The organism is Bacillus sp. AM 13(2015) (assembly GCF_001518755.1).
Lineage (GTDB): Bacteria > Bacillota > Bacilli > Bacillales > Bacillaceae > Bacillus > Bacillus safensis.
The window spans coordinates 1-49,867 of the sequence record NZ_LKCP01000054.1 but is presented as its reverse complement, the minus strand read 5'-3'; the positions used below and the strand labels follow the sequence as shown (position 1 = coordinate 49,867).

The window sequence follows — 49,867 nt, the reverse complement described above, 5'->3', positions numbered from 1 at the left end:
AAACTAAACGGAACGACATCAGGCCAAAATAACAAATCTTGAACAGAGTTTATTTTCGTTGCAACATGTACAAAATGAGAAGAATTCAATCATCGAAATGAAAGCAGTCATTCAAGAACTTGAAGATAGAGAAAAAGATTTAAAACATGTGTTTGAAAAGCTGATCGATCGTATCGTAATTGATCCAAATGGGAAAATAAACATCTATTACAGATTCAAATGACAGCACGGATAAAGATTTGCAAAAGGTACGCTTAGCAAATGCCATGCAAAAGCTAGGAGTCAAAGGCCGTTCACAGGCCGTAGTCGAGCTTCTGCGTATGGGTGAGCTAGAGCTCTAAAGTCAGCCGGTTTTCCTTCCATATCGGGAAGGAACCGGTTATTTCTATATGGTTTCCATGAGTCTCTTCTTGCATTTTCTTTGAAAAACGAGGAAAATAGACATGTACGTTTTAATCAAAGTGAGATGCTATAGTGAGGTATCAATAAAATGGAAACGAATGAGTCTGGCCATGTTGCAGAGATTGAAAAATCATTGCGCCACATTGCTGCAATTATTAAGCAAAAAGGCAGAGAAATCCTGAATCAATATACAATTACACCTCCACAATTCATCGGGCTTCAGTGGCTCTATGAATTCGGAGATATGACAATAGGTGAGCTGTCACAAAAGATGTATTTGGCTTGCAGCACAACCACTGATTTAATTGATAGAATGGAAAAAAGTGAACTTGTCGAACGGGTGAAAGATCCATCTGACCGCCGCGTGGTTCGCATTCATTTATTGCCTGAAGGCGAGAGGATCATTCAAGAAGTGATTGCTAAACGCCAAGAATACGTCAGTGAACTTCTAGGGGCTTTCTCAGAAGAAGAAGCCATCGTTTTCAACCAATCCTTAACGAAACTACAGCAGCAAATGAAAAGAAAATGAGGCGATTTTGTTGGATCAACCAATCGGCGTCATTGATTCCGGCGTCGGCGGTTTAACCGTTGCAAAGGAAATCATGAGACAACTGCCAAAAGAAAACATCATTTATGTAGGCGATACAAAACGATGTCCATATGGCCCTCGTAAAGAAGAAGAAGTTCTTCAATATACTTGGGAAATGGCGCACTACTTATTAAAACACCACCATATTAAAATGCTCGTCATTGCGTGCAACACAGCAACAGCGATCGCACTGGACGAAATCAAAGCAACGCTTGATATTCCGGTCATTGGTGTCATTCAGCCCGGCGCCCGCACAGCGATCAAGGTGACAAACAACCAGCATATTGGCGTTATTGGCACAGTCAATACGATCAAAAGCGAGGCATACAAAGAAGCACTGCTGTCACTAAAAGCAGGTCTAACAGTTCAAAGTCTGGCGTGTCCGCTCCTTGTCCCATTTGTGGAAAGCGGTACGTTTTTAGATCAGACAGCAGAGGCAGTCGTGAAAGATTCCCTTGAACCGATGAAAGAAACAGGAATTGATACACTTATTCTTGGCTGCACACACTATCCAATTTTAAAAGAACCGATTCAGCGCTTTATGGGCAGTGATGTCAGCATCATTTCATCAGGGGATGAGACAGCGAGAGAAGCAAGTACGATTCTTTCATATAAAGGGCTGTTAAATACCTCTAAAGAAGCACCTGTCCATACATTTTACACAACAGGGCAGCAGCAAAATTTTCAAAACATCGCTCGTGACTGGTTTGGCTACCTGCCAGGGAAGGTCGAAACCGTGTCACTTGAACATATCTACCAGCAATAACCCGCTTCTATTTGAAGTGGGTTATTTTTTTATGAAAAGGGTCTAATCCTCGGGGGGAGCTCGTATACATAGTAGTACAAACTACTAGAGGAGGGTGAAGTATGCTGAAAAAAGGATCTACAGCAGCTGTTACGTGTATCGCGTCAGCCATGCTTTTGTCAGGATGCGGATTGTTTCAAACAGACCAAGCGAAAACAGAGATTGATCCACCACAAAACGTCACATATGTGAAAGAAAATAAAGAAGATAAACAAACAGCCAAAGAAGGAAAAGAAGAGAAGCAGGCAGATACGGTGATGAGAGAATTATATTTAATTGATAAAAACGGGTATGTCGTATCTCAATCCATTCCGCTGCCGAAAAATGAAGGAAGTGCCAAACAAACCCTTGAATATCTCGTGGACGGGGGACCTATTTCTAACTTAATGCCGAATGGATTCAGAGCAGTGTTGCCTGCGGACACGAGCGTATCTGTCGATATTAAAGATGGAACGGCGATTGTGGATTTTTCAAATGAATTTAAAAACTATAAAAAAGAAGACGAACAGCGAATCCTGCAATCTGTTACTTGGACGTTAACACAGTTTGATTCCATAGCCAAAGTCAAATTGAAGATGAATGGACATGAACTAAAAGAAATGCCTGTGAACGGTACACCCATCTCAGATGATTTAAGCAGAGAAGACGGGATTAATATCCAGCACGAGGCTGCCGCTGATATGACTTCAACAAAGCCTGTTACTGTCTACTATTTAGCTGAATCTGATGAACAGACCTACTACGTTCCGGTCACCACAAGAGCACCAAAAGACGAGGATGATCCGATTACAGCAGCAATTGATGAGCTCGTCTCTGGACCAAGCAAAAAAAGCCATTTGCTTACAGACTTTGATCAAGATGTGAAGCTGAATGATGTACCAAAAGTAAAAGATGGACATGTGACACTTGATTTCAACGAATCTATTTTTGGCAGTGCAGATGAAAAGAAAAAGGTGATTTCACAAAAAGTTCTTAATAGCATTGTGCTCACATTAACCGAGCTGCCGGACGTCAAAAGCGTATCTGTTAAGGTCAACGGCAAGGCTGAGCTTGTGAACGAAAAAGGAGCAGAGCTCACAAAGCCGGTTTCACGACCAGAACAAGTGAATACAGGTAGTTTTTAACGTCACACATTGATATAATGGAGAAAAAGAGGCATGCATATTCGCTGCCTCTTTTTTATTCCGAGCGGTTAGAACAAGCCGAGGTTGTCAAAGTTAGTAGGAGAACCCCGCTGGCATACGCGCGGAATGTATATCGTAACGGAGGTAAAACATGAGATTAGATGAAAGACAATATGACGAATTGAGAAAAATTGAAATAGAGGCAGGCTACATCACGCACCCAGAAGGCTCTGTCTTAATCTCAGCGGGAAATACGAAGGTGATTTGTAACGCATCGATCGAAGACCGCGTACCTCCTTTTTTAAGAGGAGAAGGAAAAGGCTGGATTACAGCAGAATATAGCATGCTACCAAGAGCAACTGCACAAAGAACGATAAGAGAATCATCTAAAGGAAAAGTCACAGGACGTACGATGGAGATCCAGCGTTTAATTGGACGAGCACTCCGCGCAGTCGTTGACTTAGAAAAGCTTGGCGAACGCACGATTTGGATTGATTGTGATGTCATTCAAGCAGACGGCGGCACACGCACAGCGTCCATCACAGGTGCTTTTGTTGCCATGACACTCGCGATTCAAAAGCTGCGAGCTGAAGGAGTCATCAAAGAAAACCCGATTACTGATTATTTAGCGGCGATATCCGTCGGAATTGATTCTCAGCAAGGTCTTCTGTTAGATTTAAACTATGAAGAAGATTCTTCTGCTGAAGTAGATATGAATGTCATCATGACAGGCGCTGGACGCTTTGTTGAACTTCAAGGAACAGGTGAAGAAGCGACATTCTCAAGAGAACAGCTAAACGGACTGCTTGATTTAGCCGAAAAGGGCATCAAAGAATTAATCGAAATGCAAAAAGCAGTAACAGGAGAAGTCATCGAATAAAGAGAAGGGTTTGATCAGGATGAAAACAGCCATCATTGCAACGCACAATGCGGGCAAAGCGAAAGAATTCAAAGCCATTCTTGAGCCAAAAGGATTCACGGTCAAAACACTAGCAGACATCGGCTTTACTGAAGAGATTGAAGAAACAGGACAAACCTTCGAAGAAAATGCCATCATCAAAGCGGAGGCTATTCAAGCCAAAGCAGGTGAAATGGTCATTGCAGACGATTCCGGTCTGTCGATTGATTATCTAGGCGGGAAACCTGGCGTGTATTCAGCGAGATACGCAGGTGAGCATAAAGATGATGCGGAGAATGTGGAAAAAGTGCTGAGCGAACTTCAAGGCATTGAAAAAGAAGACCGCACAGCCAGATTCAGATGTGCCCTTGCTGTCAGTATACCGGGAAAAGAAACAAAAACGGTAGAAGGATCAGTAGAAGGCTTCATCGCAGAAAAACCAATCGGCGAAAATGGCTTCGGATACGACCCAATTTTCATAGTCAAAGACAAAGACCAGACGATGGCCGAGTTATCACCAGAGGAGAAAAACAAGATCAGCCATCGAGCGGTCGCGCTTCAAAAGCTTTCATCACTGCTAGACGCAAATGAATAAGGGGGAATGAAGCCATGAAGATACTCATTATTAGTGACAGTCATGGACTCACAGACGAACTTCAAACCATTGCCAAACGGCATGAGGCTGAAGTCGACATGATGATCCACTGCGGAGATTCAGAACTCGAAACGAACCACCCAGCACTCGAAGGATACAAAGTCGTCAAAGGAAATTGTGACTTTATGGGCGATTTTGAAGAAGAGCTCCTGCTCCCACTTGATGGAGGCGGAAAACTATTTCTCACTCACGGACATCTGCATGGCATCAAACAATCCTTACTTCAAGTCTACTACCGTGCAGAAGAGCTAGGCGCAGACATTATCTGCTTTGGTCACTCGCACATTCCAGGCAGTGAACTGCTAAGAGGAAAACTCCTCATTAACCCTGGCAGCGTACACTTGCCAAGAGTGCGAAAAGAGCGCAGCTATGCTATACTGACACTAGATGGAAGCGAAGCAAACGTACAGTTTTTCACGGACGAAGGTCAGGTCATACAAGATCTCGAAAACACTGTCACATTGGAAGGTATTTCATAAGGGTGCAGCATTTGCCCCTTATGAAAAAACTTTCGAAAAACCGTTGACTTTAAAGAACAATAGTAATATAATAAATCTTGTCGCTGAGGTAATACACCACAGCATATTACATAACAACATGTCCCAGTAGCTCAGCAGGATAGAGCAACGGCCTTCTAAGCCGTCGGTCGGGAGTTCGAATCTCTCCTGGGACGTAATTAATTAATGAATGATTACAAAAAAAACGTCTAACCTAATATTTGGACGTTTTTTTGATTGCTTATTTCCCGGCTTTGAAATAGTCTTTTAAAATCAAGTGATGTGTTCAAGTAAATTTAATAAAACAAAGCAGTAAAAAGATGTATTTAATTAATTTTTATTTATAGAACTAATAATTTCAATTCGATCTTGAATGCTTCCTGTATCGAGTTCGCTCAATAATGTTTCTATCTCTCCACTAATTTTAAACTTATAAATCCCATCTTCTTGTATGAGGTGCACTCCTATATCACAAGTTCTACTTACTTGTTTTGAGCTAAGTGAAATATCTTTAAAAATATTAAGCATTATCCTTAAACTACCCCAAAAATCTTTCTCACCAATATTTAAATCATATTTTTTTTCTGTGAATTTAATCCTATTGGGAGATTCAAGGAAATCTCCTGGATATACAATATTTATTGATCCATTTTCTAAAATTGTGAGATTTGTTCCAAAATGTTTGTTTGAGAGAAATCCAACTCTAAGGAAAATACTCGTTTCATTAGCACCTATCCAAGAAGCGACTACTACGCTGGCATCTATATCTTCTTCAAATATTGGATTTTCAGATTTACATGCATCTAGTACACTTTTAAATAAAATTTCAATATTATTTGTATCTTTAATTTCATGTGATGCTAATGTTTCTTTTAGTTTAAATAGATAATCGGACAGACCTGCTCCACTCGCCCATCCCATATTTCTCAAGTTAACAAGTTTAACATGACCATCTTCAAAACCATGTTCTTGGTAGCGCCCGAAGTTTATTCTGTTATCAGATAGAATAATTGAAAATTCTTTATTTACATATGATAAAACTGCAGTCAACTTTACCCCTCCTTATGGCTATATTTCGCTAGATAGTTACATTTATCCTCTAAAAATAAAAATTCACACTTAATGAAAACTTAAAGAATCTATGAAAAATCATAAAATTAGTAAGCTTTCATAACATAAATAACTAAAAAGCTCCATGATTTGATTCTAACTTAAACATTACTATTGTTCCCAAAGAATAATTTTATTTATATAATAGTAAAAAATGAAGTTGATCTTAATAGACCTGTTTTTAAAATTATCAATTTCACAATTGGGATCTATGTTCCAAACATGCCTTTGAAAAGTGCTGAAAGGAATGATCACTTGTAAAATATCAATCCAACAAACCTACTATATGAAAATGGAGAGACAACAAACCACTCAGAAGGTAATCAATTATTCGCCAAACAGATCGGTCATATAGAGATCACGAGCGGTCATATCGCTGCCTGTGATCCTTTTGTTTCAGAAGGGACCAATCGTTTACAAGGAAAGTTACTCTAGGAAAATATCCTATTCTACTTTTAGTAAAGCGATTAGAAAGTGGTGACGAACGCGTCGTCTATGCAATGATCAAGTTTACAAACGAGCAACCAATAGAATGGGAGCTTGCCACAAGATCAGGACAGGATATCAAACAATTGAAAGAAGACGAGTTCTTCGGCTACGGTGTAAATGCGGGAATGGGCTGTTTCATTGATGCGGAGGCAGCACTATATCTTCAAGCTTATGAGGATAAACGATATAAAGAGGACAATGATTTTTATCTTTATGAGGAATTTGCAGAAGCGCTTGAACAAAACTACAAGCACACATGGGGCTGGCTCGTCACCCGTTTCATGACAAGGTGGACATTGCCATGTTTACGACAGGTTTCGGTGACGGGATGTACCCAAGCTTTTGGGGGCAAGATAAAAACGGGGAACCAGCTTGCCTTGTGACGGATTTTCTAATAATGGACTGAGAAGAAACCCATGAATCATCATGGATTTTTTAATGGGGAAATAGAAAAATATGAGTAATGCCAGCAATTAATTAATATAAATATGAAATAATTCAAATGTGAAAGTTTGATTTTAAAAATTTATAGGTGCATTGGGGAAACAGTAAGTAAATAAGTAATAAATATATATATAAGTAACAAAAACATGAAAAAAATAAATAACTATCCGATATTTGTTATGTAAACAAATAGAAGGAGTGTGGTTATCTTGAAAAAATGGCTTTTTATTTTCATTTTATTATTTTCTGCATTAAGTTATCCATTACAATCTATTAAAGCAGAAAAAGCAGAAACGCTTGAATGGGAAAAACGAGCAGAATTGCCGGATGCAAGAGTAGGTGCTGTAAGTGAAGTGTATGAGGGGAAAATTTACGTAATTGGTGGAACAGGTCCGAGCAAGCAATTTACTAATACTACTTATGTATACGATACTAAGCAAGATAAGTGGTCAGAAAAAGCTAGTATGAAAACAGGCCGTATGGGTGCTGCCAGTGTTATTGTAGGTGATCATATATATGTAATGGGTGGTAGAACAGAACAAGGACTTACAAATAGTGTAGAAGTTTATAATATCAAAACAGATACATGGGAGGGTGTAGAAGATCTCCCATTTGAATTTAAGATAGCTCCATATGATTTATATGCAGGTGTTATAGATAATAAAATCTATATTTTGGGTTATAGAAGTACCTTAAAGCATTTGGTGGACAGTAACACGTATAGTTACGATATAAAAACAAAAGAATGGACAAAGAAGAAAAAATTCGAAAATGACGCTCCAGCTGGAGATTCTGTAGTTATAAAAAATAAACTCTATGTTTTATCTGGACAAGCAACGTTTGAATACGATCCATCAATAGATCAGTGGACAAGTTTAGGACTGGGGGGAATTGGGAGTTATTATGATGCATTGAACTTTGAAGATTTAATTATAAGAACAGGTGGAGTTCCCAAAGTCACTCTCTATGATAAAAAAACTAAGACATCAAGAACTATCCCTAATTCTTCAGCTCCTTATCGAATGGGGCACGTATCTGCCATTGTTGATGATACACTTTACGTAATTGGAGGTATTCCGCAAAGTAATGATACCCCTACCCACGCTAGGGACAATTTCAAATCTAATTTATCTATTTCACTAAAAAGTCTTAAGAACAGTGATACTACAGCTCCTTCAGGTGAGAAAGACCCGGATCCAGCAACACCACCAAAAACTAATCCAGGAGACAAAGACCCAGAACCAACAACACCGCCTAAAGACGATGCAACAAATGAAGACGGCGATGCACTACTCATCATCACAATGGTCAATGGCTTGCAAAAAGAGTATGACCTCTCCATGAAAGAAGTCAACGCTTTCCTATCATGGTACAAAAAGCGTGATGCAGGAGAAGGTCCAGGTTTTTATGAAATTGACGAGCATGACAATAACAAAGGTCCATTTGAAAGTAAAAAGGATTATGTAGTGTTTAAAAACATTCTCATGTTCGAAGTCAATAAATATAAGAAGTAATTGAAATCAAAGCCATCTAGTCGCCTAGGTGGCTTTTGCGTTAGTTCGACAGCTTTCAGCAATTTTAAGGCAAATTTAAGCTCGGATTTTATTTCAAATGTATTAAATCTTTGTTACAATAAGACAGCTTTGCTCAAAAGAGACATTCCAAGGTTCGACATTTTTTTAGCAATTCTTAAAAATTTTATGGTTTGATATGAAACTCTTTTGATGATCCATGCGTCTCTATAAGTGTCAAAAGAAAAGAGGTTATCAATATGCTATTCAAAAAGCTATCAGAAAATAAGTCTGTAAAATGGATAGGATATACAAGCTTTTACTTACTTATTTTGCTATTATTGTTCTTTATTTACGGATTCCACACAGCAAATACGGGATCATTCATTTACAACGATTTTTAATTGGAGATTAAACTATGAAACTATTACACACGATTCATGAATACCAGCAAACGAAACCAACACAGCCAGCATTTGTTTCTCAACAGGCGTCGATCACATATGGTGAGCTTTGGCATTTATCAGACCAAATGGCTGGTGCGATCGATGCAGTCGCAGCTGGCAGTGAACCTGTCATTGTATACGGTCATATGGAGCCAGAGATGCTGATTTCTTTCTTAGGCAGTGTAAAATCAGGCAGACCTTATATTCCGGTAGACATCTCGATACCTGTCGAGCGCATCGTCTCAATCATTGAAAGCTCAAAAGCCAGTCTATTGATATGTGCAAATGAGCAGAATGTATTAGATGTAGAAGAGCACATTGAAGTGAAGAGTGCGGCATCGCTTTTAGCACTTGAAAAAGAAGCACCGCCATCCACGCAGTGGGTTCAACAAGATGATGTTTTCTACATTATTTATACGTCTGGCAGTACCGGAAAACCGAAAGGCGTTCAGGTAACCGCCAATAATTTAGAAAGCTTTACAGAGTGGATGTGCCAGGATTTCCCAATTGGTGAGGGACGCACATTCTTAAATCAAGCACCATTTTCTTTTGACTTATCAGTGATGGATCTCTATCCAGCGCTTCAATCAGGCGGCACGCTTTACTGTTTAGTAAAAGATCTTGTCAACAAGCCAAAGGATATGTTTGCAGCACTTGGTCAATCTGACGTTGAAGTGTGGACATCAACACCATCCTTTGTACAAATGTGCTTAATGGACCCTTCCTTTACAGGAGAGCTTTTACCAGAGCTGAAAGTTTTCTTGTTCTGCGGTGAGGCGCTTCCTGTAGCTGTAGCAAGTGCACTTCTGGAGCGTTTTCCAAAGGCGCAGGTCTTTAATACGTATGGTCCAACTGAAGCAACTGTTGCGATCACATCGATTGAAGTCACGCAGGAGATTCTTGATCAGCACGATTCTTTACCAGTCGGCTATGCCAAACCTGATACAGATATCGTCATTTTAAATGAAGAAGGCAAGACACTTGCTGATGGTGAAAAAGGCGAAATTGTCATCGTGGGGCCAAGCGTTACGAGAGGCTACTTAGGTGAACAAGCCTTAACGGATAAAGTGTTCTTTGAATACGAAGGACGCCCTGCTTACCGCACAGGTGACGCAGGTGTGGCGCAGGATGGATTAATTACGTGCCATGGTCGTCTTGACTATCAAATTAAGCTTCATGGATATCGGATGGAGCTTGAAGAAATTGAATATCATGTAAGCGAGACAACCTATGTCAATGCTTGTGTGATTGTGCCATTCCAGCCAAACGGTCATGTCGAGTACTTGATTGCAGCGATTGTTCCAGCAGCTCATTCATTTGAAAAAGAGTATCAGCTGACAAGTGCGATTAAGAAAGAAATGGCGGATTCACTGCCAGCGTACATGATTCCAAGAAAGTTTGTCTATCTGGAGCAGCTGTACATGACACCAAACGGGAAGGTTGACCGTAAGAGAATTGCGAAAGAGGTTCTTCTATGATTCCGTTTAGTTCATTCTTTTTCTTCATTCTAATTGGTATTCTTCTTTTGCCGACAATCATTCTTGGTCTTCGCGGCAAAAGAATGCAGGGCTACAACATGTTTGCAACGGTTGTGGCACTCGCGCTTATTTTCTCAAAGGATGCACATGGCGCACTGCTGCTCTTCTTGTTCACGGTGTGGCAAGTCTTAATCATTCGCCTGTACCTTGCATACCGGTTAAAGGCGAATCAGGCATCCGTTTTCTATGCAGCAGTGGTGGCATCAATTTTGCCGCTTGTGCTGTCAAAGGTATTACCGTTCTTTTTAACTCATCACCCGCACCAGCCGCCGCCAATTAACTGGCTGAGCTTTTTGGGGATCTCGTACTTAACATTTAAAGGTGTTCAGTTAATTATCGAGACAAGAGACGGCTTGATTAAGAAGAAAATTCCGATTCATCGTTTGGTCTATTTCATTGTCTTTTTCCCGACGATTTCATCAGGTCCGATTGACCGTTACCGCCGATTTGAAAAAGATATGGATACACCGCCTGAAAAGGAAGCATACAGTGATCTTCTGTATTCCGGTATTCATAAAATTTTCATTGGCTTCTTATATAAGTTCATTATTGGTTATCTGATTCACACGTATATTCTGATGAATATTCATCACATTAGCAGCAGTCACTTTGTTCAGCAGTTAACGTATATGTATGCTTACAGCATGTATTTGTTCTTTGACTTTGCTGGATATACAGCATTTGCTGTAGGTGTGAGTTATATTATGGGCATTAAATCGCCAGAGAACTTTAATAAACCGTTTATCAGCCGCAATATTAAAGACTTCTGGAATCGCTGGCACATGTCCCTGTCCTTCTGGTTCAGAGACTACGTGTTTATGAGATTTGTGTTCTTTATGACCAAAAAGAAGTGGATCAAGAACCGTATGGCTGTATCAAATATCGGGTACTTTGTCCTCTTTCTATTGATGGGTGCTTGGCATGGTCTTGCCCTTCAATATATTATTTACGGACTATATCATGCAGTTGTCATGTCCGGTTACAATTTATTTGAGAAATGGAATAAAAAGCACAAGTGGTGGCCGGATAATAAGGTCACAATGGTTGTGTCAATCATTATTACATTCCATGTGATTTGTTTCGGATTTTATATTTTTTCAGGAAAACCATTTCATCATTAATCATTAAGGGAGTAGAAAATTATGGAATTTAAAAATCAAGTATACGGTATTATTGCAGAGGTTTGTCAGGATGACGTTGTGAAAGAAAATCCAGAGATTGCGATTTTTGAAGAAGGTCTTCTTGATTCATTTGGTACAGTAGAACTGCTTATGGCAATTGAAAGTCAACTCGGAATCACTGTTCCGATTACAGAATTCGATCGTGATGTGTGGGATACGCCGAATCATATTGCTGAGCAGCTGGCAGAGATGAAGTAATGAAAAAGCGTTTTTTTGGGCCGCTTATTTTAGCGGCTGTTCTATTCATTGGTGTTCTTCTTGTACCAAATGCATGGCTCTCACACCTGATCCCAAAAGACAAATTACAAAAGTCAGCCACAGAATTAGATCCAGGGATGTTTCAAGGGCTTTATTTACAAGATGAAATGCTAAAAGATCCAACTTATTTGCCGATCTATGGATCTTCTGAACTATCACGTTTTGATCCATATCACCCTTCGAATTTCTTTCATGAGAATCCTCAAGGGTTTACACCTTATCTTATTGGAAAAGGTGGATCGCAATCATTAATTCATGCGATGAACTTTGCAGCGCATATGGATGAATTAAAAGGGAAGAAGCTTGTATTTATCGTGTCCCCGCAGTGGTTTGTGAAATGGGGATCTGACGAGAATCACTTTGCACCTAACTATTCAGCACTTCAAGCGCTGAATCTCGCCTATAATAAAGAAATTGATCCAACTGTGAAAAAAGAGCTGATTAAAAGAATCATGAAGTTTAAAGCAGTCAAAAACGACATGGTGATTACAGAGCTTTTTAAAGCAGAGCTATCTGGAAACAAGTTCGCTTATGGCGCGATTTCTCCTATTGCGAAAATGTATTATGGCATGCTTCAAAAGAAAGACATGTACTATACGATTGGATCGGGGCATGAGCGCAAGCTTCAACCATCTCCTTCAGTTAAAGGAAAAACATGGGCTGAGCTTGAAAAAGAAGCGAGCATTTTTGGTGCGGAAAGAGCAGGGGACAACCCGTTTTATATTAATCAAAAACTGTTTGACCGCAAACTGAAACCGATCATGAAGAAGATGAAGGATTCCCGTGAAGGTCATTCTTATGCCGAATCACCAGAATATAAAGATTTTCAAATCATGCTGGATATTTTAAAACAGGCAGGGGCAAAGCCTTTGTTTGTAACGATTCCTGTCAACGGAAAGTGGTATGATTACACTGGTTTTCCGAAAGAAGGCCGTACAGGTTATTATGAAAAAATCAATCGTCAAATTCGAGATAATGGGTATGAAGTCGCAGATTTGACTAAGCATGAGTATGATCCATATTTCTTTAAAGATACGATTCATGTGTCTTATAAAGGATGGGTGTACATCGATAAAGCAATTGAAAAGTTTTACAAAGAGCAGTAGAATGCAGCAGCTTTCTGCTGCTTTTTGTTTGTCGAATCAGCGGATATCGTGTATAACTGAGGGAAAAGGGCTATGCTGTAGATGGAGGCGATATGATGAATCGTTCTGAGAAAAAAGAACTATTAAAGCGTTCGAAGAAGCATTTTAATGATCATGCCTTTTGGGAAAAGCTAAAAAAGACGGCACAAAAAGCTGGTGTCTCTCTTGTCTATGCTGTGCTATTACTTTACTATACATTGCAAAAACCCGAAGTGCCGGTCAAAGCAAAGACCTTGATTATTGGAGCACTCGGCTACTTTATCCTTCCACTTGACCTCATTCCTGATACATTGATTGGTGTCGGCTATACAGATGATTTAGGAGCCATTACATTTGCTCTGCTTCAAGTAGCGATGTACATTGATGATGATGTGAAAGGGAAAGCAAAAGACAGGCTGTCAAAATGGTTCGGCGAAAAAACCGATACGTCTTTGATTGATCAAAAGCTTGAGGATGGCGGTATGCCGTCTGCATAAAGAAAAGCCTCCGTTATTGGAGGCTTTAGCGTGTAGACAAACCCTCGCATTCTTTGTCAGGTCTGCGCTCCAGTGCTCACGAATGTTTCAATTCGCTCCGCTCCGGTGCTCGTCCTTCCGAGACTGCAAAGGTTTTCTATCACGCTTAAAAGAAGAAAAAGGGCTAAAATGATTTTCATTTTAGCCCTTTGTCAACAATCTGAAGCCTCCGTTATTGGAGGCTTTTTTCTTTTATCCTAAAAATTTCACGCAAACTGGGTGAGGGACAGTGATGTCTGATTGTAAAACAGTGAGTCGTCCCGTTTCTTTGTCGCGTTTGTATAACACGAGATTGCTAGATTCTTGGTTTGAACCGACGAGGAATTCTTCTGTTGGATCAAGCACAAAATCTCTAGGCCAGTTTCCTTCAGAAGAAGCAATCTCGACTAGGCTTAATTGGCCGTCATCGTCTGCTTTAAAAATCGCAATGCTGTCATGACCGCGATTTCCTGCATAAACAAATTGGCCGTCTGAAGAGACATGAATGGCACTGCCTTGATTGTTCTCTGTAAAATCGCTTGGAATGGTCGCGATTGTTTGATTCTCTTCAAAATGACCATCTTCAAAGTAACGAAGCACAATGACCTCTGAGCTTAGCTCTGTCATGACATATGCCACAGGTTTCGTTGGGTGGAATGTGATATGACGAGGTCCGCTGCCTGGCTTTGTTTCAAATGTATGAGCAAGCTGAAGTTTTCCGTCTTCTTTCTTATACGTATAAATTCCATCTGTTCCAAGGTCAACAGCCACAGCAAATTGTTCATCTGGCGTGAGACCCATAAAGTGGGTGTGCGGCTTTTCCTGACGATCTTCGTTAGGGCCAGTTCCTTCATGCTGCGCCTGTGAGAGCGTGCGGATCACTGAGCCATTTTCAGCATCGATCTCATACATTTCTGCTGTCCCTTTATGATAGTTTGCTGTATACGCCGTTTTCGTTTGACTGTCCACGCTGACGTGACAAGGAGAAGCTCCATCGGCAAGCTCTTGGTTGATGAAGTGAAGTCTGCCTGTTGTTGAATCAATTTGATACGCAGCAAGGCCGCCCTGTGATCCTTTTTTCACAACAGCATAAACAAACTTTTGATCCTCTGACACGGTTAAATATGTAGGATTTTCAAGCTCAGCAGCGACTTCTACTTGCTCAATCTGCTGCTTGTCCGTATTTAATGTAAACGTATAAACGCCTTTACTTTCTCCCTTTGTATACGTACCGATATAACCTCTGATGTTAGCCATGTATTGCCCTCCTTCTATTAGATGCTCTCATTCTATCATAAATTCATAGGAAAACGCTTTAGAAAGGCATGCCAAAAGTAAAAACAAAGTCATTGAAATCTCACAATATTCATCAAAAATTATGTGAAAAAATATCACAAAAGTTTTCTCAAAAGAAAAGCGTTCATGTAAAGTAAATAAATTGAAGAAAAAATACAAAAAATTTTAAGTTTTTTCATTCCTTGTCTAGCAAAGGTGTAAGCGTATACATTTAATTTTGATTAGTCTAAATTGTCTAATAATTTTAAAAATGCTGTTGACACTGTATGGAAAGCGGCGTAAGATGGGTTCAACAAAAGCTAAACAAACACGCAGTGCAAGCGATTGACACTTCAAAATAAAGTGTCTGAAAATTCAACTACTTTTTGTTTGAAAGAGAGGGTGCTCACTGAAAATGGAAGACCAAAAGGAACAGTGGATCTTTTTAAACGATGAACTCGTGAAAAAAGAGGATGCGAAAATTTCAGTTTACGATCATGGCTTTTTATATGGCGACGGTGTTTTCGAAGGGATTCGCGTGTATAACGGAAATATCTTTCGAATGAAAGAACATTTAGACCGCCTGTATGATTCCGCCAGATCCATTATGCTGAACATTCCATATTCACTTGAGGAACTCACGGAAAAAATGATTCATACAGTTGAAAGGAACGGCCTAAAGGATGCCTATATCCGCCTTGTCGTCTCAAGAGGAGCGGGTGATCTTGGATTAGATCCTAACAACTGCGGGAGAGCCAACACAGTGATCATTGTAGAGCCGCTGGCCATTTTTCCAAAGCACCTATATGAAACGGGTATTGACATTGTGACGGTTCCAACAAGACGAAATCGTCCAGATGTTCTTAGCCCAAAAGTGAAATCATTAAACTATTTGAATAACATTCTTGTCCGAATCGAAGCCCATATGGCCGGTGTGAGTGAAGCGCTGATGCTGAACGATCAAGGGTACGTGGCGGAAGGTTCTGCAGACAACGTGTTTATTTATAAAAAAGGCAAGCTTTATACACCGCCAGGTTATATCGGCGCACTTGAAGGCATCACAAGAAATGCCATCATGGAAATTGCAGAAGACTTAGGCTACGAAGTGAAAGAAGAACCTTTCACAAGACATGATGTGTATACTGCAGAAGAAGTATTTCTAACAGGAACCGCAGCCGAAGTCATCGCCGTTGTAAAAGTTGACGGCCGTACAATCGGTGAAGGGAAACCTGGGTTCCACACAAACAAACTTCTTGAACAATTCCGCAAGCGAGTAGTTGAAGAAGGAGAAAAAGTTGTTTTTACAGATGAAAACATTCATGCAAGTTAAATAGATATCGATAAACGTTGAAGAGGACTAGTAGCTTTAGAGTCAGTATCTACAGAGAGCCGGTGCTAGCTGGAAACCGGTGTTACTTTCTAAAGTGAACTCACCTCTGAGTGTCTGCTTGAAATGATAGTAGGGCAGGCCGAGTGACATTGCTCACTCGTTACCAAAATGGACGAAAGATGTCCATGAGACGGCAGCAGGGTTTGCCGTGAACAAGGGTGGTACCGCGAAAAACAAAGCTTTTTCGCCCCTTTGACCTAGTGAAAAGTAGTGTCATTGTGGGGTGAGAAGGCTTTTTTATATGGTCTCATATCTCTATCTTGAATGGAAAAGGGTGAAAGGACTTGACTGAAGCAAGACAAAGAGGAGGAAATCAAATGGGGACAAATGTACAAATGGAGACGGAAAAATCAAAAGCGCCACAAACGATGAACGGTGCACTCATGTTAATTGAAGCACTCAAAAGAGAAAAAGTAGAAGTCATTTTCGGCTATCCAGGCGGAGCAGTTTTACCAATCTACGATAAAATTTACGATTCTGGTTTATTTCATGTCCTGCCAAGACATGAGCAGGGAGCGATTCACGCAGCAGAAGGATACGCAAGAGTATCTGGTAAACCAGGTGTTGTCATTGCAACATCAGGGCCTGGAGCGACAAACCTTGTGACAGGAATTGCAGATGCGATGATTGATTCGCTTCCCCTAGTTGTATTCACAGGGCAGGTGGCAACGTCAGTCATTGGATCGGATGCTTTCCAAGAAGCAGATGTACTCGGCATCACAATGCCAATTACAAAGCACAGCTACCAGGTAAGAAATCCAGAGGAATTACCGGGTGTCATTAAAGAGGCATTCCATATTGCAACAACAGGCAGACCTGGTCCAGTATTGATCGATATTCCAAAAGATGTCGCAGGCATTGAAGGAACGTTTGAATATGACCAGCCAATTGATTTACCTGGTTATCAGCCAAAAGTAGAGCCGAACTATTTGCAAATTCGCAAATTGGTAGAAGCTGTCAGCAGAGCGAAGAAACCAGTTATTCTAGCAGGAGCTGGCGTTCTTCATGGCAAAGCATCTGAAGAATTAAGACAGTATGTAGAGCAGCAGCAAATCCCAGTCGCTCATACATTGCTTGGACTTGGCGGATTTCCGGCAAAGCATCCTCTTTTCCTAGGGATGGCTGGTATGCATGGCACATATGCAGCAAACATGGCTCTTCATCAATGTGACCTGCTCATTTCAATCGGAGCAAGATTTGATGACAGGGTAACAGGCAACCTCAATCATTTTGCGAAACATGCGAAGGTCGCTCATATTGACATCGACCCAGCGGAAATTGGTAAGAACATTCATACCCATATCCCGGTTGTTGGAGACAGTAAGCTCGTTCTTGAAGAACTGATCAAGCAAGACGGGAAGCAAGGGGAATCAGACGAATGGAAAAATCAATTAGATCAGTGGAAGGAAGAATATCCACTCTGGTACGTTGAAAACGAAGCTGAAGGTTTTAAACCTCAAAAGCTGATTGAATACATTCATCAATTCACAAAAGGTGAAGCCATTGTCGCAACTGATGTCGGACAGCATCAAATGTGGGCGGCACAGTTCTATCCATTTGAAAATGCAGATAAGTGGGTCACATCTGGAGGACTTGGCACAATGGGCTTCGGATTACCAGCAGCCATTGGCGCTCAGCTAGCTGATCAAGAGGCAACCGTTGTAGCAATTTTAGGAGACGGAGGTTTCCAAATGACCCTGCAAGAACTTGCCGTTATCCGTGAGCTGAACCTTCCAGTCAAAGTGATTGTACTCAATAATCACAGCCTTGGAATGGTAAGACAATGGCAAGAAATTTTCTACGAAGAACGCTACTCACATTCTAAATTTTCAGAGCAGCCAGACTTCGTAAAATTATCTGAAGCTTATGGCATTAAAGGAATCAGAATCTCATCAGACGAAGAGGCGAAAGAAAAACTCGAAGAAGCCTTAACCTCTAGAGAGCCTGTTTTCATCGATGTCAATGTAGCGAGAGATGAAAAAGTATTCCCGATGGTAGCACCGGGGAAAGGACTTCATGAGATGGTGGGGGTGAAACCTTGAAAAGAATTATTGTGTTGACTGTATTAAATCGATCAGGCGTACTGAACAGAATCACAGGCCTCTTTACCAAAAGACATTACAACATTGAAAGCATTACGGTCGGCCATTCTGAGATTCAAGATGTATCACGCATCACGTTCGTCGTCCATGTAGACCAAGAGAAAGACATCGAACAGCTGACAAAACAGCTGAACAAACAAATCGATGTTCTGAAAGTAACAGACATTACAAACCAATCAATCGTTCAGCGAGAGCTGGCTTTGATAAAAGTCGTATCTGCACCAGCATCTAGAATGGAGATCACGGGGGTCATTGAACCTTTTAGAGCTTCTATTGTAGATGTGAGCAGAGAGAGTGTCGTCATTCAGGTGACAGGTGAGTCTTCAAAAATTGAAGCACTCATTGAATTACTTAAGCCATACGGCATTAAAGAAGTCGCCAGAACTGGCACCACGGCCTTTGCGAGAGATAATCAGCAAAAGCCGCAAACAAATAAAACAATTTCAATTGTCTAAACAAAAGGAGAGAGTCAAATGGTAAAAGTATATTATAACGGTGATATTCAAGAAAACGTATTAAATGGTCAAAAGGTAGCAATCATTGGTTACGGTTCACAAGGTCATGCACATGCATTGAACTTAAAAGAAAGCGGCGTAGATGTGATCGTCGGCGTGAGAAAAGGCGGATCTTATACAAAAGCACAAGAAGACGGCCATCAAGTATTCACAGTAAAAGAAGCAGCAGCACAAGCAGACGTCGTCATGGTACTACTTCCAGATGAGCAGCAAAAGAAAGTATATGATGAAGAAATCAAAGATCAATTAGAAGCTGGAAACTCACTTGTATTCGCACACGGATTTAACGTTCACTTCCATCAAATTGTTCCTCCAAGTGACGTAGATGTGTATCTTGTAGCTCCAAAAGGTCCAGGACATCTTGTGAGAAGAACATATGAGCAAGGCGCTGGTGTACCTGCCCTATTTGCTATCTATCAAGATGTATCTGGTCAAGCGAAAGACAAAGCACTTGCTTATGCGAAAGCGATCGGCGGAGCAAGAGCGGGCGTTCTTGAAACAACATTTAAAGAAGAAACAGAAACGGATCTTTTCGGTGAGCAGGCAGTTCTTTGTGGAGGTCTTACTTCACTAGTAAAAGCAGGATTCGAAACGTTAACAGAAGCTGGTTATCAGCCAGAGCTTGCATATTTCGAGTGTCTACATGAACTTAAATTAATCGTTGACCTTATGTATGAAGAAGGATTAGAAGGCATGAGATATTCAATCTCTGATACAGCACAATGGGGTGACTTCGTATCAGGACCACGCGTTGTAGATGCAAAAGTAAAAGAATCGATGAAAGCTGTTTTGACTGATATCCAAAACGGAACTTTTGCAAAAGAATGGATCGTTGAAAACCAAGTGAATCGTCCACGTTTCAATGCAATCAATGCAAATGAAAATGAGCACCAAATTGAAATCGTTGGTAGAAAGCTTCGTGAAATGATGCCTTTCGTTAAACAAGGAAAGAAAAAGGAAGCGGTGAGCGTCGGTGCGGAAAATTAATTTTTTTGACACAACACTTCGAGATGGAGAGCAATCACCAGGAGTGAACTTAAATGCACAAGAAAAGCTAATCATTGCAAAGCAGCTTGAGCGCCTTGGGGTTAATATCATTGAAGCGGGTTTTCCCGCTTCATCCCGAGGGGATTTCTTAGGCGTACAGGAAATTGCAAGAACGATTAAAAACTGTTCTGTTGCTGGTCTTGCACGATGTGTGAAAGGTGACATTGATGCTGCATGGGAAGCATTAAAAGATGGAGTGGAGCCAAGGCTTCATGTCTTTATTGCTACTTCTGACATTCACCTGAAGTATAAACTAAAGAAAACACGTGAAGAAGTCGTAGAACAGGCTGTCGCAATGGTGAAATATGCGAAAGAACGTTTTCCAGTTGTCCAATGGTCAGCAGAAGATGCGTGCCGTACAGATCTTGCTTTCTTGGCAGAAATTGTAGAAAAGGTCATTGACGCTGGGGCGAGTGTCATTAACTTGCCAGATACAGTTGGATACCTAGCGCCAAAAGAGTACGGGAATATCTTTAAATATATGAAGGAACACGTTCCGAATATCGACCGCGTTAACTTGTCCGCTCACTGTCACGATGATCTAGGAATGGCTGTGGCAAACTCACTTGCTGCCATTGAAAATGGAGCAGATCAAATCGAAACGGCTGTCAACGGAATTGGTGAGCGCGCTGGAAATGCCGCTTTAGAAGAAATTGCAGTAGCTCTTCATATTCGAAAAGACTTTTACCAGGTCGAATCAACGATTCAATTGAATGAAATTAAGCGTACAAGTGATGTAGTGAGCAAATACTCAGGAATGATTGTGCCGCGTAATAAAGCAGTCGTTGGAAACAACGCTTTTGCACATGAATCAGGTATTCACCAAGATGGTTTCCTCAAAGAAAAAACAACCTATGAAATTATTTCTCCAGAGCTTGTCGGTGTGACAACAGATGTGCTTGTCCTTGGAAAACACTCCGGAAGACACGCGTTTAAAGACCGCATGAAAACACTAGGCTTTAAACTAACGGAAGATGAAATCAATAAATTCTTTGAGACTTTCAAGAACTTGACAGAGAAGAAGAAAGAAATTACAGATGATGATTTGATCTCTATTATATTAGAAGAAAAAGTAGCAGATCGAAAAATTGGCTACGAATTTGAAAGTCTGCAAGTGCATTATGGAACAGAACAAATGCCAACAGCAACAGTTTCTCTGAAAAACCAAGAAACACAGGCAGTCATTCAAGAAGCAGCTACAGGTGCAGGCAGTGTAGAAGCTGTGTACAACACGCTTGAGCGCTGTATGGAAGAAAGAATTCATTTGCTGGACTACCGCATTCAATCAAATGGAAAAGGCAGAGATGCACTAGCAGAAGTATATGTCACTGTTTCAATAGAAGGAAAAGAAACAGCAGGACGTGGTGTAGCGCAAGATGTGCTTGAAGCATCGGCGAAAGCTTACGTCAATGCAGTGAACAGACATTTAATCTTCAAATCAAATCTGATTGAAATTGAGAAACATCACGCGATCTCATAGGAAAGGAGGAAGGTTCTCATGAAAAAGAAAATTGCACTTTTGCCCGGCGATGGAATCGGACCGGAAGTCGTGACATCTGCAGTCGCTGTCCTTCAAGAGACAGCGGCTCAATTTAGGCACGAATTCGAATTTGAAACTGCGCTCATTGGCGGTATCGCAATAGATGAAAAAAACAACCCGCTTCCAAAGGAAACAGTAGATGTATGCAAAAGCGCTGATGCGATTTTATTAGGAGCAGTCGGCGGACCAAAGTGGGATCAAAACCCGCCAGAGCTTCGTCCGGAAAAAGGCTTGCTCGCCATTCGTAAACAGCTGGACTTATTTGCTAACATCCGCCCTGTAAAGGTGTTCGGTAGCTTAAGCGAGGCATCTCCATTAAAACAGGATCACATTAACGGAGTCGATTTCGTCATCGTTCGTGAATTAACAGGCGGCCTCTATTTTGGTGAACCAAGCGAACGCTATACAGATGATGAAGGAAAAGAAGCTGCCGTTGATACGCTCCTTTATACAAAGGAAGAAATTGTCCGCGTATTAAAAGAAGCGTTCGATATGGCCTTAACGAGACGGAAAAAAGTGACGTCTGTGGATAAAGCGAATGTTCTTGCTTCTAGTAAACTATGGCGTGAAGCAGTAGAGGAAATTGCTTCTCAATATCCAGAAGTTGAATTTGAGCATATGCTCGTCGACAATGCAGCCATGCAGCTGATTTACAAGCCCGCTCAATTTGATGTCATTGTGACTGAGAATATGTTCGGTGACATTTTAAGTGACGAAGCTTCGATGATTACTGGATCACTCGGTATGCTGCCATCTGCTAGTTTATCAAGCACAGGCCTTCATTTATATGAGCCAATTCATGGTTCAGCACCCGATATTGCGGGGCAAAACGTTGCAAACCCTCTGGCAACCATTTTATCAGCAGCAAGCTTGCTTAGAACATCCTTTGCATTAGAAGAAGAAGCGGCTGCAATAGAAGAAGCTGTGGAAGCTGTTCTTGCCTCTGGCAAACGAACAAAAGATTTAGCAGCAAAAGAGGGAACATATCAAACGACTGAAGAAATCACTAATGCGGTTGTAGACGCACTCAAGCAGCGCGTGCAAACCATTGTATAAATAGAATCTTGTGGAATTAGATAGAGGGAGGAAAAGGGTTATGCCTCGAACAATCATCGAAAAAATATGGGATCAGCATATAGTCAAAAGCGGCGAGGGGAAACCAGACCTTTTATATATTGATCTGCACTTGGTGCATGAAGTGACATCACCTCAAGCATTTGAAGGATTAAGACAAAAAGGGCGCAAGGTGAGAAGACCTCAAAACACGTTTGCGACGATGGATCACAACATCCCAACTGTGAATCGATTTGTGATTAAAGATGAGATTGCTAAAAAGCAAGTGAGTGCCTTAGAGCGCAACTGTGCGGAATTTGGCGTTCGTCTTGCTGATCTCCACAGTGTTGACCAGGGAATCGTCCATGTCGTTGGACCGGAGCTTGGATTGACACTTCCGGGGAAAACAATCGTTTGTGGAGATAGTCATACATCAACTCACGGCGCGTTTGGCGCACTTGCCTTTGGGATCGGTACAAGTGAGGTTGAACATGTACTTTCTACACAAACACTTTGGCAGCAGCGTCCGAAAACGCTAGAAATTAGAGTAGACGGAAAGCTTCAAAAAGGGGTAACCGCCAAAGATGTCATTTTAGCCGTCATTGGTGCACACGGCGTGAAGTTCGGTTCAGGTTATGTCATTGAATACACTGGGGAAGTATTCAGAAACATGACAATGGATGAGCGGATGACTGTTTGTAATATGTCGATTGAAGCAGGCGCGAGAGCAGGATTGATTGCACCTGATGAAGTCACCTTCGAATATTGCCGCGGCCGCAAATATGCACCGCAGGGCGAAGATTTCGAAGCAGCTATTAAAGAATGGGAAGAACTTAGAACAGATCCAGGTGCAACCTACGATAAAACCATTGTGTTAGATGGAAATAAGATTTCACCAATGGTTACGTGGGGAATTAACCCAGGAATGGTACTGCCTGTGGATGCATCAATTCCAGGACCTGAGGACTTTGCACAAGAAGATGATCAAAAAGAAGCGATTCGTGCTTACGAATACATGGGAGTCCATCCGCATCAGCGTATAGAAGATATTACGATTGAGCATGTCTTTATCGGCTCATGTACGAACTCAAGAATGACTGATTTACGCCAAGCCGCTTCTATGATTGAAGGACAAAAAGTAGCAGATCATGTCAGAGCGATTGTGGTGCCTGGCTCTCAAAGTGTCAAATTGCAAGCAGAAAAAGAAGGTCTTCATGAAATCTTCCTTGAAGCAGGATTTGAATGGAGAGAATCAGGCTGCAGTATGTGCCTTAGTATGAATAACGATGTGGTACCGGAGGGCGAACGCTGCGCGTCCACATCAAACCGTAACTTTGAAGGGCGTCAAGGGAAGGGTGCGAGAACGCATCTTGTCAGCCCGGCAATGGCTGCAATGGCTGCGATACATGGCCGATTTGTCGATGTCAGGAAGTTTAATCAAGAGAAAACAGTCGTGTAAGGAGTTGTCATAGATGGAGCCTTTAGTCACTCATAAAGGGAAAGCCGCTGTGCTTAACCGTATCAATGTAGATACAGATCAAATTATTCCGAAGCAATTTTTAAAAAGAATCGAACGAACAGGATATGGCCGCTTTGCCTTTTTCGACTGGCGTTATTTAGCCGATGGCAGCCCAAATCCCGATTTCGAACTGAATCAACCGATCTATGAAGGAGCATCGATTTTGATCGCAGGAGAAAACTTTGGCTGCGGATCATCTAGGGAACATGCTCCTTGGGCGCTTGATGATTATGGTTTTAAAATTGTCATCGCACCATCATTCGCAGATATATTTCATCAAAACTGCTTTAAAAATGGGATGCTTCCGATTCGCCTTGATTATGATGTGTGGAAAACCTTCGCAGCGTCATATGAGAACAAAGGGTATGAGATGACGGTTGATCTTGAAAAACAGCAAATAGAAGATCACGAAGGGAATATCACCCCTTTTCAAGTCGACCCTCACTGGAGAGAAATGCTCCTAAATGGTTATGATGAGATTTCATTAACATTACTACTAGAAGATGACATTCAAGCATTTGAAGAAAAGCGTAGCAACTGGCTGCGCGCTTAAGCAACGAGAAGCTGTCCGCCCGAGGTGTGACGGCTTCTTTTTGCATGAAAACCTCTCGTTACTTGTGTTTACTAATCTTCGTTGGTAAACTGATAAAAAATATGCGCCCGAAAGGAACGTAAGCATGAAGCATGACAAGAAGAAAGATAATGTCATTTTGTTTCCTGGTCTGAAAGAAAGACTGATTGAAAAAGGAATGGCAGCATTAAAAGATAAACAGTATCAAGAGGCGCTTCACTTGTTTTCAGAAGCAAAATCGTATGATGACGATGAAGAATCCGATATTCACCTCGGAATGGCAATTTGTTTTCTGGAGCTGGGTGAGCTGCAGGATGCAAAGCGTGTTTGTGAAAAAATGCTGCATGAAGGATATGGCCACTATTTCACTGTGCTCCAAGTGTATATGACGATCTTAATTCAGCTGAAAGAATATGAAGAAGTCAAACAGACGATTGAGGCTGTGCTCGAGGAAAACCATCTTCCGGCAGAAAGCGCGGAGCATTTTTACAAGCTGCTCGAATTTAGCAGAAAAATGATTGAATCACCTGAAGAGATTTTAGATGAAGATGAGGAAGCTGGAAGTGAGGTCAATATAGATGACATGCTGAAGCGGCCGGAAGAACAGGTCCAGTTCATCCATTCATTGAAAGACCGGAATATCACACCGCACATGGGTCTATTAAATACAATCTTACAAAATCCCGATGGGAACCCTTTGGTCAAATCAATGATCCTGCAGCTTCTGGCAGATCATGATGTGGCAAAGCCGGTTCATGTGACAAAATTCGGTGATTCTTTAACACTTATTCCTTCTGAGGCTGTAAAGCCAGAGCAGATGCCGCTTCTTCAGCAAGTCCTTCGTATGCTCGATGACACGCTCGGCAATGAGAACCCAACCCTTTACCAAGGCGTGGAAGAGCTATGGCGCCGGCACTTATTTGTGCTGTATCCATTTCTTCCTAAGTACACAGATCCGAGTCTTTGGGCAGCGGCACTTCATAAAGTCGGCTATGAAATGCATGGGATCGAGATTGAACTCGAAGAATTGCATCTATTGTATGAATTTAACGAACGAGAGCTGAGAGAAGCTTGCACAATGCTGAAAGATATTGAAGAAATTTCTTATTTGTAATTTGTCGATTTAGTTGAAAGACGGACTTGTTATGTTATAATATAATGGTTGTATTTGTGCATATATAGTGCAGTTGTCAGATTCCAACGGTTGAAAGACGATATGTATAATCAAGTCAAATGTTGTATACATAATGCAAGCTTCTTAGCGGAGTGCGTGGTTTTTGATTGGACGAAGTCTTTATGATGCTTTAGAATGGAGCAACGCACAATCTGAATAGATTTTTGGAGGGAAACACACATGTCAGTAAAATGGGAAAAACAAGAAGGTAACGAAGGCGTTCTAACTGTAGAAGTTGACGCTGAAACATTTAACAAAGCACTTGATGATGCATTTAAGAAAGTGGTTAAGCAAGTATCAATCCCTGGATTCCGTAAAGGGAAAGTACCACGTGGTCTTTTCGAGCAGCGTTTTGGTGTAGAATCTCTTTATCAAGATGCATTAGATATTCTTCTTCCAGTTGAATATCCAAAAGCAATCGACGAAGCTGGTATCGAACCAGTTGACCGCCCTGAAATCGATGTTGAGAAAATCGAAAAAGGCGAAAGCTTAATCTTCACTGCAAAAGTAACAGTGAAGCCTGAAGTGAAACTTGGTGACTACAAAGGTCTTAACGTAGAAAAAGACGACACAGCTGTTACTGATGAAGATGTACAAGAAGAGCTTAAAGGCATGCAAAACCGTCAAGCTGAGCTTGTTGTCAAAGAAGAAGGCGCAATCGAAAACGGCGATACAGTTGTTCTTGATTTCGAAGGATTCGTTGATGGAGAAGCATTCGAAGGCGGAAAAGCTGAGAACTACTCTCTTGAAGTAGGTTCTGGTTCATTCATCCCTGGGTTCGAAGAGCAATTAGTTGGTCTTGAAGCTGGCGCTGAAAAAGACGTAGAAGTTACATTCCCAGAAGAATACCATGCTGAAGACCTTGCAGGTAAACCAGCTGTATTCAAAGTGAAAATTCATGAAATCAAAGCAAAAGAACTTCCAGCACTTGACGATGAGTTCGCTAAAGATGTTGATGAAGAAGTAGAAACACTTGCTGAGTTAACTGAAAAAACGAAGAAACGTCTTGAAGAAGCAAAAGAAAACGAAGCAGAAGGAAAACTTCGTGAAGAGCTAGTTGCGAAAGCTTCTGAAAATGCGGAAGTTGACATCCCACAAGCGATGGTTGACACAGAGCTAGACCGCATGATGAAAGAATTCGAACAACGTCTTCAAATGCAAGGTATGAACCTTGAGCTTTACTTCCAATTCTCTGGACAAGATGAAGATGCGCTTAAAGAGCAAATGAAAGAAGATGCTGCTAAACGCGTAAAATCTAACCTAACACTTGAAGCAATTGCTGCTGCAGAAAACTTACAAGTGTCTGACGAAGAAGTGGAAGAAGAACTTTCAAAAATGGCTGAAGCATACAACATGCCAATTGAAAATATCAAACAAGCGATCGGATCTACTGAAGCAATGAAAGAAGATCTAAAAGTTCGTAAAGCAATTGATTTTCTTGTAGAAAACCGTTAATATGGTGCATAATAATAAAACAGGGCGCGAGTGACTCGTGCCTTGTTTTGTACAATTTTTGACTTATCATCGCTTCTTTTGGAAACGATAGTGTAAGTCGCATCTTTCTGTCATACATATCTCAATGTGCAGTGTTAGAAACACATCGTTACCGTCTTTTAGGAAAGTATGGTAAAATGCATACATACTGGACCCAGAAAGGTAGCTGACTGTTAGCTACAGGCAAGTGAAGAAGAATAAGGGGTGAAAGAATGTTTAAATTCAACGAGGAAAAAGGTCAATTAAAATGCTCGTTTTGCGGAAAAACGCAAGATCAAGTGCGTAAACTGGTCGCAGGACCTGGCGTATATATATGTGATGAATGTATCGAGCTTTGCACGGAAATAGTTGAAGAAGAGCTCGGCACAGAGGAAGAAGTTGAATTCAAGGATGTTCCGAAGCCTCATGAAATTCGGGAGATTCTTGATGAATATGTCATCGGACAAGACAATGCGAAAAAATCCTTAGCTGTAGCGGTTTATAACCATTACAAACGGATCAATTCCAACAGCAAGATTGATGATGTTGAGCTTTCGAAAAGTAATATTTCTATGATTGGACCAACAGGAAGCGGTAAAACATTACTTGCTCAAACACTTGCTCGTATTTTAAATGTTCCATTTGCGATCGCAGATGCAACATCATTAACAGAAGCAGGTTATGTTGGTGAAGACGTAGAGAATATTTTACTAAAGCTGATCCAGGCAGCGGATTATGATGTAGAAAAAGCGGAAAAAGGCATTATCTACATCGATGAGATCGATAAAGTAGCAAGAAAATCAGAAAACCCTTCTATCACTCGAGATGTATCTGGGGAAGGTGTCCAGCAAGCCCTTTTGAAAATTCTTGAAGGAACAGTTGCTAGTGTACCGCCTCAAGGTGGACGTAAGCATCCTCATCAAGAATTCATTCAAATCGATACAACAAATATCCTCTTTATTTGTGGTGGAGCTTTTGACGGCATTGAGCAAATCATCAAACGCCGCTTAGGTCAAAAAGTAATTGGATTCGGTGCGGAAAATAAAGTCGAAGATCTTGAAAAAGAAGTTCTTCTATCAAAAGTACTGCCAGAAGACTTGCTTCGCTTCGGTTTAATTCCAGAATTCATCGGTCGTCTACCGGTTATTGCAAGCCTAGAGCCGTTAGATGAAAAAGCACTTGTAGAAATCTTGACGAAGCCTAAAAATGCGCTCGTTAAGCAATATACAAAAATGCTTGAGCTTGACGATGTAGAGCTTGAATTTGAAGAAGATGCTCTTAGCGAAATTGCGAAAAAAGCAATTGAGCGTAAAACAGGAGCTCGTGGTCTTCGCTCGATCATTGAAGGCATCATGCTTGATGTGATGTTTGACCTTCCATCTCGTGATGATATTGAAAAATGTGTCATCACTGGTGCAACGGTTGCTGATGGTGAGCCGCCGCGTCTTGTGTTAAAAGATGGCACAGTCGTCAACAAAGATACAAAAACATCTGCATAAAGAGAAGTCTCACTCCTGAATCATTTTGATTCAGGAGTTTTTTATTTATCGTGGAAGACGTGTTTATTCCGTCCAGCTCTAGGAAATACTAGCAGACAGAAACCAATACATACGATAGATGAAGGAGGGAGCACCGATTGAGCTGGACAGGAATCGTATTATTTATACAGCTGTTCTTTGGTATCGTCATCGGGCTGTACTTTTGGAACTTACTGCGAAATCAGCGCACACAAAAGGTGACGATAGACAAAGAATCAAAGAAAGAAATGGAAGCACTCAGAAAGATGCGCTCAATCAAGCTGAGTGAGCCTTTATCAGAGAGAGTCCGGCCAAAGGGATTTCAAGATATTGTAGGGCAGGAAGACGGTATTCGTGCTCTAAAAGCAGCGCTTTGCGGACCAAATCCTCAGCATGTCATTGTCTACGGCCCACCGGGAGTTGGAAAAACAGCAGCTGCCCGTCTTGTCATGGAAGAAGCGAAGCGTCATGCTGATTCACCGTTTAAGAAAGATGCGGTATTTGTGGAGCTCGATGCCACAACCGCAAGATTCGATGAACGGGGCATCGCAGACCCACTCATTGGTTCCGTGCATGACCCGATTTACCAAGGGGCGGGAGCGATGGGACAGGCAGGCATTCCGCAGCCAAAACAAGGAGCCGTTACGCATGCTCATGGCGGGGTTCTGTTTATTGATGAAATTGGTGAACTGCATCCGATCCAAATGAACAAAATGCTGAAAGTCCTTGAAGATCGGAAAGTATTTTTAGACAGTGCCTACTACAGTGAGGAAAACACCCAAATTCCGAAACACATCCACGATATTTTTCAGAATGGGCTTCCGGCTGATTTCCGGTTGATTGGTGCTACGACAAGAACACCTGAAGAAATTCCACCAGCCATTCGCTCAAGGTGTTTGGAAATTTTCTTTAAGGATCTTGACCAGCATGAACTGAAAATTGTTGCTGCTAAGGCTGTCCAAAAAATCCAAAAGGAATTAAGTGATGAAGGGTTGAACCTGTTAACCTCTTATGTGAAAAATGGCCGTGAAGCAGTCAATATGGTGCAGATCGCCGCTGGAATGGCCGTCACGGAAAACCGAAAAGACATCACGATCGAAGATGTCGAGTGGGTCATTCATTCAAGTCAGCTGACACCAAGATATGAACAAAAAGTACCGGAAAAGCCAAAAGTCGGGGTAGTGAATGGTCTGGCTGTCTACGGACCAAACAGCGGTGCCTTGCTTGAGATTGAAGTGAATATATGTAAGGCGCTTGAAAAAGGCAGTATCAACATTACAGGCATTGCTGAAGAAGAAAGCATTGGCAGTCAGTCTAAATCCATTAGACGAAAAAGTATGGCCAAAGGGTCTGTTGAAAACGTATTAACAGTGCTGAGAAACTTAGGCATACGGACAAATGAATATGACATCCATATTAATTTCCCAGGCGGTGCCCCGATTGATGGACCGTCTGCTGGGATTGCCATGGCGGCGGCGATTTTCTCTGCCATTCATCAAATCCCGATTGATCATCTGACAGCAATGACAGGTGAAATCGGATTGCAGGGTCAGGTGAAGCCGATTGGCGGTGTGATACCGAAGATTAAAGCGGCGAAACAAGCTGGTGCCACAACCGTGATTATTCCTTATGACAACCAGCAGTCGATCTTAAAAGAGATTGAAGGCGTCACCATTGTGCCTGTGAAGCACTTCCAAGAGGTGCTGGATCAGTGTTTGGTCAACCCGCCAGACGAGAAGAAAGATGGACTAGAAGAGGAAATGAAAAGAAAATCTGTTTAATCCCCATCACATATGGGGATTTTTTAGTGAAATAGATCTTTTTTTCTTTTTCAAGATAAAAAGAAAGGGTATACTACGGTAAGATCATCATTTCTCAAGTCTTTTACATTGTACAAGACTGAAACAGGTATATTATAATGATTCATACTAGTGACGGAGGTGTCAATCAACATGGCAGATGAAATCAAAAAGAATGTTCCGCTCCTCCCATTGCGAGGCTTGCTTGTTTATCCAACAATGGTCTTGCATTTGGATGTTGGACGCGAGAAGTCTGTTCAAGCATTAGAACAGGCGATGATGAACGATCATATGATTTTTCTAGCAACACAGCGGGAAATTTCAATAGATGAACCAGGTGAAGAGGAAATTTTCAAAGTCGGCACCTACACAAAAATCAAACAAATGCTGAAGCTGCCGAATGGAACGATTCGTGTACTCGTAGAAGGCTTAAATCGAGCGCAGATCGAATCATATGTGGAGCTTGAGGACTATACGTCCGTCGATATTAAAGAATTGGCAGAAGAAGATTTAAAGGACGCAGAAGCAGAAGCGCTCATGCGCACTTTGTTAGATCACTTTGATCAGTACATAAAAATTTCAAAAAAAATCTCAGCTGAAACATATGCAACGGTGACGGATATTGAGGAACCGGGGAGAATGGCAGATATCGTTGCTTCTCACCTGCCGCTTAAATTAAAGGACAAACAAGAAGTACTGGAAACAGTGGATGTTAAAAAAACGTCTGAATCGTGTCATCAGCTTAATCCACAATGAAAAAGAAGTGCTGGAGATTGAAAAGAAAATTGGTCAGCGCGTCAAACGTTCAATGGAACGAACGCAAAAAGAATATTATTTGCGTGAACAAATGAAAGCCATTCAAAAGGAGCTAGGTGACAAAGAAGGAAAAACGGGCGAAGTCAGTTCATTAATGTCTAAAATCGAAGAGTCCAGCATGCCGGATTCTGTTCGTGAAACGGCACTAAAAGAATTGAACCGTTATGAAAAAATTCCTTCCAGCTCTGCTGAGAGCTCTGTCATTCGAAATTATATTGATTGGCTGATCAATCTTCCATGGGGCATCTATACAGAAGATCGTCTAGATTTAAAGCTGGCAAGTGAAATTTTAGATGATGAGCATCATGGGCTGGAAAAAGTCAAAGAACGTGTGCTTGAATACCTTGCTGTACAGAAGCTGACGAATTCATTAAAAGGACCGATTCTTTGCTTAGCAGGACCTCCTGGGGTAGGGAAAACGTCACTTGCCAAATCGATTGCTAAATCACTTGACCGAAAGTTTATCCGTATCTCTCTTGGCGGTGTGCGTGATGAATCTGAGATTCGTGGACATAGAAGAACGTATGTAGGCGCGATGCCAGGCCGTATCATTCGCGGGATGAGCAAGGCAGGCACAATGAATCCGGTGTTTCTTTTAGATGAAATTGATAAGATGTCATCTGATTTTAGAGGTGATCCGTCTTCTGCGATGCTTGAAGTGCTGGATCCAGAGCAAAATCATAATTTTAGCGATCACTATATTGAAGAGACATTTGATTTATCACAAGTGTTATTTATTGCCACTGCCAACAATTTAGCAACCATTCCAGGCCCACTTCGTGATAGAATGGAGATTATCACGATTGCAGGGTATACAGAGGTTGAAAAAGCAGAGATTGTGAAAGATCACCTTCTGCCGAAGCAGCTAAAGGAGCACGGATTAAAGAAAGGGAACTTGCAGCTTCGTGAAGCAGCGATTTATGATATGATTCGCTATTACACAAGAGAAGCAGGAGTCCGCGGGTTAGAGCGTCAGCTTGCGGCCATTTGCCGAAAAGCGGCAAGAGCGATTGTGGCTGAAGACCGAAAACGCATCACAGTGACGGAAAAGAACTTATCTGAATTTCTTGGAAAAAGACTTTACCGTTATGGTCAGGCTGAAACGACAGACCAAGTGGGGGTTGTCACAGGACTTGCGTATACGACAGTTGGCGGAGACACCTTATCAATTGAGGTATCACTCTCGCCTGGTAAAGGCAAGCTCTTGTTAACAGGTAAGCTTGGTGATGTCATGAGAGAATCTGCACAGGCGGCATTCAGTTATATTCGTTCTAAAGCAGATGAACTGAACATTGATCCTAATTTTAATGAAAAGCACGATATTCATATCCATGTTCCAGAGGGTGCGGTTCCAAAGGACGGGCCATCAGCTGGTATCACCATTGCGACGGCTCTTGTATCAGCACTCACAGGACGTCCTGTATCAAAAGAGGTTGGTATGACAGGAGAGATAACGTTAAGAGGAAGAGTGCTTCCAATTGGCGGACTAAAAGAAAAAGCATTAGGCGCACATCGTGCAGGATTGAAAACCATTATTCTTCCAAAGGACAATGAGAAGGATATTGATGATATTCCTGAAAGTGTGAGAGAAGGACTAACCTTTATTCCGGTCTCACATCTAGATGAGGTGCTTGAGAAAGCGTTGGTAGGAGAGGGAAGATGAAAGTAACAAAATCAGATATCGTCATTAGTGCGGTGAAACCAGAGCAGTACCCGAGCGGCGGACTGCCTGAAATCGCGCTTGCTGGACGATCAAATGTTGGAAAGTCCTCGTTCATCAACTCATTGATTAATCGTAAAAATTTAGCGCGTACGTCTTCTAAACCAGGTAAGACACAGACGCTTAATTTCTACATTATTAATGATATGCTCCATTTTGTGGACGTTCCGGGCTACGGCTTTGCCAAAGTATCAAAAACAGAGCGCGAAGCCTGGGGTAGAATGATCGAAACGTATATTACAATGCGTGAAGAATTAAAAGCAGTTGTCCAAATTGTGGACCTGCGTCATAAGCCATCAGTAGATGATGTGAACATGTATGAATTCCTTAAATATTACGGAGTTCCCGTGATCGTCATCGCTACAAAAGCGGATAAAATTCCAAAAGGCAAATGGGAAAAACATGCGAAAGTCGTCAAACAGACGCTCGACATTGACCCATCAGATGAACTCATCTTATTCTCTTCTGAAACAAAAAAGGGGAAAGATGAAGCCTGGAATGCGATCCTTGCGAAAGTAAACGGCTAAAAAAAGCATCTGCGATGAGCAGATGCTTTTTTATTGTATAAGTTATTTCCTTTTTAAAAATAATAAGAGGAGACTGACAGCAATCAGTACATAAGGCCAGTACAATTCAAAGCCAGAAGTAGGAATCGAAAGGGAACTTAGCTGTTTTGTAATTTGCTGAAAGAAATAAAGGAACAGACCGAGTGCGATCAGCACAACACTTTCAATACGATATTCTTTTTTCTGAGATGATTTCACAAAGAGTGCAAGTCCTACGATGAATACAATCATCGTAAATGTGTCTGGCCAGTGGTCCAATTTAGGCTGAAGAATAAAGTGTAGCGAAAGGCCTGTCATAAGCATACCGATAAACACATGAGCGCTTTCTTGCTCCTTCTTTCCTTGATATAAAAAAGCGAGGCCAAAAAGCAGTACAAGTGTATACCATTTCTCTTGATCCTTCCAAATGTCAAATTGACCTCCCGAGAGAATGGCATATAGCGCTACAGCCAGTAAAGTAAGCGGCAGCAAAATGGATTTTTTCTTCAAAGATGTCACCTTCTTTTAAGCAGATCATTTGTCCGCACGCGCCAAATCTGGTAAATTGCTTGAAGTGATGATATGGCATAAACGGTGTCGAACATTTTTCTACTATATCACAACATTTTTGAAATCTGTTCACAATTTTTATCCAGTTAAAAATGAATATATGTTATAATCATTATAAATAATAAATTCTATATTGTAATTATTATAAATTAGACAGGGCGTTGGGGGTGCAAGCTGAAGTTATGCATATTCTTGTTGTGGGTTTAGATTATAAAACAGCCCCTGTTGAGATACGGGAACAGCTGAGCTTTGAACCGAGTGAGCTCGGAACAGCGATGTCCAAGCTTAAAGAAGAAAAAAGCATTCTAGAGAATATCGTCATCTCAACATGTAATCGAACAGAGATCTACGCAGTAGTAGATCAGCTTCATACTGGACGGTTTTATATAAAAAGATTTTTAGCCGATTGGTTCGGTTTAGAAAAAGAAGATGTCTCTCCGTATTTGAAGTTTTATGAAAACGATGGAGCGGTTGAGCATTTATTCCGTGTAGCCTGTGGACTTGATTCCATGGTGATTGGTGAAACACAAATACTCGGTCAAGTGCGATCCAGCTTTAAAGTAGCTCAAGAGGAGAAGACCATTGGTACCGTTTTCAATTATTTATTTAAACAAGCGGTCACTGTCGCAAAACGCTCTCATGCGGAAACGGATATTGCGTCTAATGCGGTGTCTGTCAGCTATGCAGCGGTTGAGCTTGCTAAAAAAATCTTTGGACGTCTTTCTGATAAGCATGTCCTGATTCTTGGCGCGGGCAAAATGGGCGAACTGGCGGCTCAAAACCTCCAAGGGCAAGGAATTGGCCAAGTAACGGTTATCAACCGAACATTTGAGAAGGCAAAGGAATTGGCCGGTCGTTTTTCAGGAGAGCCTAAGAGCTTAAACCAATTAGAAAAAACATTATCCGAAGCGGACATTTTAATCAGCTCAACGGGTGCGAAACAATTTGTCATTACAAAAGAAATGGTCGAAAGTGCGAATAAAAAGCGGAAGGGCAGACCTCTATTTATGGTAGATATTGCTGTGCCCCGTGATTTAGATCCAGCCATTTCTGAAGTAGAAGGTGCTTTTTTGTATGACATTGATGACCTTGAAGGCATCGTGGCTGCTAACTTAAAAGAGCGCCGTGCAGTGGCTGAGCAGGTTGAGCTCCTGATTGAAGCGGAAATTGTAGAATTTAAGCAATGGCTGAATACGTTAGGTGTTGTTCCAGTCATTTCTGCACTTAGAGAAAAGGCACTCACAATTCAAGCCGATACGATGCAGAGTATTGAGCGGAAGCTTCCAAACCTCACAAACCGTGAAATGAAGCTGTTAAATAAACATACGAAAAGCATCATCAACCAAATGCTGAAAGATCCTATCTTAAAGGCAAAAGAAATTGCCGCGGAGCCAAATGCAGAGGAGAAACTTTTACTCTTTAAAGAAATCTTTGATTTACAGGTTGAAGATGAAGAGCAAAAGGTCGAACCTGTACAGGTGGAGCAAGGGGCATTTCAGCTGTTCAAACCAAATATGGCACAAGGCTTTGCTACAGTTGCCAGTGAGTGATTAAGCGATGATGGAATCCATTGTAGCGAGACTCAATGAAGCAACGATCTTAATCTATGCACTAAGTGTCTTGTTCTATTTCATAGATTTTCTTCAACACAACCGGAAGGCTGGAAAAATGGCTTTCTGGTTGCTTTCTATTGTCTGGCTGCTGCAAACAGTCTACATGTTCTATATTATGATGGAAACAGACCGATTCCCTGTGTTGAATGTAGCAGAGGGGTTATATTTTTATACGTGGGTGCTTGTGACACTTTCGCTTGTCCTCACAAAGATATTGCGCGTTGAATTTATTGTCTTTTTTACAAATGTGATCGGTTTTTCCATGATGGCGATTCACACCTTTACACCATCTGACCTCCATTCAGCAGAACTAACGGGGAAGCTGACGAGTGAACTGCTCGTGATTCATATTACGATGGCGATTTTATCCTACGGTGCCTTTTCACTTTCTTTTGCATTTTCACTGCTTTATCTCTTTCAATATCGTTTGCTGAAAAAGAAAAAATGGGGAAAATGGCTTTTGAGAATTGAAGACTTATCAAAGCTGGATCATATGGCATACGTATTAAACATTATTGGTGTGCCAATGCTTTTGCTTAGTTTAATTCTTGGCATCATTTGGGCATATATCTCGTATGATACGTTGTACTGGACAGATGCAAAGGTGCTTGGTTCGTTTATTATGCTGTTTTTATATGGCTTTTACTTATATATCAGATTGGTGAGAAATATGCAGGGCAAAATCGTGGCATTTTGGAATGTCGCTTCATTCCTTGTGCTGATGATCAATTATTTTCTGCTTGGTAGCTTATCAACCTTTCATTGGTTTCAATAATGATGAGTCTTAAAGGCATTGTCGGGAGGAAGACGTATTGCGTACAATTAAAGTAGGTTCTAGACGAAGTAAGCTGGCAATTACACAAACAAAATGGGTCATTCAAAAGCTGTCTGAACTAAACCCTTCTTATTCTTTTGAAATAAAAGAAATTGTAACAAAGGGTGATCAGATTTTAGATGTGACTTTATCTAAGGTTGGCGGCAAAGGACTGTTTGTTAAAGAGATTGAGCAGGCGATGTTGAATCATGATATTGATATGGCGGTGCACAGCATGAAGGATATGCCGGCAGCTCTTCCGGAAGGTTTAGTGATTGGCTGTATTCCTGAGCGTGAAGATGTGCGGGATGCACTTATTTCGAAGGATCATCTAAGTCTCAGCGAACTGCCTAAGGGTGCAATTGTGGGAACGAGTAGCTTACGGCGCAGCGCACAGCTTCTTCAGGAAAGACCAGATCTTGAGATTAAATGGATTCGAGGAAACATTGATACGAGATTGGAAAAGCTGAAAAATGAAGAGTATGATGCCATTATTCTAGCGGCTGCCGGTCTGTCCAGAATGGGATGGAGCAAAGAGGTTGTGTCGGAATTTTTATCTCCTGAGACGTGCCTTCCAGCCGTTGGACAAGGCGCGCTATCGATTGAGTGCCGCGGGGATGATGAAGAGCTGTTGCAGCTTCTCGCCCAATTTACGAATGAATATACGAAGAAAACGGTCCTCGCAGAAAGAGCCTTCCTCAAACAAATGGATGGAAGCTGTCAGGTGCCGATCGCTGGCTATGCAACGATGAATGAGCATAATGAAATTGAACTAACAGGTCTTGTTGCATCTGCTGATGGGCACACAATTATTCGAGAAACCGTCACAGGCACTGACCCTGAAGCAATTGGGACAGCGTGTGCGAAGCAGATGGCCGATAAGGGAGCAAAGGATTTGATCGACAAGGTGAAAAAGGATCTGTCTCAATGAGCATAGGCAAATCGCTTCACGGACAGACGGTGCTTGTCACTCGAAATGAACGTCAAGCGGGCGTGTTTCAGCAAAAGATTGAAGCGCTGAACGGCCATGCGGTTTTAACCTCTCTTATTCGGTTTGAGCCTACGCTCACAAAAGAAAAAGCGCAGGACTTTTTAAAGGACTTAGAAAATAGCCAATGGCTTGTTTTCACGAGTGTGAATGGTGCGTCTTTTTTTCTGAACTACATAAAAGACCATCATTTCCAAAAGAGCTTATCCCATTTAAAAGTGGCTGCTGTAGGAGAGAAAACCTCTGCCTATCTTGAGCAGCACGGCTTGAAGGTGGATGTTGTGCCAGAACGATTTATAGCGGAAGAACTGGCAGATGCATTACTTGACCATGTACGCCCAGGAGATCGTGTGTTTGTAGCAAAAGGGCATCTATCACGAGATGTGGTGAAAGAGACCCTCGTTCCGCTCGGCATAGAGGTAAAAGAATGGATTTTATATGAAACAGTCAAGGATGAGGATGGAATTGCTGCTCTTAAATCGGCAATGACGAAGCAATCATTTGATTTTATTACATTTACGAGCTCATCTACTGTTCATTCTTTTATGCATGTGATGGAAGCAGATGCAGCGATGCTGGCTGCATCTGACACTTGTTTTGTGACGATCGGTCCTCTGACAAAAGAGGCACTGCTTCAATACGGGATTTCTTCTGAAACCCCAGATACTTATACGATAGACGGAATGCTTGATTTGATGTGCCGTTTATCTGAAAGGAAGTTGAACCATTGATGAAATTTAACAGACACCGCAGATTGCGGACAAGCGCAGGAATGAGAGAATTAGTCAGAGAAACCTTTTTAAGACCATCTGATTTCATTTATCCGATCTTTTTTGTAGAGGGAGAAAATGTCCGAAAAGAAGTCTCTTCAATGCCAGGTGTGTATCACATTTCTGTAGATCTTGTGAAAGAAGAAGTCCAAGAGCTTGTTGATCTTGGCATCAAATCGATCATTGTATTTGGTGTGCCAGATCATAAAGATCATGTAGGCAGTGAGGCGTATCACGATCATGGCATTGTTCAAAGAGCTACGCTTGAGATCAAAAAGCATTTCCCAGAGCTCGTGGTGATTGCAGACACTTGCTTATGCCAATATACAGATCACGGACATTGCGGAATCGTTGAAGATGGAGAAATTTTAAATGATGAATCTCTTCAGCTATTAGCGAAAACGGCTGTCAGCCAAGCGCGTGCAGGTGCAGATATCATCGCGCCTTCAAATATGATGGACGGATTTGTTGTTGCCATTCGTGAGGCACTTGATGAAGCAGGCTTTATTCATGTACCAGTCATGTCTTATGCCGTGAAATATGCAAGTGCTTTTTACGGTCCGTTCCGTGATGCAGCACATAGTACACCGCAGTTTGGAGATCGTAAAACATATCAAATGGACCCTGCAAACCGTTTAGAGGCTCTAAGAGAAGCGCAATCTGATGTAGAAGAGGGAGCTGACTTCTTGATTGTCAAACCATCTCTTTCTTACTTAGACATTATGCGTGATGTGAAAAATGAATTTACACTCCCTGTTGTTGCTTACAATGTGAGCGGAGAGTATGCAATGGTAAAAGCCGCTGCTCAAAATGGCTGGATTTCTGAAAAAGAGCTTGTTTTGGAAATGCTGACAAGCATGAAACGTGCAGGAGCAGAACTCATCATTACGTATCATGCAAAAGATGCAGCAAAATGGCTCTCGGAATAAAGAACGGATAGACAGGAGGACATTGAAATGGGACGTAGCTATGAAAAATCAAAACAAGCATTTGAAGAAGCACAGCATTTAATGCCTGGTGGTGTCAACAGCCCTGTGCGTGCATTTAAATCAGTCAACACAGACCCGATTTTTATGGAACGAGGCAAAGGCGCCAAGATCTATGATATTGATGGAAATGAATACATCGATTATGTCTTATCATGGGGACCACTGATTTTAGGACATACGAATGATCGTGTCGTTGAAAGCATTCAGCGAGTAGCGGAAAATGGGACAAGCTTCGGTGCTTCTACGTTAGTTGAAAATGAATTAGCTAAACTTGTATCAGAGCGTGTTCCTTCCATCGAAGTCATTCGCATGGTCAGCTCTGGTACAGAGGCGACGATGAGTGCACTTCGTCTAGCTCGCGGTTTTACAGGCAGAAATAAAATTGTGAAATTTGAAGGTTGCTATCATGGCCACGGTGATTCTTTGCTCATTAAAGCAGGTTCTGGAGTGGCAACGCTTGGACTCCCGGATAGTCCTGGTGTTCCTGAAGGGACTGCAAGCAACACGATCACAGTGCCGTACAATGATTTAGAAAGCATTCAAGTTGCTTTTCAAGAATTTGGCGACGATATCGCTGGTGTCATTGTAGAGCCGGTCGCAGGAAATATGGGGGTTGTCCCTCCGCAAGAAGGTTTCTTGCAAGGGCTGAGAGACATTACGGAACAATATGAATCATTACTCATTTTTGATGAGGTCATGACAGGCTTCCGTGTGGATTATCACTGCGCGCAAGGTTATTTTGGCATCACACCTGATCTGACGTGTCTTGGTAAAGTCATTGGAGGCGGTCTTCCGGTCGGTGCTTATGGCGGAAGAGCGGATATTATGAGACAAATTGCGCCAAGTGGTCCAATTTATCAAGCAGGAACGTTATCTGGTAACCCTCTTGCGATGACAGCAGGCTTAGAAACTCTAAAACAGCTGACACCTGAGTCTTATGAAGAGTTTAAACGAAAAGGTGACCGTTTAGAAGAAGGTATTTCGAAAGCAGCAAAAGCATATGGAATTCCATTAACGTTTAACCGTGCGGGTTCCATGATCGGATTCTTCTTTACAAATGAAGAAGTGATCAATTATGACAAAGCGAAAACAGCTGATCTTGCTTTATTCGCTGAATTTTACAAGGAAATGGCCGATCACGGCATTTTCCTCCCGCCTTCTCAATTTGAAGGACTATTCCTGTCAACAGCTCATACAGATGAAGACATCGAATATACAATTGAGACAGTGGAAAAGGTTTTTCAAAAACTACGTCGATAAAACAAAAGCCGATATGGAGACATATTGGCTTCAGATTGTTGACAAAGGCTAAAATGATCTTGATTTTAGCCCTTTGTCTTTTTTTCAGCGTGATAGAAAACCTTTGCAGTCTAGGAAAGACGAGCAGCGGAGCGGAGCGAATTTGACATTCGTGAGCACCGGAGCGCAGGACTGACAACGAATGCGAGGGTTTGTCTACACGCTGAGCCGATATGGAGACATATCGGCTTTTTGCGTTGGAGAAAACGAATCATATTTTCACTTCCTGCCACATACAACTGTATTGACATCTAATTTTATTTTTTAAGGATTAGATGAAAGGAGGACACCGACTTGTCTCAAAACAATCGATTACAGTTTTCGGTAGAAGAATCCATTTATTTTAAAAGCGGACAGGAAGTCAGTGAGCTGCTGTCAATTTCTCTCGACCCTGATATTCTCGTTCAAGAAGTGAATGATTATGTTTCCATTAGAGGTTCACTCGAGCTAACAGGAGAATACAACATAAATCAAGAGGAGCTATTGGGTGAATTGAGTTCCTTTCCAACATACAGGGAAGCAGATGAGGTAAAGGTAAGAGAAGACGGAACGGCGGAGCTTCTGCATCAATTTCCAGTCGATATCACCATTCCGAAGAACAAAATTAGTCATTTAAATGATGTGTTTGTGTTTATTGATGCGTTTGATTACCAGCTGACAGAGAATCGTTTGCTTACCATTCAGGCTGATTTAGCCATTGAGGGCTTGTTAGACGAGGAAACGCCTCAAGCGCCTGTAGAGGAGCCGTATGAATTTGTCCATCGTCCTGAAGAGGATTATGGTGATATGGCTTACGATTATCAGTTGCAGCCGGAACAAGAAGAGCAAAAAGAGCTGCAAGGCGAAGAACATGAGGATGATGAGAAGCAGCCTGTTTTCCAACATGACACACGTGCTGAGCAAGAAGAACAGGAAGATCAAGAAGAAGAGGATGAAGAAATTGAGATAGAACTGGTGAACAGGGAAGTAGAGGAAGTGTCCGAAGAACCGGAAGAATCAGAAGAACAAGAAGAGCCGGAACAGCCGAATAACCAAGAAGAAGCTGTGGCACTTGGCTATCGATCCATCCCTGAAGCTCATGTGCAGGAACCGCCATTTTTTGAACCACCTAAGCTTTTAGAAGAAGAGGAGCGGGAGGATACATTCTTTGAAGTGGAAGTGAGAAAAGATCCGGAAGCTGCCGAAGAGCAGGAAGAAACGGTACAGTCATATCCGGCATTTGAATCACCTGCTTATCAAGTGGAACCTGAGCAAGAGGAGCAGGGTGACGAATATCAGCTCGGGCGGTTATATGAACGGAAAGCACCTAAAATATATGAGTCAGCTCAAGAAGAAGAGGAGCTTGAAGAAGACGTGAGAGAAACGTCTGGCAGTGAGAACTCTCTTTATTTAACAAAGCTGTTCGCTAAGCAGGAGGAGGAAGATTTTTCTCGCATGAAAATATGTATAGTTCAGCAAGAAGATACGGTCGATCGTATTTGTGAGAGATATCAATTGAATGTGCAGCAGCTTCTTCGCACAAACTCATTATCGATTGATGCGGAGCTTGAGGAAGGGCAGATTCTTTATATTCCTGAATATCAAAAAAGCAATGCATAGCAAGCGATGACTGACCGAGAAAATGTGGTGAGTGAACGTGGATGAAATCCAATCTGTCTTATACGAATACGGACTTGAGGCTGAATATATTGAACCTGTCAGTCCTGTTGTCATCAAGGTATATACAAAGCAGGGTGTATTTGCCTTGAAGCGAGTAAAAGCCAACCGGCATATGCAATTTACAGAACAAATGCTTGAACTAGAATCAAAGGGCTATCGCTCCTTTGTTCCGATTTATCGGACGAAGAGCGGTTCCTTTTTCTCAAGTCATCGGGAAAGCCAGTATGCATACTATCTGATGCCGTGGCTGACGAATGAAAAGAGAGAAGAGCAGGACGATAAGCACGAATATTTATTTCAAGAGATTGCAAGACTTCATAAGCGGACTGAAGTCATGATGGATATCACAGAGCAAGAGATAGAAGCGCATTACACCCAAATCAAGACCAAATGGGAAACAGAGAAAGACATGTATGAACGATTCATAGAGCGGGCAGAACAAACGTGGTATATGTCGCCATTTGAGCTGGCCGCTGCTATGTATTTTTCAGAGGCGATGTCTGCCAGCGAATTTGCGCTTGAGCGTTTAGAAGATTGGCATGAAGAAATGAAAGACAAAGAGACAACGCGTGTTGTGCTAAATCATGGACAGCTATCGATCCATCATTTTTTGTATAATGATGTAGGAACAGGACATTTCACCAATTTCGAGCGGTCTAAAAAAGCCGCCCCCATCTATGATCTTCTGACCTATTACTTTCGGACATTCAAAACCTATCCCACGTCTTGTCCTGAATGCACTTCTTTGTTTTATACGTATCAAAAAGGAAACCCTCTTCGGGAGGAAGAACTGCATTTGTTCCTAAGCTACCTTGCTTATCCGCAAGGGCTGTTTGATACAGTAAAAGCTTATGAAGCAGGCAGGCAGGATGAAATGGAAAGCTGTCAGCAGCTGTTAAGAGCGTATTGGCAGATGAAAAATTCTGAGCCGACCGTCATGAAGATTCATGAGATTGAGCAGGCTAGACGGCTTGAAGAAGAACAAAGTGCCTCGTCATCAGCGGAATGACGAGGTTATGCTGCGTTGGCTTTATATGGGCAGGTACATAAGCATGAGTTTTTAAAACCAATCAAGATGAAAGGCACAGGCGAGAAAAATAAGAATACCTAGAATGAGGACGTCAAATGTTGTAGGGAAAATGATCGTACGAAATCCTTGAAATATAGCAATCGGGAGAACGACTTGGGAGGCAACTGCCCGAATTTGTCTCAGCCAGGGGGGGAGTGTGTAAGGATTGATCTTCTTCAAATCAAACGCCCTCCTTCTTCATTTTGTTATTATCATATGGGCAAAAGGGCGAAGGGTGCCTGCCCAATTTGTATAAAGAAGAAGAAAAGCGGAAAAGATGATTGACGAAAACAAAAGGCATTTAGTAATATTAATAAAAGATGAGTATGTGCTGATGAACGTGATATATCGTAAGCGTGGATCAGGAAGAGTACGAGCAAGACCCTAAAGAGAGGGAAGCCAAGAGCTGAGAGGTTTCCTAGGATGTACTTGTTTGGAAGGTCGCCTGTGAGCTTAATTTCTTGAATGAACAAGTAGAGAAATTCGGGAGAACCCCGTTATCCTTTAGAGTGTATGGGACACGTGTATGTGTCTCGTGAAAAAAGGTGGTACCGCGAAAAAGCTTTTTCGTCCTTTTATAAGGATGGAAAGGCTTTTTTTATGTTTCATCAGCCGAAAAAATGTGGAGGTTACACAAATGGGAACAAATAATCAAGAAATGCCAACAAAGTACGATCCTAATGCGATTGAAAAAGACCGCTATACGTACTGGCTTGAAGGGAAATTCTTCGAAGCACAAAATGACAAAACGAAAGATCCATATACAGTCGTCATTCCTCCACCAAACGTGACAGGAAAACTGCACCTTGGGCATGCATGGGATTCTACACTCCAAGACATCGTGACACGTATGAAACGGATGCAGGGCTATGACGTTCTTTGGCTTCCAGGTATGGACCATGCCGGTATTGCGACTCAAGCAAAAGTCGAGGCAAAGCTTCGCGAAGAAGGCGTAAGCCGGTATGACCTTGGCCGGGAGAAATTTGTGGAAGAAACGTGGAAATGGAAAGAAGAATATGCAGATTTTATTCGCAGCCAGTGGGCGAAAATGGGTCTTGGTCTCGATTACTCCCGTGAACGTTTTACTTTAGATGAAGGTCTGAATAAAGCCGTTCGCCAAGTGTTTGTTCAATTGTACGAAAAAGGGCTTATTTATCGCGGAGAGTACATCATTAACTGGGATCCAGCAACGAAAACGGCACTTTCTGATATTGAAGTGATTTATAAGGATGTTCAAGGTGCGTTTTATCACTTGAGATATCCGCTTTCAGATGGCACGGGTTCAATTGAAATTGCGACAACAAGACCTGAAACAATGCTGGGAGATACAGCCGTAGCCGTACACCCTGATGACGAGCGTTATCAGCATTTGATTGGAAAAACAGTGGTTTTACCAATTACAGGCCGTGAGATCCCAATCGTCGGTGATGACTATGTTGATATGGAGTTTGGTTCAGGTGCTGTGAAAATTACACCTGCTCATGATCCGAATGACTTTGAGCTTGGAAACCGCCACGGGCTAGAGCGTATTCTTGTCATGAATGAAGATGGCACAATGAATGATAATGCCCTGCAATACAAAGGGATGGACCGCTTCGAATGCCGCAAACAGCTTGTGAAGGATTTACAAGAAGAAGGCATTTTGTTCAAAATTGAGGAACACATGCATTCAGTTGGTCATAGTGAGCGAAGTGGAGCTGTCGTTGAACCGTATTTATCAACACAATGGTTTGTGAAAATGCAGCCGCTGGCAGACGAAGCCATTCATCTGCAAAAAGGTGACGACCAAGTTCAATTTGTTCCAGACCGATTTGAAAAGACATATTTACATTGGATGGAAAATATCCGTGACTGGTGTATTTCTCGTCAGCTATGGTGGGGACACCGTATTCCGGCTTGGTATCATAAAGAAACGAAAGAAGTATACGTTGGACTTGAAGCTCCAGAAGATATTGAGAACTGGGAACAGGATAACGATGTACTTGATACATGGTTCAGTTCAGCACTTTGGCCGTTTTCTACAATGGGCTGGCCGGATGCAGACAGTGAAGACTTCAAGCGCTACTATCCAACCAATCTGCTTGTAACTGGCTATGACATTATTTTCTTCTGGGTATCCCGCATGATCTTCCAAGGTCTTGAATTCACAGGAGAAAAACCGTTCAAAGATGTCCTTATTCATGGGCTTATCCGCGATGAACAAGGGCGTAAAATGAGTAAGTCGCTCGGCAACGGAATTGATCCAATGGAGGTCATCGACAAGTACGGTGCGGATTCATTAAGATATTTCTTAGCGACTGGAAGCTCACCAGGTCAGGATCTTCGTTTTAGTTTTGAAAAGGTTGAATCCACTTGGAACTTTGCGAACAAAATTTGGAACGCATCCCGTTTTGCTTTAATGAATATGGATGGTTTAACGTATGATGAGCTTGATTTAACAGGAGAAAAATCAGTTGCTGACCAATGGATTTTAACACGCTTAAATGAAACAATTGAAAGTGTCACACAGCTTGCTGACAAGTATGAATTCGGTGAAGTGGGCAGACATTTATACAACTTCATTTGGGATGATTTCTGTGATTGGTACATTGAAATGGCGAAGCTTCCGCTTTATGGAGAAGACGAAGCAGCGAAGAAAACGACTCGTTCGATCCTTGCGTATGTATTAGATCAAACGATGAGACTTCTACATCCGTTTATGCCGTTCTTAACAGAAGAAATCTGGCAGCATCTCCCGCATGAAGGTGAGTCCATTACTGTTGCGGCATGGCCTGAAGTGAAGCCGGAGCTTTCCAACGAACAAGCTTCTGCTGATATGAAGCTGCTTGTGGAACTCATCCGCTCTGTTCGTAACATTCGCAGTGAAGTGAACACGCCAATGAGCAAACAAGTTGAACTTTACATTAAAGCCTCTACATCTGATGTGCAGGAACGCTTAGAGAAAAACCGTTCATATATTGAGCGCTTCACGAATCCAAGTGTTCTTGAAATTGGCACGGATATCCCAGCTAGTGATAAAGCGATGACGGCTGTTATTTCTGGAGCAGAACTCATTCTGCCGCTTGAAGGCTTAATCAACTTAGATGAAGAAATTGCTCGTCTGCAAAAAGAGCTTGATAAGCTGACAAAAGAAGTGGAACGAGTACAGAAAAAGCTTGGCAACGAAGGCTTTATGAAAAAAGCGCCTGAAAGTGTCGTAGAAGAAGAGCGTGCGAAAGAACGTGATTATGTCGCAAAACGCGAGGCTGTTCAAAAGCGTATTGAAGAGCTGAAAGCATAAGGTTGAAAAGACGGCTCCTAATGAAAGGGAGTCGTCTTTTTTGAAAATTTCGTATGAAATGAGAGATGACATTGTTTACAACCTATCATGAAGCCATTGATTGGATTCACAGCAGACTGGCCTTTGGCGTAAAACCGGGTCTTGAACGAATGAAATGGCTGATGAACAGACTAGGAAATCCGGAACAAAGTATAAAAACAGTACATGTTGCAGGTACAAATGGTAAAGGATCAACCATTGCGTTTACGCGTTCTGTTTTGCAGGCAGCCGGCTATTCGGTCGGAACTTTCACCTCTCCGTTTATACTAACGTTCAATGAAAGAATCAGCGTGAATGGAGTGCCTATAGAAGATGAAGAATGGTTGAGTTTGGTGAATCAAATCAAGCCTTTTGTTGACGAATTAGATCAAACAGAGCTTGGCGCAGCAACAGAATTTGAAATCATTACAGCATGTGCATTTGCTTATTTTGCTCATGTGCACCAAGTAGACTTTGTCCTCTTGGAAACAGGGCTTGGGGGAAGACTTGATTCTACAAATATTGCTGTGCCTATTTTAACAGCGATTACGTCGATTGGTCATGATCATATGACCATTTTAGGTGACACACTTGAACAGATTGCAGCTGAAAAAGCGGGCATTATCAAAGAGGGTATTCCAATGATCACGGCAGTTCACCAGCCTGAAGCTCTTGCTGTCATTCAAAACACAGCAAAAGAAAAGAATGCGGAATGTATTTCCTTACATGATACTTGTAGATTTGATGAGCAGCAGCCGACAGAAACAGGTGAACGTTTCACGTTACGCACATCAAAAAAGCAGTATCCGCAGCTTGAAACAGGATTAATCGGAACGCATCAAAGGCAAAATGCTTCCCTTGCTGTTTTACTCATTGAATGGCTGGAGCAAGAAGGCTATATTAGCGTGACAAAAGAGCAAATATATGAGGGCATTCGGCAGGCAGCTTGGGCTGGGAGATTTGAAAAAGTCAAAGATCATCCTCCAGTGTATTTAGACGGCGCTCATAATGAAGAAGGGATCGACCGTTTAATTGAAACTGTACAAGCTCATTTTTCTAGTAAACAGGTGCATATATGTTTTAGTGCTTTAAAAGATAAGCCGTACAAGCAAATGATTCAAAAGCTTGAAGCTGTCAGTTCTTCTATCCATTTTGTTTCATTTGCTTTTCCAAGAGCCGAATCAGCTGAAAAGCTTTATGTATGCAGTCAGTTAGACGCAAAGTCGTATGATGATGACCCTTGTACAGTGCTTGAGTTCATTCAGAAAAAAAGTGATGATCCGTCAGCGGTGATCATTGTGACAGGCTCTCTTTATTTTATTTCAGATATACGAAATCGTATGATCGGGTAACACAAAAAACGCAAATGGCTTTAATGCCATTTGTGTTTTTTTCTTTTGATATGCAGATGGAAAGTAAAATCATATTTTCGCTATGTGCTCAATGAATACGATCGTGATAAAATCCGGTCTATCTTATTCTCGGAAGGGGTCACAATATATGATAGGTATTTTTGTGTTTCTTGCAGGCATCACCATGGGGTCGTTCTTTCATCTAGTTGGTGAAAGGCTGCCGCTTAAGCGATCTATTCTTCTTCCTCGTTCTCACTGCACAGTCTGTAAACAGCCGCTTTCCCTGCACGAGATGATCCCGCTCGTTTCGTATGCGTTATTGAGGGGAACTTGTAAGCATTGCGGCACTCGGCTGTCTTTGTTATATCCACTGGTTGAGCTGCTGTCAGGCAGTCTTTTTTTGCTCATGTATAGAATCGCTGGTATTTCGTTTGAAGGTCTTTTTCTTGTGATTCTTTGTAGTTTATTTGTGATTGCTGTCGTGAGTGATCTCCTTTATATGAGGGTGCCAAACGAGCTGTTTCTCTTCTTTTTCCCTCTTTTCGTCATATACCGCACGCTTGAACCTCTTCTAATTTGGTGGGAAGGAGCGTCTTCGCTTCTTTTTTGCTTTCTCATGTTTTATAGTTTAGAACGTTTCAAGCCAAATAGCATGGGCGGAGCTGATATGAAGCTGTTCGGTGTTCTTGCGTTTTGCTTTGGCTTCAAGCCATTCCTTCTCATTCTTTTCCTCTCGTGTATCGCTGGAATCGCCTATGCGAAGGTTTTTTCTTTTCGATTAGATGAACCATTTCCCTTTGTTCCTGCGATCTCTTTTTCTTTTTGGCTGTATCTCTATGGAGCTCATGTCATGCTCCCATTCGCAGGGTCGACCGGTTGAAAAAATTGGCGAACACTTTTTTTCCCTGCCGACAAAAGTCTTGTTCTTTTTTTTTTTCGCTATGTTAAAGTGTGAAACAGAAAGAAGGACGGGTACATTCGCGCTGATTCATTGGACAAAAAGGTCTTTCTTACAAACAATGTCAGAAAGCGGGGAATGACAGTGAAAAAAAGGCAGGCAAAAAAACAAGGGTTAAAAGTCAATATTAATGGCAAAGAAGAAATGCTTCATGAAGATGATCACCAGCCGCCAAAACAGCAAGAGGATGATCAAGTGACGTTTTCGAATTGGGAGGAAAAAAGGCAGTCAGAACAGGAGACTGCTGCATCTGAGGAAGAACCGGCTAAACCGAAAGAAGAAGATTTCCAGTGGGATGATGCAGCTGATCATATTTATCATTCTGATCCAAAGGTCGTCACACCTTATCAAAAGAAAAAAGGTTCCTTTGATCAGAAGTTCGGTAAAAACCGCGGCCCGTTTAAGAGAGTGATGACAACGATTGTGTTTGCAGTGGTTCTTGGGACAGGCCTTGGTGTGTTTGCACTTAGCTTAAGTCAAGATGGTACTCAGAATCCATCAGGGGGAGATATCAGCGTTTCAGCGTCCGGAAATCAGTCATCAATGAAAGCGGGCGGGGATGCGCCGCCAGCAGATACTGCTGATGGATCAAAAGAGAATAAAGATGAAAAAAGCGCCTCTGGCCATTTTTCAACCTATGTCGTACAGGCTGGAAAGTTTTCCTCTGAAAAAGGAGCAGATGAATTAGTTGGCAGTTTAAAAGAAGCAGGGTATGCGGGGAAAAAGATCTCAATGGATGATGGCTATTATGTCATTGCTGGGCTTGCGACAGAACAGGGCATGACAAGTGCTGTTGGGAAGAAGCTGATTGATCAGCACTTTGAGGCATGGGGAGGCAAGGAGCTC

At 41.8% G+C, this 49,867-nt stretch carries 44 protein-coding genes, 1 tRNA gene, 3 pseudogenes and 2 other annotated features; of the genes and pseudogenes, 44 read left to right on the top strand and 4 right to left on the bottom strand.

The window, feature by feature from the left end; translation table 11 throughout:
- The first annotated feature begins 58 nt into the window (after positions 1–58).
- The 9 genes and pseudogenes from AOQ70_RS19565 to AOQ70_RS08540 all read left to right on the top strand — a co-directional run bounded on the left by AOQ70_RS19565 (position 59) and on the right by AOQ70_RS08540 (position 5,146).
- The gene (locus AOQ70_RS19565; RefSeq protein ID WP_156417740.1) at positions 59–223 is read left to right on the top strand and encodes a hypothetical protein; all 165 of its coding nucleotides are present in this window, start codon (positions 59–61) and stop codon (positions 221–223) included.
- Between the two features lie 31 nt (positions 224–254).
- A pseudogene (locus AOQ70_RS19235) lies at positions 255–341 on the top strand (hypothetical protein); the annotation flags it as partial.
- A 149-nt stretch (positions 342–490) separates the two neighbouring features.
- Complete coding sequence (locus AOQ70_RS08570) at positions 491–931, top strand: MarR family winged helix-turn-helix transcriptional regulator (protein WP_024423206.1); 441 nt, start codon at positions 491–493, stop codon at positions 929–931.
- Between the two features lie 7 nt (positions 932–938).
- Positions 939–1,757, top strand: a complete 819-nt coding sequence (gene racE / locus AOQ70_RS08565; RefSeq protein WP_126681500.1) for a glutamate racemase — start codon at positions 939–941, stop codon at positions 1,755–1,757.
- Positions 1,758–1,858: 101 nt separating this feature from the next.
- Entirely contained in the window at positions 1,859–2,920 is a 1,062-nt protein-coding gene (locus tag AOQ70_RS08560; protein WP_039180469.1) for a GerMN domain-containing protein, read from the top strand.
- Positions 2,921–3,071: 151 nt separating this feature from the next.
- Positions 3,072–3,800, top strand: coding sequence for a ribonuclease PH (gene rph, locus AOQ70_RS08555; protein ID WP_059375738.1), 729 nt, complete (start codon positions 3,072–3,074; stop codon positions 3,798–3,800).
- Positions 3,801–3,810: 10 nt separating this feature from the next.
- Positions 3,811–4,413, top strand: coding sequence for an XTP/dITP diphosphatase (locus tag AOQ70_RS08550; RefSeq protein ID WP_162860205.1), 603 nt, complete (start codon positions 3,811–3,813; stop codon positions 4,411–4,413).
- Between the two features lie 14 nt (positions 4,414–4,427).
- A complete protein-coding gene (locus AOQ70_RS08545; RefSeq protein WP_039180464.1) occupies positions 4,428–4,952 on the top strand; it encodes a YfcE family phosphodiesterase in 525 nt (174 codons plus the stop codon).
- Positions 4,953–5,072: 120 nt separating this feature from the next.
- Positions 5,073–5,146, top strand: a tRNA-Arg gene (locus tag AOQ70_RS08540).
- A 154-nt stretch (positions 5,147–5,300) separates the two neighbouring features.
- Here the strand turns inward: AOQ70_RS08540 and AOQ70_RS08535 are convergent.
- A complete protein-coding gene (locus AOQ70_RS08535) occupies positions 5,301–6,020 on the bottom strand; it encodes a hypothetical protein (protein ID WP_059375735.1) in 720 nt (239 codons plus the stop codon).
- Between the two features lie 479 nt (positions 6,021–6,499).
- Between AOQ70_RS08535 and AOQ70_RS08530 the strand changes: the two are divergent.
- From AOQ70_RS08530 to AOQ70_RS08495, 9 genes and pseudogenes are all read left to right on the top strand, one after another.
- A pseudogene (locus AOQ70_RS08530) lies at positions 6,500–6,811 on the top strand (DUF4241 domain-containing protein); the annotation flags it as partial.
- A gap of 14 nt (positions 6,812–6,825) precedes the next feature.
- A complete protein-coding gene (locus tag AOQ70_RS20175; protein WP_394722197.1) occupies positions 6,826–6,975 on the top strand; it encodes a DUF4241 domain-containing protein in 150 nt (49 codons plus the stop codon).
- Positions 6,976–7,222: 247 nt separating this feature from the next.
- Positions 7,223–8,527, top strand: coding sequence for a Kelch repeat-containing protein (locus tag AOQ70_RS08525; RefSeq protein ID WP_059375729.1), 1,305 nt, complete (start codon positions 7,223–7,225; stop codon positions 8,525–8,527).
- A 251-nt stretch (positions 8,528–8,778) separates the two neighbouring features.
- Entirely contained in the window at positions 8,779–8,928 is a 150-nt protein-coding gene (locus tag AOQ70_RS08520) for a teichoic acid D-Ala incorporation-associated protein DltX (RefSeq protein ID WP_024427820.1), read from the top strand.
- A 14-nt stretch (positions 8,929–8,942) separates the two neighbouring features.
- Positions 8,943–10,448 (top strand): D-alanine--poly(phosphoribitol) ligase subunit DltA, encoded by a 1,506-nt coding sequence (gene dltA, locus AOQ70_RS08515; protein ID WP_059375725.1) that lies wholly within the window; start codon positions 8,943–8,945, stop codon positions 10,446–10,448.
- Complete coding sequence (gene dltB / locus AOQ70_RS08510; RefSeq protein WP_059375721.1) at positions 10,445–11,629, top strand: D-alanyl-lipoteichoic acid biosynthesis protein DltB; 1,185 nt, start codon at positions 10,445–10,447, stop codon at positions 11,627–11,629. The genes dltA and dltB overlap by 4 nt, the downstream gene beginning before the upstream one ends.
- Before the next feature lie 21 nt (positions 11,630–11,650).
- Positions 11,651–11,887: a D-alanine--poly(phosphoribitol) ligase subunit 2 gene (gene dltC / locus AOQ70_RS08505; protein WP_024423191.1), complete on the top strand. Its 237-nt coding sequence runs from the start codon at positions 11,651–11,653 to the stop codon at positions 11,885–11,887.
- Positions 11,887–13,053, top strand: coding sequence for a D-alanyl-lipoteichoic acid biosynthesis protein DltD (dltD, locus tag AOQ70_RS08500; RefSeq protein ID WP_039180447.1), 1,167 nt, complete (start codon positions 11,887–11,889; stop codon positions 13,051–13,053). The genes dltC and dltD overlap by 1 nt, the downstream gene beginning before the upstream one ends.
- Before the next feature lie 95 nt (positions 13,054–13,148).
- On the top strand, positions 13,149–13,568 hold the full coding sequence (locus AOQ70_RS08495; RefSeq protein WP_034279788.1) for a YkvA family protein: 420 nt from the start codon (positions 13,149–13,151) through the stop codon (positions 13,566–13,568).
- A gap of 231 nt (positions 13,569–13,799) precedes the next feature.
- Here AOQ70_RS08495 and AOQ70_RS08490 read toward each other — a convergent pair whose 3' ends face one another.
- Positions 13,800–14,843: a lactonase family protein gene (locus tag AOQ70_RS08490; RefSeq protein WP_059375719.1), complete on the bottom strand. Its 1,044-nt coding sequence runs from the start codon at positions 14,841–14,843 to the stop codon at positions 13,800–13,802.
- 433 nt (positions 14,844–15,276) lie between these two features.
- On the opposite strand from AOQ70_RS08490, the gene ilvE reads away from it, so the two are divergent.
- The 14 genes and pseudogenes from ilvE to yihA all read left to right on the top strand — a co-directional run bounded on the left by ilvE (position 15,277) and on the right by yihA (position 33,624).
- Positions 15,277–16,191 carry a branched-chain-amino-acid transaminase gene (gene ilvE / locus AOQ70_RS08485; RefSeq protein ID WP_039180440.1) on the top strand — a complete coding sequence of 305 codons (915 nt, stop codon included), beginning with the start codon at positions 15,277–15,279 and terminating at the stop codon, positions 16,189–16,191.
- An 8-nt stretch (positions 16,192–16,199) separates the two neighbouring features.
- Positions 16,200–16,446, top strand: a binding site (T-box leader).
- A 122-nt stretch (positions 16,447–16,568) separates the two neighbouring features.
- The gene (gene ilvB, locus AOQ70_RS08480; protein ID WP_025092480.1) at positions 16,569–18,293 is read left to right on the top strand and encodes an acetolactate synthase large subunit; all 1,725 of its coding nucleotides are present in this window, start codon (positions 16,569–16,571) and stop codon (positions 18,291–18,293) included.
- Complete coding sequence (ilvN, locus tag AOQ70_RS08475; RefSeq protein ID WP_007501584.1) at positions 18,290–18,808, top strand: acetolactate synthase small subunit; 519 nt, start codon at positions 18,290–18,292, stop codon at positions 18,806–18,808. The genes ilvB and ilvN overlap by 4 nt, the downstream gene beginning before the upstream one ends.
- 18 nt (positions 18,809–18,826) lie before the next feature.
- A complete protein-coding gene (gene ilvC, locus AOQ70_RS08470) occupies positions 18,827–19,855 on the top strand; it encodes a ketol-acid reductoisomerase (protein ID WP_024423187.1) in 1,029 nt (342 codons plus the stop codon).
- A complete protein-coding gene (locus tag AOQ70_RS08465) occupies positions 19,842–21,395 on the top strand; it encodes a 2-isopropylmalate synthase (protein ID WP_047202466.1) in 1,554 nt (517 codons plus the stop codon). Before ilvC ends, AOQ70_RS08465 begins: the two co-directional genes overlap by 14 nt.
- 18 nt (positions 21,396–21,413) lie before the next feature.
- On the top strand, positions 21,414–22,511 hold the full coding sequence (leuB, locus tag AOQ70_RS08460) for a 3-isopropylmalate dehydrogenase (RefSeq protein WP_059375716.1): 1,098 nt from the start codon (positions 21,414–21,416) through the stop codon (positions 22,509–22,511).
- A 40-nt stretch (positions 22,512–22,551) separates the two neighbouring features.
- Positions 22,552–23,967: a 3-isopropylmalate dehydratase large subunit gene (leuC, locus tag AOQ70_RS08455; RefSeq protein ID WP_039180431.1), complete on the top strand. Its 1,416-nt coding sequence runs from the start codon at positions 22,552–22,554 to the stop codon at positions 23,965–23,967.
- 13 nt (positions 23,968–23,980) lie between these two features.
- A complete protein-coding gene (leuD, locus tag AOQ70_RS08450) occupies positions 23,981–24,580 on the top strand; it encodes a 3-isopropylmalate dehydratase small subunit (protein ID WP_047202464.1) in 600 nt (199 codons plus the stop codon).
- A gap of 124 nt (positions 24,581–24,704) precedes the next feature.
- Positions 24,705–25,712 carry a DNA damage checkpoint antagonist DdcA gene (gene ddcA, locus AOQ70_RS08445; protein ID WP_047202463.1) on the top strand — a complete coding sequence of 336 codons (1,008 nt, stop codon included), beginning with the start codon at positions 24,705–24,707 and terminating at the stop codon, positions 25,710–25,712.
- A gap of 240 nt (positions 25,713–25,952) precedes the next feature.
- Positions 25,953–27,227, top strand: a complete 1,275-nt coding sequence (tig, locus tag AOQ70_RS08440; protein WP_034279803.1) for a trigger factor — start codon at positions 25,953–25,955, stop codon at positions 27,225–27,227.
- 251 nt (positions 27,228–27,478) lie between these two features.
- On the top strand, positions 27,479–28,744 hold the full coding sequence (gene clpX / locus AOQ70_RS08435) for an ATP-dependent protease ATP-binding subunit ClpX (RefSeq protein WP_024423180.1): 1,266 nt from the start codon (positions 27,479–27,481) through the stop codon (positions 28,742–28,744).
- Between the two features lie 137 nt (positions 28,745–28,881).
- Complete coding sequence (lonB, locus tag AOQ70_RS08430) at positions 28,882–30,543, top strand: ATP-dependent protease LonB (protein WP_059375713.1); 1,662 nt, start codon at positions 28,882–28,884, stop codon at positions 30,541–30,543.
- Between the two features lie 171 nt (positions 30,544–30,714).
- A pseudogene (gene lon, locus AOQ70_RS08425) lies at positions 30,715–33,040 on the top strand (endopeptidase La).
- Entirely contained in the window at positions 33,037–33,624 is a 588-nt protein-coding gene (gene yihA / locus AOQ70_RS08420) for a ribosome biogenesis GTP-binding protein YihA/YsxC (protein WP_024423177.1), read from the top strand. Before lon ends, yihA begins: the two are co-directional and overlap by 4 nt.
- 42 nt (positions 33,625–33,666) lie before the next feature.
- Here the strand turns inward: yihA and AOQ70_RS08415 are convergent, their stop codons facing one another.
- A complete protein-coding gene (locus AOQ70_RS08415; RefSeq protein WP_034279808.1) occupies positions 33,667–34,152 on the bottom strand; it encodes a hypothetical protein in 486 nt (161 codons plus the stop codon).
- Positions 34,153–34,394: 242 nt separating this feature from the next.
- Here AOQ70_RS08415 and hemA point away from each other — a divergent pair, with 242 nt between their 5' ends.
- From hemA to ysxE, 8 genes are all read left to right on the top strand, one after another.
- Positions 34,395–35,762, top strand: a complete 1,368-nt coding sequence (gene hemA / locus AOQ70_RS08410) for a glutamyl-tRNA reductase (protein ID WP_039180415.1) — start codon at positions 34,395–34,397, stop codon at positions 35,760–35,762.
- 7 nt (positions 35,763–35,769) lie between these two features.
- Positions 35,770–36,600 (top strand): cytochrome c biogenesis protein, encoded by an 831-nt coding sequence (locus AOQ70_RS08405; RefSeq protein ID WP_039180413.1) that lies wholly within the window; start codon positions 35,770–35,772, stop codon positions 36,598–36,600.
- Positions 36,601–36,637: 37 nt separating this feature from the next.
- Positions 36,638–37,570: a hydroxymethylbilane synthase gene (hemC, locus tag AOQ70_RS08400; protein ID WP_034279812.1), complete on the top strand. Its 933-nt coding sequence runs from the start codon at positions 36,638–36,640 to the stop codon at positions 37,568–37,570.
- Positions 37,567–38,358 carry a uroporphyrinogen-III synthase gene (locus AOQ70_RS08395; protein WP_039180408.1) on the top strand — a complete coding sequence of 264 codons (792 nt, stop codon included), beginning with the start codon at positions 37,567–37,569 and terminating at the stop codon, positions 38,356–38,358. Before hemC ends, AOQ70_RS08395 begins: the two co-directional genes overlap by 4 nt.
- On the top strand, positions 38,358–39,326 hold the full coding sequence (gene hemB / locus AOQ70_RS08390) for a porphobilinogen synthase (protein ID WP_029706177.1): 969 nt from the start codon (positions 38,358–38,360) through the stop codon (positions 39,324–39,326). Before AOQ70_RS08395 ends, hemB begins: the two co-directional genes overlap by 1 nt.
- 27 nt (positions 39,327–39,353) lie before the next feature.
- On the top strand, positions 39,354–40,646 hold the full coding sequence (gene hemL, locus AOQ70_RS08385; protein ID WP_059375710.1) for a glutamate-1-semialdehyde 2,1-aminomutase: 1,293 nt from the start codon (positions 39,354–39,356) through the stop codon (positions 40,644–40,646).
- A gap of 333 nt (positions 40,647–40,979) precedes the next feature.
- Complete coding sequence (locus AOQ70_RS08380) at positions 40,980–42,284, top strand: LysM peptidoglycan-binding domain-containing protein (protein WP_059375709.1); 1,305 nt, start codon at positions 40,980–40,982, stop codon at positions 42,282–42,284.
- Between the two features lie 37 nt (positions 42,285–42,321).
- A complete protein-coding gene (gene ysxE, locus AOQ70_RS08375; protein WP_059375706.1) occupies positions 42,322–43,353 on the top strand; it encodes a spore coat protein YsxE in 1,032 nt (343 codons plus the stop codon).
- 51 nt (positions 43,354–43,404) lie between these two features.
- Here ysxE and AOQ70_RS08370 read toward each other — a convergent pair whose 3' ends face one another.
- Positions 43,405–43,593, bottom strand: a complete 189-nt coding sequence (locus AOQ70_RS08370) for a hypothetical protein (RefSeq protein ID WP_003216497.1) — start codon at positions 43,591–43,593, stop codon at positions 43,405–43,407.
- Positions 43,594–43,761: 168 nt separating this feature from the next.
- Positions 43,762–43,991: a binding site (T-box leader), on the top strand.
- Positions 43,992–44,050: 59 nt separating this feature from the next.
- Here AOQ70_RS08370 and AOQ70_RS08365 point away from each other — a divergent pair.
- From AOQ70_RS08365 to AOQ70_RS08350, 4 genes are all read left to right on the top strand, one after another.
- The gene (locus tag AOQ70_RS08365) at positions 44,051–46,693 is read left to right on the top strand and encodes a valine--tRNA ligase (RefSeq protein WP_059375704.1); all 2,643 of its coding nucleotides are present in this window, start codon (positions 44,051–44,053) and stop codon (positions 46,691–46,693) included.
- A gap of 65 nt (positions 46,694–46,758) precedes the next feature.
- Positions 46,759–48,063: a bifunctional folylpolyglutamate synthase/dihydrofolate synthase gene (locus tag AOQ70_RS08360; RefSeq protein WP_059375702.1), complete on the top strand. Its 1,305-nt coding sequence runs from the start codon at positions 46,759–46,761 to the stop codon at positions 48,061–48,063.
- Between the two features lie 148 nt (positions 48,064–48,211).
- The gene (locus tag AOQ70_RS08355) at positions 48,212–48,943 is read left to right on the top strand and encodes a prepilin peptidase (RefSeq protein WP_059375700.1); all 732 of its coding nucleotides are present in this window, start codon (positions 48,212–48,214) and stop codon (positions 48,941–48,943) included.
- A 156-nt stretch (positions 48,944–49,099) separates the two neighbouring features.
- Positions 49,100–49,867: SPOR domain-containing protein (locus AOQ70_RS08350; RefSeq protein WP_059375740.1), on the top strand; the 768-nt coding region annotated here is incomplete at its 3' end.

Bases quoted from the DNA above. Each gene is read 5' to 3' on its own strand.
- AOQ70_RS08570 (WP_024423206.1), top strand. From the start codon at position 491: ATGGAAACGAATGAGTCTGGCCATGTTGCAGAGATTGAAAAATCATTG.
- AOQ70_RS08560 (WP_039180469.1), top strand. From the start codon at position 1,859: ATGCTGAAAAAAGGATCTACAGCAGCTGTTACGTGTATCGCGTCAGCC.
- rph (WP_059375738.1), top strand. From the start codon at position 3,072: ATGAGATTAGATGAAAGACAATATGACGAATTGAGAAAAATTGAAATA.
- AOQ70_RS08545 (WP_039180464.1), top strand. From the start codon at position 4,428: ATGAAGATACTCATTATTAGTGACAGTCATGGACTCACAGACGAACTT.
- AOQ70_RS20175 (WP_394722197.1), top strand. From the start codon at position 6,826: ATGGGGCTGGCTCGTCACCCGTTTCATGACAAGGTGGACATTGCCATG.
- dltA (WP_059375725.1), top strand. From the start codon at position 8,943: ATGAAACTATTACACACGATTCATGAATACCAGCAAACGAAACCAACA.
- dltB (WP_059375721.1), top strand. From the start codon at position 10,445: ATGATTCCGTTTAGTTCATTCTTTTTCTTCATTCTAATTGGTATTCTT.
- dltC (WP_024423191.1), top strand. From the start codon at position 11,651: ATGGAATTTAAAAATCAAGTATACGGTATTATTGCAGAGGTTTGTCAG.
- dltD (WP_039180447.1), top strand. From the start codon at position 11,887: ATGAAAAAGCGTTTTTTTGGGCCGCTTATTTTAGCGGCTGTTCTATTC.
- AOQ70_RS08495 (WP_034279788.1), top strand. From the start codon at position 13,149: ATGAATCGTTCTGAGAAAAAAGAACTATTAAAGCGTTCGAAGAAGCAT.
- AOQ70_RS08490 (WP_059375719.1), bottom strand. From the start codon at position 14,843: ATGGCTAACATCAGAGGTTATATCGGTACGTATACAAAGGGAGAAAGT.
- ilvE (WP_039180440.1), top strand. From the start codon at position 15,277: ATGGAAGACCAAAAGGAACAGTGGATCTTTTTAAACGATGAACTCGTG.
- ilvB (WP_025092480.1), top strand. From the start codon at position 16,569: ATGGGGACAAATGTACAAATGGAGACGGAAAAATCAAAAGCGCCACAA.
- ilvC (WP_024423187.1), top strand. From the start codon at position 18,827: ATGGTAAAAGTATATTATAACGGTGATATTCAAGAAAACGTATTAAAT.
- leuB (WP_059375716.1), top strand. From the start codon at position 21,414: ATGAAAAAGAAAATTGCACTTTTGCCCGGCGATGGAATCGGACCGGAA.
- leuC (WP_039180431.1), top strand. From the start codon at position 22,552: ATGCCTCGAACAATCATCGAAAAAATATGGGATCAGCATATAGTCAAA.
- leuD (WP_047202464.1), top strand. From the start codon at position 23,981: ATGGAGCCTTTAGTCACTCATAAAGGGAAAGCCGCTGTGCTTAACCGT.
- ddcA (WP_047202463.1), top strand. From the start codon at position 24,705: ATGAAGCATGACAAGAAGAAAGATAATGTCATTTTGTTTCCTGGTCTG.
- tig (WP_034279803.1), top strand. From the start codon at position 25,953: ATGTCAGTAAAATGGGAAAAACAAGAAGGTAACGAAGGCGTTCTAACT.
- clpX (WP_024423180.1), top strand. From the start codon at position 27,479: ATGTTTAAATTCAACGAGGAAAAAGGTCAATTAAAATGCTCGTTTTGC.
- yihA (WP_024423177.1), top strand. From the start codon at position 33,037: ATGAAAGTAACAAAATCAGATATCGTCATTAGTGCGGTGAAACCAGAG.
- hemA (WP_039180415.1), top strand. From the start codon at position 34,395: ATGCATATTCTTGTTGTGGGTTTAGATTATAAAACAGCCCCTGTTGAG.
- AOQ70_RS08405 (WP_039180413.1), top strand. From the start codon at position 35,770: ATGATGGAATCCATTGTAGCGAGACTCAATGAAGCAACGATCTTAATC.
- AOQ70_RS08395 (WP_039180408.1), top strand. From the start codon at position 37,567: ATGAGCATAGGCAAATCGCTTCACGGACAGACGGTGCTTGTCACTCGA.
- hemB (WP_029706177.1), top strand. From the start codon at position 38,358: ATGAAATTTAACAGACACCGCAGATTGCGGACAAGCGCAGGAATGAGA.
- hemL (WP_059375710.1), top strand. From the start codon at position 39,354: ATGGGACGTAGCTATGAAAAATCAAAACAAGCATTTGAAGAAGCACAG.
- AOQ70_RS08365 (WP_059375704.1), top strand. From the start codon at position 44,051: ATGGGAACAAATAATCAAGAAATGCCAACAAAGTACGATCCTAATGCG.
- AOQ70_RS08360 (WP_059375702.1), top strand. From the start codon at position 46,759: ATGACATTGTTTACAACCTATCATGAAGCCATTGATTGGATTCACAGC.
- AOQ70_RS08355 (WP_059375700.1), top strand. From the start codon at position 48,212: ATGATAGGTATTTTTGTGTTTCTTGCAGGCATCACCATGGGGTCGTTC.